Source organism: Fusicatenibacter saccharivorans, from assembly GCF_027667425.1.
Classification (GTDB): domain Bacteria; phylum Bacillota; class Clostridia; order Lachnospirales; family Lachnospiraceae; genus Fusicatenibacter; species Fusicatenibacter saccharivorans.
Genome location: NZ_JAQEGR010000008.1, coordinates 1 through 57,671 on the forward strand (window position 1 = coordinate 1; position 57,671 = coordinate 57,671).

General features: G+C 46.0%; 53 protein-coding genes, 7 tRNA genes, 2 pseudogenes and 1 riboswitch (1 of these 63 running past the window's edge). Of the genes and pseudogenes, 58 read left to right on the top strand and 4 right to left on the bottom strand.

Annotated features, from left to right (window positions below; all coding sequences use genetic code 11):
- The 20 genes and pseudogenes from PGS38_RS08675 to PGS38_RS08770 form a co-directional block, all read left to right on the top strand.
- Window positions 1-320 (top strand): hypothetical protein (locus tag PGS38_RS08675; protein WP_330670627.1); only part of this gene is annotated, 320 nt, incomplete at its 5' end.
- Window positions 321-330: 10 nt separating this feature from the next.
- The gene (locus tag PGS38_RS08680; RefSeq protein ID WP_158583753.1) at window positions 331-804 is read left to right on the top strand and encodes a hypothetical protein; all 474 of its coding nucleotides are present in this window, start codon (window positions 331-333) and stop codon (window positions 802-804) included.
- Between the two features lie 54 nt (window positions 805-858).
- On the top strand, window positions 859-1,203 hold the full coding sequence (locus PGS38_RS08685) for a hypothetical protein (RefSeq protein WP_005339644.1): 345 nt from the start codon (window positions 859-861) through the stop codon (window positions 1,201-1,203).
- 76 nt (window positions 1,204-1,279) lie between these two features.
- Window positions 1,280-2,629, top strand: coding sequence for a hypothetical protein (locus PGS38_RS08690; RefSeq protein ID WP_117801916.1), 1,350 nt, complete (start codon window positions 1,280-1,282; stop codon window positions 2,627-2,629).
- Between the two features lie 20 nt (window positions 2,630-2,649).
- Window positions 2,650-3,774 (top strand): Fic family protein, encoded by a 1,125-nt coding sequence (locus tag PGS38_RS08695; RefSeq protein WP_270476154.1) that lies wholly within the window; start codon window positions 2,650-2,652, stop codon window positions 3,772-3,774.
- Window positions 3,775-3,971: 197 nt separating this feature from the next.
- Window positions 3,972-4,382, top strand: a pseudogene (locus PGS38_RS08700) (hypothetical protein); the annotation flags it as partial.
- Between the two features lie 20 nt (window positions 4,383-4,402).
- A complete protein-coding gene (locus PGS38_RS08705) occupies window positions 4,403-5,092 on the top strand; it encodes a response regulator transcription factor (RefSeq protein WP_055181289.1) in 690 nt (229 codons plus the stop codon).
- Window positions 5,068-6,333, top strand: coding sequence for a sensor histidine kinase (locus PGS38_RS08710; protein ID WP_118640289.1), 1,266 nt, complete (start codon window positions 5,068-5,070; stop codon window positions 6,331-6,333). The genes PGS38_RS08705 and PGS38_RS08710 overlap by 25 nt, the downstream gene beginning before the upstream one ends.
- A gap of 177 nt (window positions 6,334-6,510) precedes the next feature.
- The gene (locus tag PGS38_RS08715) at window positions 6,511-7,185 is read left to right on the top strand and encodes an ABC transporter ATP-binding protein (RefSeq protein ID WP_006426335.1); all 675 of its coding nucleotides are present in this window, start codon (window positions 6,511-6,513) and stop codon (window positions 7,183-7,185) included.
- Window positions 7,182-9,626, top strand: coding sequence for an ABC transporter permease (locus PGS38_RS08720; protein WP_119188570.1), 2,445 nt, complete (start codon window positions 7,182-7,184; stop codon window positions 9,624-9,626). The genes PGS38_RS08715 and PGS38_RS08720 overlap by 4 nt, the downstream gene beginning before the upstream one ends.
- A 348-nt stretch (window positions 9,627-9,974) precedes the next feature.
- Window positions 9,975-10,073, top strand: a pseudogene (locus PGS38_RS17510) (TnpV protein); the annotation flags it as partial.
- Window positions 10,074-10,202: 129 nt separating this feature from the next.
- Window positions 10,203-11,324, top strand: a complete 1,122-nt coding sequence (locus PGS38_RS08730; RefSeq protein ID WP_330423520.1) for an ROK family transcriptional regulator — start codon at window positions 10,203-10,205, stop codon at window positions 11,322-11,324.
- A gap of 397 nt (window positions 11,325-11,721) precedes the next feature.
- Window positions 11,722-12,750, top strand: coding sequence for a zinc-dependent alcohol dehydrogenase (locus PGS38_RS08735; RefSeq protein WP_055268459.1), 1,029 nt, complete (start codon window positions 11,722-11,724; stop codon window positions 12,748-12,750).
- A 9-nt stretch (window positions 12,751-12,759) separates the two neighbouring features.
- Entirely contained in the window at window positions 12,760-13,152 is a 393-nt protein-coding gene (locus tag PGS38_RS08740; protein WP_119188569.1) for a VOC family protein, read from the top strand.
- 18 nt (window positions 13,153-13,170) lie between these two features.
- Complete coding sequence (locus PGS38_RS08745; protein WP_118601432.1) at window positions 13,171-14,535, top strand: MFS transporter; 1,365 nt, start codon at window positions 13,171-13,173, stop codon at window positions 14,533-14,535.
- A 568-nt stretch (window positions 14,536-15,103) separates the two neighbouring features.
- Window positions 15,104-15,958, top strand: a complete 855-nt coding sequence (locus PGS38_RS08750) for a YitT family protein (protein ID WP_118601433.1) — start codon at window positions 15,104-15,106, stop codon at window positions 15,956-15,958.
- 256 nt (window positions 15,959-16,214) lie between these two features.
- Window positions 16,215-17,615, top strand: coding sequence for a rhamnulokinase (gene rhaB / locus PGS38_RS08755; protein WP_118601434.1), 1,401 nt, complete (start codon window positions 16,215-16,217; stop codon window positions 17,613-17,615).
- Window positions 17,616-17,649: 34 nt separating this feature from the next.
- Window positions 17,650-19,071: an arabinose isomerase gene (locus PGS38_RS08760; protein WP_118742058.1), complete on the top strand. Its 1,422-nt coding sequence runs from the start codon at window positions 17,650-17,652 to the stop codon at window positions 19,069-19,071.
- 45 nt (window positions 19,072-19,116) lie between these two features.
- Window positions 19,117-19,938 (top strand): rhamnulose-1-phosphate aldolase, encoded by an 822-nt coding sequence (gene rhaD / locus PGS38_RS08765; RefSeq protein WP_055265851.1) that lies wholly within the window; start codon window positions 19,117-19,119, stop codon window positions 19,936-19,938.
- 210 nt (window positions 19,939-20,148) lie between these two features.
- Window positions 20,149-21,831: an AAA family ATPase gene (locus tag PGS38_RS08770; RefSeq protein ID WP_270476158.1), complete on the top strand. Its 1,683-nt coding sequence runs from the start codon at window positions 20,149-20,151 to the stop codon at window positions 21,829-21,831.
- Window positions 21,832-21,895: 64 nt separating this feature from the next.
- On the opposite strand, the gene PGS38_RS08775 is transcribed toward PGS38_RS08770, so the two are convergent.
- The gene (locus tag PGS38_RS08775) at window positions 21,896-22,828 is read right to left on the bottom strand and encodes an AEC family transporter (protein WP_118594592.1); all 933 of its coding nucleotides are present in this window, start codon (window positions 22,826-22,828) and stop codon (window positions 21,896-21,898) included.
- Between the two features lie 586 nt (window positions 22,829-23,414).
- On the opposite strand from PGS38_RS08775, the gene PGS38_RS08780 reads away from it, so the two are divergent.
- Window positions 23,415-24,059, top strand: coding sequence for an L-2-amino-thiazoline-4-carboxylic acid hydrolase (locus PGS38_RS08780; protein WP_118594593.1), 645 nt, complete (start codon window positions 23,415-23,417; stop codon window positions 24,057-24,059).
- A gap of 68 nt (window positions 24,060-24,127) precedes the next feature.
- Window positions 24,128-24,934 carry a class I SAM-dependent methyltransferase gene (locus tag PGS38_RS08785; RefSeq protein WP_055227053.1) on the top strand — a complete coding sequence of 269 codons (807 nt, stop codon included), beginning with the start codon at window positions 24,128-24,130 and terminating at the stop codon, window positions 24,932-24,934.
- A 118-nt stretch (window positions 24,935-25,052) separates the two neighbouring features.
- On the opposite strand, the gene PGS38_RS08790 is transcribed toward PGS38_RS08785, so the two are convergent.
- Window positions 25,053-25,709, bottom strand: coding sequence for an SDR family NAD(P)-dependent oxidoreductase (locus PGS38_RS08790; protein ID WP_270476161.1), 657 nt, complete (start codon window positions 25,707-25,709; stop codon window positions 25,053-25,055).
- A 230-nt stretch (window positions 25,710-25,939) separates the two neighbouring features.
- Between PGS38_RS08790 and PGS38_RS08795 the strand changes: the two genes are divergently transcribed.
- The 8 genes from PGS38_RS08795 to PGS38_RS08825 all read left to right on the top strand — a co-directional run bounded on the left by PGS38_RS08795 (window position 25,940) and on the right by PGS38_RS08825 (window position 31,454).
- The gene (locus tag PGS38_RS08795; protein WP_055227049.1) at window positions 25,940-26,671 is read left to right on the top strand and encodes an ABC transporter ATP-binding protein; all 732 of its coding nucleotides are present in this window, start codon (window positions 25,940-25,942) and stop codon (window positions 26,669-26,671) included.
- Complete coding sequence (locus PGS38_RS08800) at window positions 26,671-27,594, top strand: SufB/SufD family protein (protein WP_055219683.1); 924 nt, start codon at window positions 26,671-26,673, stop codon at window positions 27,592-27,594. The genes PGS38_RS08795 and PGS38_RS08800 overlap by 1 nt, the downstream gene beginning before the upstream one ends.
- A 186-nt stretch (window positions 27,595-27,780) precedes the next feature.
- On the top strand, window positions 27,781-27,912 hold the full coding sequence (locus PGS38_RS08805; protein ID WP_256372457.1) for a hypothetical protein: 132 nt from the start codon (window positions 27,781-27,783) through the stop codon (window positions 27,910-27,912).
- A gap of 25 nt (window positions 27,913-27,937) precedes the next feature.
- Window positions 27,938-28,150 carry a beta-galactosidase trimerization domain-containing protein gene (locus tag PGS38_RS17805; RefSeq protein WP_416388408.1) on the top strand — a complete coding sequence of 71 codons (213 nt, stop codon included), beginning with the start codon at window positions 27,938-27,940 and terminating at the stop codon, window positions 28,148-28,150.
- Window positions 28,099-28,308 (top strand): hypothetical protein, encoded by a 210-nt coding sequence (locus tag PGS38_RS08810; protein ID WP_118594596.1) that lies wholly within the window; start codon window positions 28,099-28,101, stop codon window positions 28,306-28,308. Before PGS38_RS17805 ends, PGS38_RS08810 begins: the two co-directional genes overlap by 52 nt.
- Before the next feature lie 187 nt (window positions 28,309-28,495).
- On the top strand, window positions 28,496-29,332 hold the full coding sequence (locus PGS38_RS08815; RefSeq protein WP_118594597.1) for a pyridoxamine kinase: 837 nt from the start codon (window positions 28,496-28,498) through the stop codon (window positions 29,330-29,332).
- A complete protein-coding gene (locus tag PGS38_RS08820) occupies window positions 29,332-29,991 on the top strand; it encodes a TatD family nuclease-associated radical SAM protein (protein ID WP_022462642.1) in 660 nt (219 codons plus the stop codon). The genes PGS38_RS08815 and PGS38_RS08820 overlap by 1 nt, the downstream gene beginning before the upstream one ends.
- 80 nt (window positions 29,992-30,071) lie before the next feature.
- Complete coding sequence (locus PGS38_RS08825; RefSeq protein ID WP_117804221.1) at window positions 30,072-31,454, top strand: uracil-xanthine permease family protein; 1,383 nt, start codon at window positions 30,072-30,074, stop codon at window positions 31,452-31,454.
- Between the two features lie 282 nt (window positions 31,455-31,736).
- Here PGS38_RS08825 and PGS38_RS08830 read toward each other — a convergent pair whose 3' ends face one another.
- Window positions 31,737-32,219 (bottom strand): N-acetyltransferase, encoded by a 483-nt coding sequence (locus PGS38_RS08830; RefSeq protein WP_022462640.1) that lies wholly within the window; start codon window positions 32,217-32,219, stop codon window positions 31,737-31,739.
- 216 nt (window positions 32,220-32,435) lie between these two features.
- Between PGS38_RS08830 and PGS38_RS08835 the strand changes: the two genes are divergently transcribed.
- Window positions 32,436-33,677 carry an Nramp family divalent metal transporter gene (locus PGS38_RS08835; RefSeq protein WP_118594598.1) on the top strand — a complete coding sequence of 414 codons (1,242 nt, stop codon included), beginning with the start codon at window positions 32,436-32,438 and terminating at the stop codon, window positions 33,675-33,677.
- Window positions 33,678-33,753: 76 nt separating this feature from the next.
- Here the strand turns inward: PGS38_RS08835 and PGS38_RS08840 are convergent, their stop codons facing one another.
- Entirely contained in the window at window positions 33,754-34,611 is an 858-nt protein-coding gene (locus PGS38_RS08840) for a LysR family transcriptional regulator (protein ID WP_118594599.1), read from the bottom strand.
- Between the two features lie 137 nt (window positions 34,612-34,748).
- On the opposite strand from PGS38_RS08840, the gene PGS38_RS08845 reads away from it, so the two are divergent.
- The 27 genes from PGS38_RS08845 to hflX form a co-directional block, all read left to right on the top strand.
- Window positions 34,749-36,509, top strand: a complete 1,761-nt coding sequence (locus tag PGS38_RS08845) for an ABC transporter ATP-binding protein (RefSeq protein WP_055219704.1) — start codon at window positions 34,749-34,751, stop codon at window positions 36,507-36,509.
- 41 nt (window positions 36,510-36,550) lie between these two features.
- Window positions 36,551-38,260, top strand: a complete 1,710-nt coding sequence (locus tag PGS38_RS08850) for an ABC transporter ATP-binding protein (protein ID WP_118594701.1) — start codon at window positions 36,551-36,553, stop codon at window positions 38,258-38,260.
- Between the two features lie 311 nt (window positions 38,261-38,571).
- A riboswitch (glycine riboswitch) is annotated at window positions 38,572-38,662 on the top strand.
- 209 nt (window positions 38,663-38,871) lie between these two features.
- Window positions 38,872-40,236: an alanine/glycine:cation symporter family protein gene (locus tag PGS38_RS08855; RefSeq protein WP_022462635.1), complete on the top strand. Its 1,365-nt coding sequence runs from the start codon at window positions 38,872-38,874 to the stop codon at window positions 40,234-40,236.
- A 553-nt stretch (window positions 40,237-40,789) separates the two neighbouring features.
- Complete coding sequence (locus PGS38_RS08860) at window positions 40,790-40,990, top strand: hypothetical protein (protein WP_118594600.1); 201 nt, start codon at window positions 40,790-40,792, stop codon at window positions 40,988-40,990.
- Between the two features lie 119 nt (window positions 40,991-41,109).
- A complete protein-coding gene (locus tag PGS38_RS08865; RefSeq protein WP_022462633.1) occupies window positions 41,110-41,427 on the top strand; it encodes a rhodanese-like domain-containing protein in 318 nt (105 codons plus the stop codon).
- Between the two features lie 106 nt (window positions 41,428-41,533).
- Window positions 41,534-42,076, top strand: coding sequence for a phosphodiesterase (gene yfcE / locus PGS38_RS08870; RefSeq protein ID WP_022462632.1), 543 nt, complete (start codon window positions 41,534-41,536; stop codon window positions 42,074-42,076).
- A gap of 16 nt (window positions 42,077-42,092) precedes the next feature.
- On the top strand, window positions 42,093-43,250 hold the full coding sequence (locus tag PGS38_RS08875) for a THUMP domain-containing class I SAM-dependent RNA methyltransferase (RefSeq protein ID WP_118594601.1): 1,158 nt from the start codon (window positions 42,093-42,095) through the stop codon (window positions 43,248-43,250).
- A 161-nt stretch (window positions 43,251-43,411) separates the two neighbouring features.
- Entirely contained in the window at window positions 43,412-43,936 is a 525-nt protein-coding gene (locus tag PGS38_RS08880) for a DUF8052 family protein (RefSeq protein WP_055219714.1), read from the top strand.
- Window positions 43,937-43,980: 44 nt separating this feature from the next.
- Entirely contained in the window at window positions 43,981-45,711 is a 1,731-nt protein-coding gene (locus PGS38_RS08885) for a carbon starvation CstA family protein (RefSeq protein ID WP_118594602.1), read from the top strand.
- A gap of 128 nt (window positions 45,712-45,839) precedes the next feature.
- Complete coding sequence (locus PGS38_RS08890; protein WP_022462628.1) at window positions 45,840-46,442, top strand: XTP/dITP diphosphatase; 603 nt, start codon at window positions 45,840-45,842, stop codon at window positions 46,440-46,442.
- Between the two features lie 20 nt (window positions 46,443-46,462).
- Window positions 46,463-46,942, top strand: a complete 480-nt coding sequence (locus tag PGS38_RS08895) for a metallophosphoesterase family protein (RefSeq protein ID WP_055265863.1) — start codon at window positions 46,463-46,465, stop codon at window positions 46,940-46,942.
- A 320-nt stretch (window positions 46,943-47,262) separates the two neighbouring features.
- A tRNA-Pro gene (locus PGS38_RS08900) sits at window positions 47,263-47,337 on the top strand.
- A 6-nt stretch (window positions 47,338-47,343) separates the two neighbouring features.
- Window positions 47,344-47,414: transfer RNA gene (locus tag PGS38_RS08905), tRNA-Gly, on the top strand.
- Window positions 47,415-47,440: 26 nt separating this feature from the next.
- A tRNA-Arg gene (locus PGS38_RS08910) sits at window positions 47,441-47,514 on the top strand.
- A gap of 46 nt (window positions 47,515-47,560) precedes the next feature.
- Window positions 47,561-47,634 (top strand) — tRNA-His (locus PGS38_RS08915).
- 20 nt (window positions 47,635-47,654) lie between these two features.
- Window positions 47,655-47,726: transfer RNA gene (locus PGS38_RS08920), tRNA-Gln, on the top strand.
- A gap of 18 nt (window positions 47,727-47,744) precedes the next feature.
- Window positions 47,745-47,817 (top strand) — tRNA-Lys (locus PGS38_RS08925).
- A gap of 69 nt (window positions 47,818-47,886) precedes the next feature.
- Window positions 47,887-47,968, top strand: a tRNA-Leu gene (locus PGS38_RS08930).
- Between the two features lie 133 nt (window positions 47,969-48,101).
- Entirely contained in the window at window positions 48,102-49,766 is a 1,665-nt protein-coding gene (rho, locus tag PGS38_RS08935) for a transcription termination factor Rho (protein ID WP_055227023.1), read from the top strand.
- A 131-nt stretch (window positions 49,767-49,897) separates the two neighbouring features.
- Window positions 49,898-50,098, top strand: a complete 201-nt coding sequence (gene rpmE / locus PGS38_RS08940; RefSeq protein ID WP_022462139.1) for a 50S ribosomal protein L31 — start codon at window positions 49,898-49,900, stop codon at window positions 50,096-50,098.
- Between the two features lie 104 nt (window positions 50,099-50,202).
- Window positions 50,203-51,186 (top strand): DUF1385 domain-containing protein, encoded by a 984-nt coding sequence (locus PGS38_RS08945; RefSeq protein WP_238061340.1) that lies wholly within the window; start codon window positions 50,203-50,205, stop codon window positions 51,184-51,186.
- Window positions 51,187-51,189: 3 nt separating this feature from the next.
- A complete protein-coding gene (prmC, locus tag PGS38_RS08950; RefSeq protein ID WP_022462137.1) occupies window positions 51,190-52,047 on the top strand; it encodes a peptide chain release factor N(5)-glutamine methyltransferase in 858 nt (285 codons plus the stop codon).
- 75 nt (window positions 52,048-52,122) lie between these two features.
- Complete coding sequence (prfA, locus tag PGS38_RS08955; protein ID WP_022462136.1) at window positions 52,123-53,199, top strand: peptide chain release factor 1; 1,077 nt, start codon at window positions 52,123-52,125, stop codon at window positions 53,197-53,199.
- Window positions 53,200-53,291: 92 nt separating this feature from the next.
- The gene (locus PGS38_RS08960) at window positions 53,292-54,212 is read left to right on the top strand and encodes a nucleotidyltransferase family protein (protein WP_055219722.1); all 921 of its coding nucleotides are present in this window, start codon (window positions 53,292-53,294) and stop codon (window positions 54,210-54,212) included.
- 104 nt (window positions 54,213-54,316) lie between these two features.
- Entirely contained in the window at window positions 54,317-55,663 is a 1,347-nt protein-coding gene (gene glmM / locus PGS38_RS08965; RefSeq protein WP_270476166.1) for a phosphoglucosamine mutase, read from the top strand.
- The gene (locus PGS38_RS08970) at window positions 55,660-56,694 is read left to right on the top strand and encodes a tetratricopeptide repeat protein (protein WP_055219726.1); all 1,035 of its coding nucleotides are present in this window, start codon (window positions 55,660-55,662) and stop codon (window positions 56,692-56,694) included. Before glmM ends, PGS38_RS08970 begins: the two co-directional genes overlap by 4 nt.
- A gap of 18 nt (window positions 56,695-56,712) precedes the next feature.
- A protein-coding gene (hflX, locus tag PGS38_RS08975; protein ID WP_118749904.1) for a GTPase HflX crosses the window boundary here: on the top strand, window positions 56,713-57,671 show its 5' portion. It continues 277 nt past the right edge of the window; 959 of the gene's 1,236 nt are visible here — the first part of the coding sequence; its start codon is at window positions 56,713-56,715; its stop codon lies off the right edge, out of view.

The window sequence follows — 57,671 nt, forward strand, 5'->3', positions numbered from 1 at the left end:
GGCATATCTTTTTCGGGAGGACGAGTTATTTACCATATACAGCAGAGCCACTTGTTGAAATCGTAAAAAAGCATACTAATTTTTATGCTTCATTAACACCAGGGGCTCGTGGGACATCTCTTAAAAACTGTTTGGATGCATTGATTACGAAATATGGTGTAGATATTTTCGAAAGGGAATTGTCAAATGACTATGAAAAGTTTTTATCAGCGTTAGTCAATAGTAGAGTTCGAATAATGCATATTAAGCGTGAACAGAATCGTAGGTGTAGGAGGTCAGAAAATAGAATGGTGTTATACAGATGTCCTATACTCGTTTAAAAGTATGTATTTGTTAGGAATTAAAGCAAAGCATCAGGAGTTGGTTGAGGTATGTGGACATACCATTAGGCCACAAAATAGAAATTCCCCAAGAGAATTGGCATATAGCGAAGATTTTATTTTGAGTTGTGTTGATAAGTGTAGAGAACTCAATAATTATCAGGGCTTGCAACAATTTATCGATGTTTATGAAACTGTTGGAAATGTAATACCAGTTTGGCCGGGGGCAAATGTTCACAGAGGACAATTTTGTTGCTACGATTGTCCGGATATTTATTTTAATAATGAGAAAATCAGGGATCACGCATTGGCATTTTATAACAAATACTCAAATTCATATATGTGTGGAGATGATGCAATAATTGCTGGAATATACAATAACATGTCTGTAAAAAGTTTGATTAATATGGACAAAGACGAATATGAAAACTATATTGAGCATGCAATTAATGTCATTAAATGGAGAACTAAAAAAATAGAATGATACCGGAAGATGTTCTGGAGTCGTGTAAATATATTTTGGAAATGGAGATAAATTATGCCTAAATACACAGATGAAGATATTAGAAATATGAGTAAAATAACATGTAAGATAGCGGCAGATTACCTAGGCATATCCCCTATGGCGGTTAGTATCGGCATGAGAAATGATCTTTTACCGATCGGTTTTGCAATTCACAATGAAGAAAGAGATAGAACATATTCTGAGAGTTGGTCCTATCACATAATTGGTGAGAGATTGATTGCATATAAGTACGGGAAAACATCAGAAGTACAAGTTCAAAATATAGAAAAGAGTCTAAATACTATAATAGAACAGTTTGAAGAAATGAAAAAAGATTTGGTTTTTCTATTAAGCGAAAACGAGGATCAGCAGAATTAGAGCTTTATGAATATGCGTTTTCGCTGGGAAAATACAAAGATGTTGACAAAAAATATGCAGGAAAGGAGCTGCCAGGATGGAGAATGAAAAAGGAATAGTTAAATTGACTCGTAAGCAGCTCTATGATGAAATATGGGCTCTTTCAGTTGCAGGGGTAGCCAGAAAATATAATTTGAATTATGGTAAACTGATAGCAACTTGTAAAGTAGAAAATATATCTTTTCCTTCTTCTGGTTATTGGACTAAGAAGAATATGGGAAAAGATGTATCGAATGAGATTGTAGAATTTTCTGGATTGGAAGATACAGAAATTTCATTGATAACGAAAGACGCGGTTGTTAAGCGTATTCGGAAAGCTAAGGCAGAAGTAGTAGAGAAAGTGCATACTGACGTAACAGAAGAATTGGACGTAGTAACGGAGGAGGATTTACCGCAGAAAAAAACGGACAACATACCTGAGTGGCCGGATGGAATTCTTGATTATTTGGATGAGACGGAAAGAAATAAAGTATTAGAATATGCATGCAATCTGCAGATAAGTCAAAGTACACGATTGCATAAAATGTTGGTCCAATACAAGAAGGATATTGCAGATTATAAGTCAAAGCTGAAAGAAGTACAGAGTAGACCATACTATAATTCAAGACATAACAAACCAGAAAACGAGCCTGAATTCTTTAAGGAAATGTCTGATGAGTGTATGTCACGTGCAATTGCAATATTAGATACCGTATTCAAAACAATTGAATCTTTAGGTGGAAGTATTAATAGTGATTTGTCTGTGAAAATTAGAGATGATATTGTTAGATTTCGTATGGTTGAGAGTCAAGACCAAGTGAAGCATGAAATGACTAAGCAAGAGGCACAGGCGCTCGTAAAATATAATGATGATATCAAAAATCACAGATGGGTTTCAAAACCGCAAATTAGAAAGTATGACAAGGTATATAATGGTAAACTTCGTATTGTGTTTGGGGCGCGAAGCTACATAAGAGATAACGATTCTGAAAAATTAGAAGATAGACTGGGTGATATTTTGGTTACCCTGTATGAGAAGGCAGAAGAGAATAGAATTGTACGAGAAGCACGTGAAGAGGCAGAACGTAAGAGAGTTGAAGAAGAGAGACGCAGAGAAGAAAATAGACAAAGAAAAGAACAAGAAATTCGTCTTGTAAAAGAACTTGTAAACAAAGCTGAAGACTATAGAATTGCAAAGGAAATAAGAGAATATATTCAGGCTATGATAGATAGTGGAAATGAAGATATTACTCCAGAATGGATTGAATGGGCTCTGAAGAAAGCTGACTGGTATGATCCGTCTATAGCGACTGAGGATGAATATCTGGGAAAACGTCAGCATGAAAAAAGTGCTGAAGAAAAGGAAAAATCTTTGCAAGACAGTATCAGAAAGAGCTGGTATTGGTAAAAATGAATGGAGGCAATTTGATGGATAAAGATCCTTTTAAAGAGTATATAAGGCAATCAGAACCAAGTAAAAGAGACAAAGGTTACGCCTGGCATACAGCTATCGGACTTCAAGCAGTGGATGGATTAAAGCCTTCGAAGTATTTGATTGATACTGCAATAAAGAATATTGAAGGTGATATTTCGATTGATGAAGCGCAGAAACTTCTAAATACGTATTATGAAGAAAATCCAAAAGCAGATACAAACGACCGTACGGAAGAGGCCGACAAAGTTGCTGTTAGAATTGCAAAAATTTTATCGGAGAAAGCATTTAGTTTTACTCCGAATGAGTATATCTCTATTCATAAAAAGTTGTTTGCTGGGACTTATGGACATGCAGGAAAACTGAGAGATTATAATATTACAAAAAAGGAATGGGTGCTGAATGGAGCAACGGTTCTTTATGGAAGTGCATCAGAACTTCGCGCAACCTTGGACTATGATTTTGCAGAGGAAAAGAAGTTTAGCTATAAAAACCTGAGTATGGAAGATATTATTCATCACTTGGCACTCTTTGTATCAAGATTATGGCAGATACATGTATTCGGAGAGGGAAACACACGAACTACAGCAGTATTTTTTATTAAGTATCTTAGAACGCTGGGATTTGACGTAACCAATGATATTTTTGCGGAAAATGCGTGGTATTTTAGAAATGCACTTGTTAGGGCCAATTATAACGATTTGAAAAATGGTGTTCATGAGACAACTGAGTATTTGGAATTGTTTTTAAGAAATTTATTGTTGGATGAGAAGAATGAACTTCATAATCGTACGATGCACATTAGTGGAAGGTTTTCAGAAGTGGACATTGAAAGAGTAAAAGTGGACATTGAGAGTGGAAAAGTGGACATTGAAAGCACAAAAGTGGACATTCGAAATAAATTACTTTCTTTCTCAGATACGATTTCAGAAAAAACAATAAATCATACAATAGAAATATTTTCAAAATGTGGAAAAGAAAATTGTTTCGGAAGAACGATAGTTGAAGAAATTACTGGATTAAAGCCATCAGGAGCTTCCAAGTTAATAAAACTGTTGGTTGATAGTGAGGTAATCGTACCTGTAACAGGACATGGAAAAGGAAAATATCGGTTTCAATAAAAGTGAACATTGAAAGGGTGTTAATGCCATTCGCAAAAATGCTCAAAACAAATCGGCGTACCCGCCACACGTTTACAAAGTCAAACGGTCTGTACGCCATGTCTTAACCTTATGATTGCAGATATTAGCAACCTGTCAAAGAGTGTAAAAACTCAGTAACTATGCGGGTTCGCGTACTGTTAAAGCAGTGAAAAACGACACCGCATGTTGAGACGGTTGTTCTTTTGTCCCAACTGAAACAAAAGCCGGATGATTACATTAATGTCACGATTGAACTTGATGATATGGATATAACATCTGCAGAGACTAAGGCTACATATGATGAGATAAAGAAGTATGTGGCTGAACATAATGCCGGCATGAAGGTTTCCAATCTGTATATCTCACAGGTAAAGAGAAAATGCGGAATTGAGGTTGGAAAGAATTTGCGCGTTGCAACGAGGAGAATGGACTGCTTGCAGGGCAATTCGACGACTGCCGCGACAGACTTGGAACTTGTTCCAAGTCCTAATTTACCTAAAAATGAAGATAGCAGGCAACCGCAGTGTCCAGAAGATAAAGAGAGTGCAATTGTGGAGGCATTGAAGCATTTTAAGATGAATAGTTAATAAAGAGAGGTGCAGATGCTATGCCAGGTATACTCGTGGTTGAAGATGATGAAAATTTAAATCGTGGAATTACATTTTCACTGAAAAAATCCGGATATGAGGTTTTTTCAGCAGAATCAGTGAAAAAAGCGAAAAGAATTGCAAGTGATCATAATGTGGATGTTACCATTTGTGATGTGAATCTTCCGGATGGGAATGGACTGGAATTTGTAAGGTGGATGAGATGCAATTATAATACATACATTATTTGTCTTACAGCACTAGATCAGGAGATGGATCAGGTCATGGGATATGAAGCAGGGGCAGATGATTATATTACAAAGCCGTTTAGTCTTTCGGTACTTCTTTTGAAAATAGAAGCACATTTCCGCCGCAGACAGGAGAAAACGGAAGCCGGAAAGATGATTTCGGGAGATATCGTATTTATCGCAGGAGAAATGAAAGTCCTGATAAAGAGTCGTGAAATCAGTCTGACAAAAACGGAGTTGAAAATGCTGACTTTTTTTCTTCAGAATCCGAAACAGATTCTTTCAAAAACACAAATATTGGAAAATGTGTTTGATCTGGAAGGGGATTTTGTGGATGAAAATACAATCGCTGTCAATATCAGAAGACTCCGTGAGAAAATCGAAGACAATCCGGCTGCACCGGTCTATATCAAGAATATCAGAGGTCTTGGGTATATATGGAATCAGGAGGTAAGGCAGTGACAAAGAGATATCGCAAGAAGATTACAGTAGTGTTCTCCTTGATATTACCTGTCATATTATTGTTTGCAATATTAAATTGCTTTACCACGTATGTGTTTTATGAAGATTACAAATATAAAATGAATCTTATGACAGAGATTGCTGCAAAGGAAGAATTTTCCGGGCTGGATGCTGTTTCGGAATTGCTTAAGGATAAGGATATTGAAACCAACGAACAGGGAAAGCAATTATTGGAGCAATATGGATACTGGGGAAATAAAGGGAATGCATTTTATTCGCAATTCCAGCATCAGGTTATGGTGATCGGTGCTGTAAGCACTGTGATATGCGTGTTTTTTTTGACTTTTTTACTTTATTGGAAGAAAAAAGAAGATGCGTGTCATCAGAAAATATTAGACCAGTTGGAAGAAATTCTGATCAGATTCCGTGAAAATAAATTTGATGATTTACTGAAAACGGAAAATTACGCAGAACTGGAAAAATTGAATGACCAGCTTGAAGCAATCGGACATCATATTCAGTTGCTAAAGGAAGAAGCACGGACAGAAAAAGAGAGCACGAAAGAAATGGTTTCTGACATCTCACACCAGTTAAAGACACCGGTTGCAGCTTTGGATATATGTTTTAGTGTGCTGATGCAGAATGACTTAAGTGCCACAGAACAGGAGGAGTTTCGTATCCGTTGTCGGAGTGCTCTGGATGGACTGGAGACATTATTGCAGTCGCTTCTTGAAATATCCAAGATGGAAACTGGACTGATTCAGATGAATAAGAAAAAACTTCCACTTATAGATACTGTCATATCTGCTGTGAATCGTACATATCCAAAAGCGGATGAGAAAGAAATTGAATTCGTTTTTGACTATGAAAAAGAGCTGGAAACATGCACGATTATGCAGGATAAAAGGTGGCTTGGCGAAGCTGTGATCAACGTTCTGGATAATGCGGTCAAGTACAGTCCGGGTGGTTCAAAAATATTTATCCGGTTACAAAAAAGAAACGATCTTGTAAGAATGGAAATTGAGGATCAGGGAATTGGTATTCCGCAGAATGAGTATCACAAAATTTTTCAACGATTTTACAGAGGAAGTTCCAGGGAGGTCATGGAAAAGAGTGGTACAGGAATCGGACTTTTTCTATCGAGAGAAATTATCGAAAAGCACGCAGGTATGATTACGGTAACCTCCGGCAAAAAGAAAAAAGGAAGCACGTTTGTGATTCAATTACCATATGTTAGTTAAATTTTAAATGAGCAGAAATCTTACAATTCTGTAAGACTTCTGCTCGTTTTTGAAAGTGAAATGAAAGATTATCCTGATACAATTTGGATGTAGGTTGAAAAATGACCAAATACATAAACAGGCAAAGAAAGCGTGTTGAAAAGGTACGTTTTACAGAATTGAAAAGGAGGTAGCACATTGAGTGTGATATTAGAAACCAAGCAGCTTTGTAAGTTTTATGGCGCAGGTGAGAATCAGGTCAAAGCGGTCAATCAGGTGGACATTCAGATTGAGCAGGGAGAATTTGTCGCAATTGTTGGAAAGTCAGGTTCCGGTAAAAGTACATTACTTCATATGCTTGGAGGGCTAGACACCCCGACAAAAGGCAGTGTTACTTTAGCAGGGAAAGATTTATACAGGATGAAGGAAGATGCCCTTGCTGTTTTCCGCAGAAGAAAAATCGGATTTGTTTTTCAGGCATTTAATCTGGTTTCATCTGTTAATGTCTGGGAAAATATTGTACTGCCACTGGGGCTGGATGGAAGAAAAGTGGATGAAGCGTATGTAAATGATATTATTGCAACTCTGGGGATTGAAAACAGGATTTACAATCTGCCAAATCAGTTATCCGGAGGACAGCAGCAGAGAGTAGCAATTGCAAGAGCACTGGTGAATCGTCCGGAAATTATATTTGCAGATGAGCCGACAGGAAATCTTGATTCTAAGACCAGTGATGAGGTGATCGCCCTGCTTAAGATGACAGCAAAAAAATATGGACAGACAATTGTAATGATTACCCATGATGACGAAATTGCACAGGTCGCTGACCGTATTCTGGTGATTGAGGACGGACAGGTGGTGGATTTTAGATGAAGACAATAAGCAGGATTGCATATAGCAATGACAAAAAGAACAGGACAAGAAGTATACTGATCATGATGGCAATCTGTCTGACCACGATGCTGCTTGTTATCATCAGTACTGTGGGAAATGGGGTAATTCGTTTACAGAAAAGTCAGGCGGCAGGATCATATGGAAGCAATTATGGTCTGTTTGTTTCCGCAGACGGATCGCAGTTAAAAGAAGTAAACCGCCGTGCGGAAATAGATGCTACAGGCACTATGTGCACCGAAGGTATCATAAAAGGCAATGAAAAAGGCGGGTTTGTCTGCATGGATGAGACTGCAAGAAAAATGCTTCCTTATAATAAAGAATATGAGTTGAAGGAAGGAAAGTATCCGGAAAAAATGCAGGAAATTGCCGCAGGAAGAGCATTTTTTCGTGCAATGGGGTATGGTGATGTAAAGATCGGAGATACGGTTACACTGGATTACCGCGCAGGGATGCAGTCAGAATATAAGCCGGAAGAATTTGTTGTCAGCGGAATCCTATATGATCGGGATGAGTATACCATCGAGGCATCTTATGTTGCTTTCGGGTCACAGGAGTTTTATGATGAGCACGTCGCAGAGAATGACAGACAGTATAATATTTATTTTACTTTAAATGATTCTGCAAATGTATCTATGAATAATATTGATTCGGTTATAAAGCAGATTGCAGCAGCTTGTGGGATCGAAGAAAAAAACGTTATAGTCAATGATCTCTATTTGCAATGGGTCTTGCAGCCGAGTTATGAAACGATTGCGGTATGCGGGGTTTTGATTCTTGCAATTGTACTTTTCTCTGTTGTGGTCATTTATAATATTTTTCAAGTTGGTATTGCCAACAAGATACAGGAGTATGGAAAAATCAAGGCTCTGGGAGCGACAAAAAAGCAGATGAAACAACTGATCTTCAGAGAGGGCATTTTTTTGACATTTTTTTCAATACCGGTTGGATTGCTTTTTGGCTTTCTGATTGCAAAATGCGGTTTTAACTGGCTGGTAGAACAGGGGAACCTTGTATCAACTGGAACTGGCTCTATGGGAGTTCAAAATCAGCAGGTGCCTCTGTTTTCCCTGCCTGTTATGCTTCTCTGTATTTTCGTATCATTTCTTACCGTTGCTTTGGCACTGCGTAAACCAATGAAAATTGTTTCACGGATTTCACCTATCGAAGCAACACGGTATTTAGAAAATGCAGAAACACAAAAAAAAGGAAAACGAAATGGCAGAAAAAATGTCACCGTGTTTTCTATGGCAATGGCAAATGTAACGGGTAATCCCAAAAGAACTATTGGTACTATCCTCACAATGGGTTTTTCTTGCGTATTGTTTGTGATTATCTCTAATTATGTGGGAAATATTGACACGGAGCATGAAGCACGTCTTTCCGTTAATCATGGACAATTTGAACTGCAGCTTGACTATTCTGCTGAGTATGATGAAAGATATCCGGAGAATAACCTGGATACGATTCTGACGGATGATCCATTGAATGATTCGATGATTGAAGAAATCAAAAGCATTCCGGGAGTAACAGATGTCATGACGAGAGAGATTGTCTCTGTAAATCTGAACGGAACAAGATTTCCGGCTGATATTGTGAGTAAAAAGGATTTTGATTTTATGCGCCAAGAAGGGGATATTGGCTCTATGGACTATGATCAGGCGGTAAAGAATGGTGATATTTTCTTTGGCTGGTCAACGTGGATGGAACAAGATGGATATGCTCCGGGTGAATCCATTGCATTTGACTTTGAGAATGGAAGTGGAACCTATACCTATCAGGGAAAGATTGCAGGCTCTTTTGTAAGTGCGGACACTTATCTTGTCATTCCGGAAGGTGTATACCGTTCCATGAATCCGAGGGGAACAGCCTATGGCTATCTGTGGGTGGACTGTGATAAAAAAGATGTGGCATCTGTAGAACAAAGTCTGAATACTTTGATTTCTAATACTTCGCATATAAAAATGGATACTTATCATGCGCAGTTACAATCTGCCGAATTTGCAAGCAGCATGATGAAGCTTGGCTGTTATCTGTTTATGGCTATTGTAGGACTCATCGGGTTTATGAATATGGCGAATACCATGATCATGAATATTACGACAAAAAAGCAGGAATATGGTATATTACAGGCTGTGGGTATGACAAATAAACAATTAAATTTATGCCTGCAGTTACAGGGACTGATGTTTACGGTTGGGACCATATGCGTAGCTTTGATCATTGGTCTGCCGCTCGGCTATGCACTTTTTTCCTATGCAAAACATAATGGAATATTTGGAATGAATATCTATCATGTTCCAATCGTACCAATTTTTATTATGATTTTTTTGGTCGGTCTGTTGCAGATTGTACTTTCCTGCGTTTTAAGCAGTAATCTGAAAAAGGAAACGCTGGTAGAAAGAATAAGGTATCAGGGATAGCAAGTAATATGTAATGAACTAGGTCTTAACGAAGAGGAGAAATAGATAACTTCCATTTTGTATGTATGATAAATCTAAACAGTATTTTAGCAACATTTCCTGAGTGGGGGCAGAAAGTGCCCCCACTTTCACTATTTGGGGGCGAAAAGCGCCACCATATATCATAAATGATGGGTTCAAGGGGAAAATCCCTTATAAGTTTTTTTGAAAACTGTCGTTTGGTAAAATCTATTCCATTTTTAAAAGCCTTGCGATAAAATATGTTCTGTGAGACGGTAGTTCTTTTGTCCCAACAAAAGCCAGATGACACGATAGAGATCGACTTAGATTTAGAAGTTGGATGCAACCAGTGCTGAGTTGAAAGCTCGTGATCAGATGGAATGGGTCAGATTGGTAAATGGTATTCGTAATATGGCAGAAGAACTTGTGCTAAAAGAATTGGTGTAGATCTAAAGCGTGGAAAACTCCTTCGGGAGCTTTTGGCTGTTTATAAGATAAATTCTGTCGGAGATTTATTATAAAACATTACTTTACAAGAAGAATAAAAAAGCATATAATTCTTTTATAATATATTTAATAAAAGAGGGTAAGAAAACGGAAAATAAAGATAAAAAAAATACAACAAGAAAAAAAATAATTAATTATGTGCTAAACAAGCATGTTACATCCAAGGCGGAAATCGCAAAAGAGTTAAACTTGAGTATGCCGACTGTGTTAGCAAATGTGAATGACTTATTAGAAAAAATGGTGTTGGAAGAAACTGGGGAATATGCTTCGACCGGTGGACGAAAGGCAAAAAGTATAGGGATTAATAAGTCATACTGTCATGCAATGGGAATTTTGATTACAGCGAATCATATAGAAATGGTATTAGTAAATCTTGGAGATGAGATTATAAAAAAAGATCGCATCCGTTTAAAATTTACGGCAGAATTATTCTATTGTACAGAGGTGGCACAAAAGGTCAAAAATTTTCTTGAAGGCGAATTAGCGAAGGACACGCTACTTGGGATTGGAGTGGCGATTCCAGGAATTATTGATCAGAAAGAACGGATCGTTTTAAAATCCCATGCTTTAGGTATAGAGAATTATAGTCTGCGCTTTTTAGAGCAGGCGTTGGAAATTCCAGTATATTTTGAAAACGATGCTAATGCTGCAATGCTTGCAGAAAAAAAGCAAAAGTATCCAAATGCGATATATCTGTCTTTGAACCACACCTTAGGAGGTGCATTCTGCATAGATGGAAAGCTGTTTCGAGGGCAGAACCAGAAAGCAGGGGAGTTTGGTCACATGATACTCGTTCCCGGTGGAAGAAAGTGTTATTGTGGTAAATCAGGATGTGCAGATGCATATTGTGCAGCAAGTGTACTGACACAAGATAACAGGCAGTCACTGGATGCATTTATGGAAAAAATTGAAAGTGGTGATGAAAAAAATTTGCAGACATGGAATGAGTATTTGGATCATCTTGCTGTTTTGATATCAAATCTGCGGATGGCATATGATATGGACATCATACTAGGAGGTGATGTGGGAGGCGTATTGTCAGATTATATGATACCACTGGGAGAAAAAGTGATGGCATATAATGGCTTTGAGCATGATGTTTCATACTTGAAAAATTGTTCGTATAAGAAAGAAGCGTCGGCTGTTGGAGCCGCGAAATACTTTTTTACAAAACATATGGTAGAATTGTAATTTTTTTGAACGCAGATAAGCAGTCCACCGCATCTGGTGCGTAGGGAATTAAGCGTTGGGTAAGGGGATGTTTAGTCTGTTGGAGTTAAAAACTCCCACTGACAAGTTGCAAAGCGAATGCGATGTCCGATTTATATGTGTGAAAAACGAGAAGTTGTGTAAAATTAGAAAAAGATATTATAGTAAAAAAACGGAAAGAAAACAGTAACTACGGTTTCCTTTCCGTTTTTTTGCATATTAATTGTGGAAAATATACAAAAAATATATTTTGAAATTATGAAATATATAAAAATATGAAAAAACATATTGACAAATTGTGTTTATAGGACAATAATATAATTACTTTAATAAAACGTTTTATAAAACGCATAACAATATAAAAAAGGAGGAAACAACTATGTTACAGCAGGTAATGACAAATCCAGGAGAAATTATTTTCAGAGAGATTCCGGTTCCGGAGGTAAAGGAAAATCAGGTGTTGGTAAAGATTATGAATATTGGTGTTTGTGGATCAGATATTCATGTTTATCATGGAAAACATCCGTTTACAAAATATCCGGTAACACAGGGACATGAGGTTTCTGGTGAGATTACAGAACTTGGAAAAAATATCACCGAGTTTCATGTGGGACAGAAGGTGACGATAGAGCCGCAGGTATATTGTGGACATTGCTATCCATGTCGTCATGGAAAGTATAATCTCTGTGAGGAATTAAAAGTAATGGGATTTCAGACGACAGGAACAGCATCTGAGTATTTTGCAGTGGATGCATCTAAAGTAACACCTATTCCGGAAGATATGTCCTATGAAGAAGGAGCTATGATCGAACCTCTTGCTGTGGCAGTTCATGGTGTAAAACAGATGGGCGATGTGGCTGGCATGAATATTGCAGTCCTTGGAGCAGGACCGATCGGAAATCTCGTGGCACAGACAGCAAAAGGAATGGGAGCAGCGAAAGTGATGATCACAGATATCAGTGATCTTAGATTGGCGAAGGCAAAAGAATGTGGAATTGATGTGTGTGTGAATACCAAAAATAAAGACTTCGGTGAGGCGATGATCGAAGCATTTGGACCGGATAAGGCAGATGTGATCTACGACTGTGCCGGAAACAATATCACAATGGGACAGGCAATTAAATATGCAAGAAAAGGAAGCACGATCGTACTGGTGGCTGTTTTTGCAGGAATGGCAGAAGTAGATCTTGCAGTGGCAAATGACCACGAACTTGACATTAAGAGCACGATGATGTACCGCCATGATGATTACATAGATGGAATCAGACTGGTAAATGAGGGCAAAGTTCATTTGAAACCGCTCATCTCAAAGACATTTGCTTTTAAAGATTATCTGAAGGCATACCAGTATATTGATGATAACCGCGAGACAACGATGAAAGTAATTATCAACGTCAGTGAAAAGTAAGGAGTTCGTATGGAAAATAAATATGGAATTGTCGGAATTGCCCATGTCGGGCTTCCGACAAACGATTTACAGAAAACAGTTGAGTTTTATAAGAGTCTTGGATTTGAAGTAATTATGCAGTCTTATAATGAAAAAGCAGGGGAAAAAGTGGCATTTTTACAGATAAAAAATTACTGCATAGAGGCTTTTGAAAATGGGAAGGCGGAAATGTCAGACGGTGCATACCAACATGTTGCACTTGATGTGGAAGACATTGAAAGTATGTATCAGAAAATCTGCAATGAAAAATACATAGTTATTACAGACGGAATCGAAGAACTGCCATTTTGGGAAAATGGTGTGAAGTTTTTTATGATTAAGGGACCAAATGAGGAAAAAATAGAGTTCTGTCAGAAACTCTGATAAAAATAGGAGGGACATATGGGAGGCGAAAGCAAAAATGGAAAAGTACCGCTGATCAGTAAGATTGCATATGGGTTTGGTGATGTTGGATGTAATTTCAGCTGGATGTTCGTCAGTAATTTTCTGATGATATTTTATACAGACGTGTTCGGAATCAGTATGGCGGCTGTGTCAGCACTTATGCTTTTTTCAAGATTCTGGGATGCAATCAATGATCCAATCGTCGGGGGATTTACAGATAAAACAAAATCGAGATGGGGACGGTACCGTCCATGGCTGTTAGTAGCGGCACCAATCACAGCGATTCTTCTTGTTATGACATTCTGGGCAAGACCCGACTGGCCGCAGAATGGAAAGATCATTTATATGGTAATTACATATTGTCTGCTGGTTTTGGGGTATACCTGTGTGAATATTCCATATGGAACCTTGTGTGGTGCTATGACACAGGATATTGATGAACGTGCAAAAATAAATACATCCCGTTCGGTTGCAGCGATGATTGCAATTGGTGTGTTAAATATTATCACAGTTCCACTGCTCGGCAAATTCGGCAGTCATAGTGCAAAGACAGGATATCTGACGGTTGCGGTCATATATGGATGTATTTTTACAGCCTGTCATTTCTTCTGCTTTGCGAAGACGAAAGAGGCAGTGATTACTCCGGAAAAAGAAAAAATTTCTGTAAAGATACAGTTGAAAGCAGTCATGCAGAACAGACCATATCTTCTTGCATTGGCAGGGCAGATATTATTTGGATTTACATTATATGGTAGAAACGCAGATATTCTGTATTATTTTACATATGTGGAAGGAAATGCCTCTTACTACACAACTTATTCGATGTGCATCATTATTCCTTCTATCATCGGGGCAGCCTGTTTTCAACCATTATTCCGCAAGCTGAATAATAAAGGAAGAACAGCATCTCTCTTTGCTTTGTTTACAGGAATTTCCATGTTGTCTATGTTTTTCTTCAATGCCAAAGAATCATCAGCTATTTTTTATGCATTATCTGGTCTCACACAGTTTTTTTTCTCTGGATTTAATACCGCAATCTATGCAATTATTCCAGACTGTGTGGAATATGGTGAGTGGAAAACCGGACTTAGAAATGATGGTTTTCAGTATGCATTTATTTCACTTGGAAATAAAATCGGAATGGCAGTTGGAACAGCACTTTTAGCAGGATTACTTGGAAAATATGGTTATATTGCAAATCAGACACAAAATGCAATTGTACTTTCAATTATGAAACATGCATTTACGACGATTCCAGGTGTACTGTGGATTGTGACTGCGGTTGTATTATTTTTCTACCGGTTAAATAAAAAACGTTATAACGAGATTGTGGAAGAACTGAAAAATGGAAGAAAAAGTTGACATCGTGGCATTGGAAGAATTGCTGATTGATTTTACGGAAGCAGGACACAGCCAGGATGGGAGGAAATTAAAATACCGATACCAATAGAAATTTTAAAATCGGATACAATCTGAATGGCGTTTGCTTTTCTTCCGCCGGTGGATGCAAAAAGCCGTTTTTTTTTCTATCAGACCTTCCTGCTCCAGAAGGTTGAGGTTCTGGCTGACTGTGGATAAACCCATCTGCAGTTCCTGAACGATCTGCTGCTTGGAGGTCTTTTTCTTTCTGTAAATATATTGGTAAACCTTTGAGTTATTTATTTTTTGAGACTAATGTTGGTCAGTCCCTTTTCATTCATGATGTTCTCCTGATTGTGTTACAAGATAATATTAAGTATCAAAATTATTGTAGCATAGAACGAAAAAAAGCAATAAAAAGGATATGCATTACAGAAAGCTGACGGAAAAGCAACAACGATACACAAATATGTTGGAATGATTTCTGGAAAGGGTTTACATATCTTCAAAATGCCATTAATATAAAGAAGGGATCTTCCCATCCATAAAAAATAAGATACGGAGAATTAACATGAAAAAACAATTGAAGGATACTCAGATTCTGTTGGAAATCCTGATCCTGACAGCAGCTGTTGCTATTATTGCAGCGGCAGTCTATTTTTTTCTGGTACCAAGCCATACTTCTGTCAGCAGTATTTCGGGTCTTGGTATCGTACTTTCCAACTTTGTACCGTTGCCCCTTTCCGCCATCACCATGATTCTGAACGTAGTACTTCTGATCATCGGCTTTTTTACCTGCGGAAGAGAATTTGGTGTAAAAACCGTCTACACCAGTATCATGCTTCCTGTTTTTCTTGGAGTTTTTGAAAAAATCTTCCCGGATTTTGGTTCGATGACAAACAGTCAGGAGCTGGATGTTCTGTGCTATACACTTGTAGTCAGTGTGGGACTCAGTATTCTTTTTAACAGAAATGCTTCTTCCGGCGGACTTGATATTGTAGCAAAGATCATGAATAAATATCTTCATATGGAGCTTGGAAAAGCCATGTCTCTGTCTGGTATGTGTGTTGCTCTGTCTGCAGCACTCGTTTACGACAAGAAAACGGTAGTTTTGAGTATTCTTGGAACGTATTTTAACGGAATTGTTCTGGATCATTTTATTTTTGACCATAATATCAAACGCCGGGTATGTATCATCACTCCAAAGGAAGAAGAACTTCGGGAATTTATTCTTCATGAGCTGCACAGCGGTGCTACGATCTACGAAGCCTATGGTGCCTACAACATGCAGAAGCGCAAAGAAATCATCACGATCGTAGACAAGACAGAATACCAGAAATTGATGAATTTTATCAACAAACTTGATCCGAAAGCGTTTATCACAGTTTATAATGTATCCAACATGAGATATCAGCCTAAAATGTAAAAAAGTTCCGCAGCACCTCAATCACAGAAGTGCTGCGGAATTTTTTTACCGTAATTTCCTGTGAAAACGTTTCTTGAATTACCCCATGGAGCAAAAACTCCGGCGCGGCTGAAGGAGAAGAAGAGCGAACGGATGCAGATGGATACGATCAATGACATCGTTATAGTGCAAATAAGGACACTTTTTTAGACAAAGCGTGTTCTTTTTTTACCACATAAAGTTATCTATAATTAGAGACAGAAAATGGAGGAAGGGTATGAAAAGATATTATTTAGCAATTGATATAGGAGCATCCAGCGGAAGGCATATTCTCGGGCATATGGAAGATGGGAAAATGGTTCTCGAGGAAATTTACCGTTTCCCGAATGGAATGCAGAAACGGGACGGTGAGAAGGTGTGGGATATCGAGGCACTCTTTGAAGCCGTGTTGGCCGGAATGAAAAAATGCAGAGAACTTGGAAAGATCCCGGTGAGTGTCGGAATTGATACATGGGCAGTTGATTTTGTCCTTCTGGACAAGGATGATCAGCGGATCGGAAATGCCGTTGCTTATCGCGATGACCGCACGAAAGGAATGGATGAGGAGGTTTATCGCACGGTGCCGGAGGAAGAACTCTATGCATCGACCGGCATTCAGAAACAGATTTTTAACAGTATTTATCAGCTTATGGCGTGGAAGAAGAAAAAACCGGAACAGCTGGAAAAAGCAGAGACGTTGCTGATGATTCCGGATTACCTGAATTTCCTGCTTTCCGGCGTGAAAGCGCAGGAATACACAAATGCAACAACGACCCAGCTCGTCAATCCGGAAACCGGGGACTGGAACAGGGAGATGATTCAAAAACTGGGATACCCGGAGAAAATCTTCCTGCCGATCCGTGAACCGGGGACTGTGATCGGTCGTCTGAAAAAAGAAATTCAGGAGCAGGTCGGCTTCGACTGTGAGATTGTTCTTCCCGCAACACACGACACAGGCTCCGCAGTAGTCGCTGTGCCAAGCAATGAGGAACATGTACTCTACATCAGCTCTGGAACCTGGTCTCTGATGGGAACAGAATTAAAAGAGGCCGATTGCGGAACAGAAGCTATGCAGCACAATTTTACCAATGAGGGCGGCTACAACAGAAAATACCGTTTCCTGAAAAATATCATGGGTCTGTGGATGGTCCAGTCTGTGAAAAAAGAAATCGCAGAAGATTTAAGCTTTGGAACGATCTGCGAAATGGCATCGAAATGCACCATCCCATCTATCGTGGATGCAAACGACGATCGTTTCCTTGCACCGGAACATATGACAGCCGAGGTACAGAAGGCATGTGAAGAAAGTGGCCAGCAGATACCGCAGGGAATTGCAGAGGTTGCAGCAGTGATCTATAACAGCCTGGCAGTATGCTATGCAAAGACATTAAAAGAACTGGAAGAAAAAACAGGCTGCCGGTACCGAACTATTCATGTCGTAGGCGGCGGCGCCAATGCCGGTTATCTGAACTGGCTGACAGCAGAAAAGACCGGAAGAACCGTGCTGGCGGGACCGACCGAGGCAACTGCCATCGGCAATCTGGCGGTGCAGATGATCACCGGAAAGGAATGCAGCAATTTGAAGGATGCGAGAAACTGTATTTTCCATTCCTTCGAAATCAAACAATATGAGCCATAAAAAATGAGACGAAAGGTTAAAAGGGGCAAAGAACATGTTAGTTGAAACAAAAGCAAAAGTAGGTGTATTTGCAATCGCACTGGGTGCATATCTGCCGCAGTTCCCGACGCTGGTTCCGGAATTTGAGGCACAGTATGATGCGTTCAAAAAGACGATTCCGGATACCGTTGAAATGATCGATGGTGGAATCGTTACAACGAAAGAATTATCGATGGAAGCAGGAGATAAGTTTCGTGCAGCGGATGTAGATCTTGTTATTTTACAGCTTCTGACCTACGCGACCAGCTACAATATGCTCCCGGCAGTCCGTGACCTGAATGTGCCGGTTGTACTTGTGAATGTGCAGAAACGGAAAGCACCGGATTATGCGAATACCGATACGCCAAAATGGCTCGGTGAGCTGTATGCCTGTGGAGCAGTCGGTGAGATGGTAGCCGATCTGGAGCGTGCAGGAAAACGTCATGCCGTTATCACCGGTGTTGTAGAAGGCGGAGATGCTTACGTGGCAAAGGAAATCGACGAGTGGTGCCGGGCAGCCCAGGTACGCAGAAGATTCCGCTACACCAATATTGCCCAGATCGGAAGACCATATCCGGGAATGATGGATCTGTATATCGATGAAACCAATCTTTACAACCGGATGGGACTTTACACGAAACAGTTCGACTGGGAGAAAATGTGGGCAATCGCGGATCCTGTCACAGATGAGGACGCAATCCGCGCCAAGGCAGAGGAGATTCTGGATACTTTTGATATCGAGGGCGGTGCAACGGTAGAGACCGTATGGGATATGGCAAAATATGTCGTTGCATTTGAAGAGTGGGTGAAAAAAGAAGATCTTGGTATGGTGGCATCCCATTATGACGGCTTTGCCAAGGGGGTTGCCGGAAAACTGGACAGCATGCTGATCCCGGCATTTTCCATGCTGATTAAACAGGGCACAGCCTGCGCCGTAGAGGGTGATATGAAAGTTGCAATGGCAATGAGCATTCTGAAAACAATCGCCGGAACCGGTCAGCTTTCTGAGATGTATTCGATCGATTTCAATGAGGATATCTGTATTATCGGCCACTCCGGATCGGGAGATGCTGATATTTCGCAGGCGAAAAAACCGTCCATGAAAATCGTTGATGTTTTTCATGGCAAGACGGGCGGCGGATATCTGACGCAGTTTTATCCGCCGGTCGGAGATGTTACATATCTTGGAATTACGCAGGATAAAGACGGTCATTTTAAATTTGTTGCTGCAGAGGGTGTCAATGAGGATGGTCCGATCTTTACCTTTGGCGATACAAACATGAGAACACGTTTCTCCATTGGGGCAAGAGAGTTCTGCAACAGATGGAGTGAGGCGGGACCAACACATCATATGGCAGCAGCTGTCGGACATCATATTGATACGATTCTGAAAGTGGCAAAAATCCTGGATGTGCCGGTAGAGGTTGTGTGCCGGTAAATATCGATAAAAGAAGAGAAAAGAGAGAAAGAAGAGGGAAATAACATGAAATTCTTAGATGCAGAATTTGTAAAGGGCTTTATCCGCATGGCAAATGATGGCTGGGAGCAGGGATGGCATGAGAGAAACGGCGGAAACCTTTCTTACCGTGTGAAACCAGAAGAGGTTGAAGAGGTAAAAGAAAACTTTGAGGCCAGAGAGTGGAATCCGATCGGAACCGCCGTTCCAAATCTTGCGGGAGAGTATTTCCTGGTAACCGGAAGCGGAAAATATTTCCGAAATGTCACAATCAAACCGGAAGACAGCATCTGTATGATTGAGCTGGATGAAAAAGGTGAAAATTACCGCATCGTCTGGGGTCTCGTCAACGGAGGACGTCCGACCTCAGAGCTTCCGAGCCATCTGATGAACCTGGAGGTAAAAAAACTTCAGGACGAAAGATACCGCGTTGTGTACCATGCACATACCACCAACGTGATCGCGCTTACCTTTGTTCTGCCGCTGGAAGATAAAGTATTTACCCGCGAACTCTGGGAGATGGCAACCGAGTGTCCTGTTGTATTCCCGTCCGGAATAGGTGTCGTTCCGTGGATGGTTCCGGGAGGCAGAGAGATCGCCGTTGCCACGAGCGAGCTGATGAAGAAATATGATCTTGCTATCTGGGCACACCACGGCATGTTCGCCGCCGGCTTTGATTTTGACCTGACCTTCGGTCTGATGCATACCGCAGAAAAATCTGCAGAAATCCTGGTAAAAACACTTTCTATGCAGCCAACGAAACGCCAGACGATCACACCGGATGAATTCCGCCATCTGGCAAAAGACTTCGGCGTAACACTTCCGGAAGAGTTTTTGTATGAGAAATAAAACTGGAAACTGATAGTGAAAAATGGCCGTCTGATCCTTGCACTGAGGAATGGGACGGCCATTTTTTTGCTGTGCAGAAGAAAAAGTCTATTAATTTCTTTCGGAATTTGATAAACTATAAGATAAGATTATCGATTAGAAAACAGTGGAACATTTCATTATCAGACAGAAAATGCTGGTGTGTCTGCGCTCAGAAAGGAAAGATGAAATATGACTTCAGCGATTAGTATAGGAAAGCAGGATTTTGCTTCCCTTCGAGAAAATCATTATTTTTATGTTGATAAAACCGATTTTATCAGACAATGGTGGGAAAGTGGAGATGACATTACGCTGATCACACGTCCGAGAAGATTTGGCAAAACATTGAATATGAGCATGCTGAATTGTTTCTTTTCCAGACAGTATGCAGAAAAAGGTACCATCTTTGAAGGGCTTTCCATCTGGAAACAGGAAAAATACCGCAGACTGCAGGGAACTTATCCGGTGATTTTTCTGAGCTTTGCGGACGTAAAACAGAATAACTATCAAGATGCAGTGCAGAAGATAAAAAATATTATTGTAGATGCTTATCGCCAACATCGGTATTTGGAGCAGGAAGAATGCTTTACGCAAAATGAGAAACAGCAGATGCTGGAAATTACAGAAAAAATGAGTGATGTGACAGCACAGGATGCATTAAAAAATCTTTCCAGTTATTTGAATCTTTTATATGGAAAAAAAGTTTTGATCTTTCTGGATGAATATGACACGCCCATGCAGGAAGCCTATATTCATGGATACTGGGGTGAATTTGCCGGATTTATGAGAAGCCTTTTCAATGCGACGTTCAAAACAAATCCATATCTGGACCGCGCTGTGATGACTGGAATTACCCGTATTTCCAAAGAATCTGTTTTTTCGGACCTCAATAATCTGACGGTTATTACAACAACATCGGATGCCTATGCAGACTGTTTTGGTTTTACAGAAAAAGAGGTATTTCAATCATTAGATCAATTTGGAATGCCGGAAAAGAAAGATCTGGTAAAGCAATGGTATGACGGATTTTGCTTTGGCACGCATCGTGATATTTACAATCCGTGGTCTATTACAAATTATCTGAAAGAGAAAAAACTGCGGCCCTACTGGGCAGCTACAAGTTCCAATGGATTGATCAGCAAACTCCTGCAGTCGGCATCGGTAAATATGAAGGAAGAACTGGAAAAACTGATCAACAGACAACAAATTGTAGTTAATTTTGATGAGCAGATTATATTTGGACAATTAGAACAGGATGAAAGTGCGGTATGGAGTCTGTTGGTGGCAAGCGGTTATCTGAAAGTGGAGGAGATTGAATACAGAGGACTGACGCTGGAGCCGTGGTATTCTCTTTCCATCACAAATCTGGAGACTGTGAGCATGTTTTCGAATATGTTCAAAAGCTGGTTTGCAGCGGCATCTGCCAATTATAATGAATTTATCAAAGCATTGCTGAATGGGGATGTAAAAGCGATGAACCTCTATATGAATGATATTGCACTTGCTACATTTAGTAATTTTGATGCTGGAAAACATGCGTCCGAGCGGAGCCAGCCAGAGCGGTTTTATCATGGATTTGTACTTGGGCTGCTGGTGGAAGTGCGAGATCTTTATGAGGTGCGTTCCAATCGGGAAAGTGGGTATGGAAGATACGATGTGATTCTAATTCCCAGAAATTTGGATCGAGATGCTATGATTCTGGAATTTAAAGTAAAAGAAACGGAAGAAAAAACGCTGCAGGAAACGGTACAAAAAGCACTGGCGCAGATTGAAATAAAGAAATACGACGCGGAACTGAAAGAACGGGGAATCCCAAAAGAAAGAATCCGGCATTATGGATTTGCGTTTGAAGGGAAAAAGGTATTAATTGGGTAATAGAAAACGCTGTCAATGCTTCTCTGGAAGGGGAAGCGGGACAGCGTTTTTTTGTTAATTGTGATTAGATTACCATCTGAAGCAGCATTACCATAAGCGGCATCGTCACAATAGAAGCCAGCGTAGTAACAACATTGATGGCACTGGCATAGCGCGAATCGTTGCCGTATACCTGGCACATCTGGGTAACCGTGGAAGCAGATGGCGTGATGATGGCGAGAAAAACGATCAGAATCAGTGTCGGTCCGTCAGCGGAAAGGTCGGCGAGATGGCTGAGTTTTAAGAGAACAAGCGCCATCAGCGGAACGGCGATCAGGCGGAGAAAGGTCACGAAGTAAATCCGTTTATTCGCAAAAATCTGACGGAAGTCCATGCCGGCAAAAAGCATACCCGTAACAATCATACTGGCAGGGCCAACCATGCTTCCGACAGAATGAAACGTATTGTTGACCAGCGCAGGAAGCCGGATGCCCGTGAAAAAAAGAAGAATTCCGACGAAAATAGAAATAATATTGAGGTTCAGAACAATCTTCTTCCAGTCATAGGAAGCCTCACGGCTGATCACCTTTTTGCAGTGCGTCCAGAAAAAGACAAGCTGTACGCTCATATAAACACAGCTGTAAAGCACCCATTCCGCTCCTAAAACAGCCGTCACAAGCGGCACAATCAGATTGCCGGAATTGGAGTAGTAAACAGAAGTTATCTCAACCGCATCCAAATGAAACACCCGTCCAAGAGCTGAAACCGCAAAAAGAAGCACAACCTGCATCAGAAGCGAAGCCGCAAACGCAACCAGCAGCCCCCGCACTGTTTCCGGCGTGTAATCGACCTGAAACGCATTCAGAATCACGCAGGGAATGATCAGGTACAGCACAATTTTCGACAGAACTTTGCTGTCCTCATCCTTTAAAAGTCCGGCTTTTACGATTAAAAAGCCCATAAAAATCATAAGAAAAAGCTGCGCGATCTGCTGCGCAAGAAGAATACTGATCGTCATAAAAATCTCCCCATATGTGTGCCTTATAGAAAATATTATAAGGTGGAGAAGAGGGGATTTCAATTTCTTTTTGAGAGATTTGGGTCGAAATAATGGTGAAAATATAAGAAAAATGGCTGTTGACCAAAAGAAAATGCTGTCATATAATATATTCGACAAGAGAGCCGTTGGTCAGTGTACACCTGACCGCCGGATAAAGCTTCTAACTAAAAATAGCGCCTAACTTTACCAGAGCAGGGGCGCTATTTTGATTTGACAAAATTACACGATTGCAATATAATATACTTAACAAGACAGCCGGAAGGTGAGCGCAATCACCCGATCTGGCGAAAATATTAAATAGCTATAAGAAGTGGCCATCCATGCTTACCAGAGAGCAGGATGGCCATTTCTTAATTTCTATAATAAAGGAAGGCTGAATTATAGTCAAGAAATTTTTGCGATTTTAAAACAAAGTAATAAAAAGTGTGATATAATAACCTCATAATGAAAAGTAAAATTCCGCCTATTTTTCTACATTGTAGGCGGCAATTTTACACCTGCCAGTTAGTGAATCCTAATAAAAGTAAGATGGAGGTACCCGCCCATGATGGAATACACCAGCAAATATTGGAACATGCTGACTCCTTTAATAAAGAAAAGTCTGCTAAAACGCTACGGAAAAGAGGAGACCGCAGAGCTTCTCCGCAAGACCAACCAGATCTACCGCGACATGCTTCGCCGCGCCGATGATATCGGAAAGGACAACCCGATGGCGTCGAATCTCTATGAAGGCCTCATTTTTCTTGCGCTCTGGGATGCGTCGGACAAACAGATTTATGTGGATGAACTGCGTACAATCTCAGAGGAGATGATGTCCTTCCCGCTTCTGAAAGCCATGGGCCTGATGATTAATGCGAATAAGAAGAGCGGCATGGCGCGGATTGCGAAGATGATGCATAAGGATGCCGCCTGGCTGGAAGCACATCCGCAGTATAAGGCGTATTCGTGGGATTTTCATTTTGATGAGACGAAGCATCAGGACGGTTTTTATTACCACTTCACCCAATGTCCCCTGAACACATTCGCCCGAAAAGAGGGCTATCTGGAAGTGCTGCCGATTATGTGCGACATTGATTACAAGACAGCAGCCCTGATGCACGCGAAGCTCTACCGTGACCATACACTGGCAGGCAGCGGTGAGGTCTGTGATTACTGGTTCGTGGGGGACAAGGTGGAAAATCCGAAATAAAATAAGACCGGGACGGAACCGGTGAAATGGATCGAAGAATATAAAACACAGAAGGGAGATCACCCAGAATGAGCAATGAAAAAATAAAACCAAAACTGAATGGAACTGCCGAGACGATGCTGCAGTGCTTCTACGCCCGTGCCATGCACAGCAGAAATCCGAAAAACAAGTTCCGCGACACCAAAGCAGAAGAGCTGATTGACCGCATCGACTATGATTTCAGCAATGCGAAAAAGGACACAGCAATGAGCGGCGGAATCGTAGCGCGGAGTGTTGTGTTTGATGAGCTGGTCAGCGACTTTATCCGAAAGAACCCGGATTGTACCGTCGTCAACATCGCCTGTGGTCTGGACACACGGTTTTACCGCATGGATAATGGAAAAATTACCTGGTACAATCTCGATCTGCCGGAGACGATTGAGGTGCGCGATTCCATCTATCAGGAATCCGGCCGTGTTTCCACGATTGCGTGTTCCGTGCTCGACCCGGCATGGGCCGATCAGGTAAAAGTGCGGGGCAAAATGCTTTTCATTATCGAAGGTCTGACCATGTACATGAAAGCGGATGAGGTCAGAATGATGCTCGCCATCATCCGCGATCATTTCGACAATGCCTACGTCTGCATGGAAACGCTGTGCCCGTACTTTGTAAAGAAAGAAAACATCGAAAAATCTATTCAGGCGACGGGCGCGACGTTTACCTGGGGTGCGAACAGCTTTGCAGACCTGGGCGACATTGCCGCCGGTTTCCGAAAAGTAAAAGACGACAACATCGCCCGCGGTATGGAAACGCTGAATCCCATTTACAAGCTGGTGATGTGGATGCCGATCATCCACAAATTCGCAGAGAAAATTCTGGTGTTTGAAAAAGCGTAAGAAAAGAAATGAAAAGAAATGAAAAGAAATGAAAAGAAACAGGCAGCCCGGCAGCGGAAAAGCTCAAAAAGCTTCCGTGCAGGGAACCTGTTTTTTGTTTGTGCAGGAAATTAACAAATCATTCATCCGGCCACACAAAATGTGCATTCCCCGCCTCAAGGCCGTCAATCAGAATATTCTGTCCCGTGCAGAACCGGTTCGTCACGGTCATAAAATACGCCCAGTCCGCTGCTTCCTCGACGGTCATCCACCGTTTCAGCGGCGTCAGCTCCATGATATGATCCCAGAGCTTTTGGTCTTCTGTGACAGGCAGATTCAACTCGGTCAGTACGCCGCCGAAATCAAGGCTGTTGCACGTTCCGCCATACGGTGCAATGCGGAGTGCCACGTTTTTCGTGTAGGCGAGCACACCGCCCTTGCTTGCGGTGTATTCCGGAAATTCAGCTCCGGTATGGCCGCTGGCCGAGCCGATCATGAGGATGGCGCGGATGGTGTCATGAATTCCGTACGCCTCCGTGATTGCGATGGTTCCCTTTAAATTGATATCAATATCATCCTCGTTCTGCACACCGGCGTTGTTGATGACAATATCAAAAGGCGCAAGTGCCGGATACTGTTCTTTGGCGCGGATATCAAGGCAGAAATGAGTATACGAATCCTGGCTGATCGAAGCCTCCTTCCGGTCAAATCCGGTAACATCAAAGCCTTCTTTTAAAAATTTCTCCGAAATCGCCTTTCCGATTCCGGAGCTGGTTCCTGTAATAAGTACACGCATACGATAACCTCCCGATGAAATATTACCCTCATTATACCGCAAACACAGCATGCGATCCAGAAGAAACGAAAAAGAATGCAGGAAAAGAAAATGTTACGGGAAAAATCACTGCATAAAACAAAAGAGTCTCTCAAAACCACAACAAATAATTGACAGATTTTAGGAGAAGGAGTAGAGTTTTTGAAAGGGGGATTATCCCTGCAAAGAGTGAAAACAAAAGAGGTGCAAATATGCTGAAAGTAGACAATCTTACCTTTGAAGTAAACGAAGAGGGAAGAAAACGCTGCCTCGTCAACCACATCAGTTTTGAGGTAAAGGACGGGGAAATGCTGGTGATTACCGGACCGAACGGTGGCGGAAAATCAACGCTGGCCAAAGTGCTTGCAGGAATTGAGGACGCCAATGGCGGAGAAATCTTCCTGGATGAGGAAAATATTACCGGTTATGATATTGACCACCGTGCAAACGCCGGCATCGGCTATGCATTCCAGCAGCCGCCGCGTTTTAAAGGAATGACGGTGAAAAAAATGCTGTCGCTGGCAGCCGGAAAAGAACTGACGGAAGCCGAGAGCTGTAAACTCCTCTCCGCTGTCGGACTCTGCTCTGCCGATTACCTGAACCGCCAGATGGACGGTACGCTCTCGGGAGGAGAGATGAAGCGTCTGGAGATCGCAACGGTTCTTGCAAAACCGCATAAGGTCAGCATTTTCGATGAGCCGGAGGCCGGCATTGACCTGTGGAGCTTTTCCATGCTGATCAAACGGTTTGAAGAAATCCACAAAGAGAAGAAAGAATGTCTGATCCTCATTTCCCATCAGGAACGCATTATCCAGATGGCAGACAAGATCATGGTGATCGAGGACGGCCAGGTGAAAGAATACGGTACAAAGGAAGACGTACTGCCGACCCTGTTCCAGCAGAAAACAGGCCGGATGTGCGGCCAGGAAGGAGGCACATGCTGATGGTACAGGTAGATGAGACAACCCAGGGCGTATTAAATCAGATCAGCGAGGGATTTGAGCAGAAAGGGGCATACAATCTCCGCCAGAACGGCATTCCGCTCTGCCACGGTGACAGTGAACATATCAAAATCCGCAAAAAAGAGGATAAGCCGGGCATTGATATTTTGATTGACGGCGAGACAAAAGGCGAAAAAGTATTTATCCCGGTTGTCGTCAGCGTTTCCGGTATGACGGATCTTGTTTACAATGATTTCTACGTTGCGGACGGCGCCGATGTTACGATTGTAGCGGGCTGCGGTATCCACAACGGCGGCTGCAACGACAGCCGGCACGACGGTATCCATACGTTCCATGTAGGAAAAAATGCCAACGTGCGCTACGAGGAAAAGCATTACGGAGAGGGAAACGGAACGGGACAGCGGATTCTGAACCCGGTGACAAATATTGAAATCGGAGAAAATTCCGTTTTTACGCTGGATACCGTACAGATTAAGGGCGTTGACTCAACAATTCGTACGACGAATGTTGTGATGGATGCAAACTCCAAACTGTTCGTGCTCGAACGTCTGATGACAGACGGTGACCAGAAGGCAGAGTCGGATATTGAAGTATGTATGAACGGAAGCGGTTCTTCCGCACAGATTATTTCACGTTCTGTCGGAAAGGGCAATTCCTCCCAGGTCTTCCATCCGAAGGCAGTCGGCAAAAACAAATGCCACGCCCATATCCAGTGCGATTCTATCATCATGGATCACGCCCAGGTCGGATCTATTCCGGAGATCCAGGCAAAGCATGTGGATGCGGCAATCATCCACGAGGCGGCGATCGGACGGATCAATGACGAGCAGCTGTTGAAACTCAGAACGCTCGGCATGACGGAAGCGGAGGCGGAAAACGTCATTATTGAAAACTTCCTGAGCTGAAGAAAAAAAGGAAACAAGAGAACAAAAAAGAGGCATTTCCAGTCTGCATAGATGGAGATACCTCTTTTTGTGCATTTTTCACAAAAGCAGGTAGTAAATTTTACTAAAATAAAAAGTAAAATATTTTGACTTTTAACATATGATAAATTTGTACTGTTGAAAAAAGGAAAGATACAAGATAGAGAAATGGGGAAAGCGAAAATGGGTATTGTGATCAATCATTCCGAAAATATTTTCCTGCTGCAGACCAGATCCAACAGCTATGCGTTCGGCATTAACGATCAGGGACTGGTAAGACATACAGAGTTTCTTCCGTGATATCATTCAGGTGCAGGATGCGGAAGTGCTGTTCCATTACGCGGATGCGTTCTATTTGGAATTCGCAGCTGTGACGAGAAAACAGACCAGCAGGGGAACTTTGTATTACGTGGGCTGCGGCCTGGAAGAGAAGATCACGAAGCTTCTGATGGAGCAGGTGATGCGGGACTGGCACAGAAAGGCCTTGTGGAGCTCGAGCTCATCCCGGGAACGCGGAACAAAAAGAGGATTCTGCTGACGGATGCCGGACGGGAACTGGAGAAAAATACGACGGACCGGCTGCGCGGGGCAGAGATCCGTGCATATGGAAAACTTTCGGTAGAAGAGCTGAACAGCTATCTTGAGATGACAAGAAAGCTGACGGCAGCGCTGCGCGAGGAGACGGAAAAACTTTAAAGAGAGAGCAGAAATGAATCAGAAAAAAGACAAAATTCAGTTATCCGATCATTTTACATACGTGGCTGTCTATTTCCCGACAGCCCCTTTTCTTTTTGTGCGGAAAAAACTTGTAAATAAGACGCGAGTGTGCAAAAATAGACATGAAACAGATGCGGAGGCATCCTGAAAAAAAGAGGAGAACAACATGGAAAAACAGAAAAAAATAGCGCTGATTAACGATCTGACAGGCTTTGGACGGTGCTCGACGGCTGTGATGGCGCCGATCGTGTCGGCGCTGAGGATTCAGGCGGTGGCAGTTCCGACCGCAATTCTCTCAGCACACACGCAGTTTCCGACGTATTACTTTGATGATTATACTGACCGGATGAAGGATTACATTCAGACCTATAAGGATCTGAAGCTCGATTTCGATGCGATCTCGACCGGCTTCTTAGGATCGGAACAGCAGGTGGATATCGTGCTTGATTTTATCCGCCATTTTAAGACGGACCGCAACTTTGTCATCGTCGATCCGGTCATGGGAGACTATGGGAAGCTGTATCGGACGTACACGAAAGAGATGTGCGAAAAGATGAAAGAACTGGTTCACTACGCGGATATCATCACGCCGAACTTGACAGAGCTCTGCACACTGATCGATGCGCCGTATCCGGAGAACGGGGCTTCGATTGAGGAGCTGAAAGAGATGTGCGGAAAACTGGCAAAGCGGGGACCGAAACACATCGTGGTGACGGGCATCCACTTTAACCAGACGCAGATTGCCAACTTTATCTATAACAAAGGCGAAGACTTCCAGATTGTCATGGTAGACCGCATCGGCGGCGACCGGAGCGGTACGGGAGATGTCATTGCGGCAATTATCGCAGGCATGTATCTGAACGGCCACAGCCTGTACGAGTCGGTGAAAAAGGCGGCGGATTACGTATCGAAATGCATCCGCTACTGCGAAGAAAACGAAGTGCCGAGCTACTGGGGACTCTGCTTTGAAATGTTTATGAAGGACTTAACGGAGGAAGCGTAATGTATTTATATACTGTAACCGGAGCCGTCGGCGAGGAAGGGTATCTCGACCTTGCAAAGAGCGGCGATCTTACCGGAAAAAATGTCTATGTCAACATGACAAACAAATGCCCGTGCAGCTGTGTGTTCTGTCTGCGCCAGACGAAACAGCAGCAGGAGGGAAATACACTGTGGTTAAAAGAGGGCGAGCCATCCGTTGAGACGATGCTGGAGCTGTTCGCACAGTACGATCTGAACGTGATCAATGAACTGGTCTTCTGCGGCTTCGGAGAACCGCTTGAGCGGCTTGAGGATGTCTGTCGGGTGATCGATTCCTTAAAAGAAACGTATCCGAACCTGAAAGTGCGTCTGAATACGATCGGTCTTGCCAACCTGATCTATGGAAGAGATGTCACCCCGGAATTAAAGGGAAGATTCGATACCGTCTCGATTTCCTTAAACGCGCCGGATGAAAAGGAATTTCTGGAGCTCACGCGGTCGAAATTCGGCATCCAGTCGTACGAGGCGATCAAGGAGTTTGCGGTTCTTTCCAAACAGTATGTGCCGAATGTTGTGATGACGGTTGTCGAGAAAGTCATGCCAGAGGAGAAAATTCAGAAGTGCCAGGAGATCTGCGATACCTTAGGAGTTACTTTACGTGTCCGCCCGTTTGAAAATTGAGAGGCCCGCAATCTTTCGCTTGTATTTGAACGACATAACGCCTATAATGGGAAAGAAAAACAAAAGAGAGGGAGAGACGTATGAACGAGTCTAATGGAGTCATCCGCGATGCGAGAAAGCTCGGTATTCCTAAAATGCTGATTCTCGGATTGCAGCACATGTTTGCCATGTTCGGTGCAACCATTCTGGTGCCGATTCTGGTAAACAGCTACTTTGTAGACGCATGCGGCGAGGGGCCGTCCCGCGGTCTTACCGTATCCGTCACACTGTTCTGCGCCGGCTTTGGAACCCTGCTGTTTCATCTGTGCGCGAAATTTAAAGTACCGGCATTTCTTGGTTCTTCGTTTGCATTCTTAAGCGGTTTCGCCGCTGTTGCAAACCTGAATACCGGAAAATATGCCAGCATGAGTGTCAACGACAAGGCAGCCTATGCCTGCGGAGGTATTGTGGTAGCAGGTCTTCTGTACCTGATTTTTGCCTTGATCATCCGCATGGTCGGCGTCAAACGCGTGATGCGCTACCTGCCGCCGGTTGTCACAGGTCCGGTTATCATCTGCATTGGCCTCAGCCTTGCTGGTTCCGCCATTAATAATGCTTCGACGAACTGGTTCCTGGCACTGGTTGCGCTGGCAGTCATCATCATTTTCAACATCTGGGGAAAAGGAATGCTCAAAATCATTCCGATTCTGATGGGCGTTGTGATTGCCTACGCTGTGGCAGTTGTCCTGAATGCACTCGGCATCAAAAATCCGGACGGATCCGTGATCATCAACTTTGCGCCGGTTGCACAGGCAGGCATCGTCGGACTTCCGCCGCTGCAGCTCTGCAAATTCGATCTGACCAGCATTATGATCATGGCACCGATCGCGATCGCGACTATGATGGAGCATGTCGGCGATATGTCGGCGATCTCTGCAACCGTAGGAGAGAACTTCCTTTCTGATCCGGGCCTGCATAGAACCCTGCTCGGTGATGGTCTTGCAACCGCAATGGCAGGTTTCATCGGCGGACCGGCCAACACGACGTACGGCGAGAACACCGGCGTTCTGGAATTGAGCCGCGTACATGACCCGAGAGTCATCCGTATTGCCGCAGTCTTTGCGATTATCGTCAGCTTCATTCCGAAGGTATCGGCACTCATCAGCACCATGCCGTCCTCCATCATCGGAGGCGTCAGCTTCATGCTGTACGGTATGATTTCTGCCATCGGTGTGCGCAACGTGGTTGAGAACAAGGTAGACCTGACGAAATCAAGAAACCTGATTATTGCGGGCGTCATCTTTGTCTGCGGACTGGGCTTCAGCAACGGTCTCTCCTTTACGATCGGCGGAACGACCGTCACCCTGACTGCACTTGCCATTGCAGCCATCGCAGGAATCCTGCTGAACATGATTCTGCCGGGCAACGATTACGAATTCGGCGTAAACGAGACCGGAGACGAGAACAGAGGAATCCACGCATAAAGAAAAATGCAAAAGAAAATCCGTTTTTTCTGCATCTGTATTCTGCACAAAGGAATGTGCAGAAACAGAGGGGAAAAAGCGGATTTTCTTTGCATTTCGGTACGGGCAAGTGTATATTGGAGGGTAAGAAGATATAAGGTTGGTAAAAAAATGACACACGAAAGATCGAAAAAGGGGATGATGGGACAGGTCGTCGGATCCTTATATTACCTGGATCCAACGGTGATTCCGCGGCTGAAAAGTCTGCGAAGCGGTGACGATCCGGTGTTTTCGTTTGGTGTTTTATTTTACGCGCTCAAATGCAATCCGCGGAGAGTGGTTCAGTACGTAGATGATGCCGCGCCGTTCAAATCCGTTTTTCTGGATCAGATGCTGCATGATTTGATTGTCCGTATGCGTATCGACGCGCAGGTGCGGGATCTGTGTCCAGCAGTAATCGACGATCTGGGAGAAAAATCCGTGGATTGTTCCGTCTGAGGCAACCTGGTGGATCGTGCCATACGGCGCATCGGAGAGCCAGGAGCCGTCGTCGATCTGCAGATACGTCGGATCCTCACCGATGATGAAGGCAAACGCGCCGTGCAGCGTGCCGTTTTCTTCCAGGACAAAAAGCTGTTTGTCACGGATTCTGTTGTGAATCAGCTCCTCCGGCGGAAAATGGTTTCCCCACTGATTCGGATTTCCGGTTTCCTGCATAAAAGAGCGGGCGTACGCATAGATTGACATGAGCGAAGTAAAATCCTCCGGGACGGCAAGTCGTATCATGATAAAAATTCTCCTTTTAGTTCAAAATAAGCAGTTTTATTGTAGCACAGCGGACGGTGAAGCACAAGAAAGAGAAAACAGGATTTGACTTTTTGAAAAATCCCATGTACAATGCGGTTAGTTGTAACTAACTAAAGCAGCCAAAACCACAACAAAACGATTTCTGCCGGTCCTGGATGGGCCGGTTCCGCATCAAATTGTCAGAAAGGAAAGAATATGAAACAAAATCGAAAACGAAAAGAGACGGCGGGCATGAATTTTCTCCGCTATCTCGGCCCGGGACTTCTTGTCACGGTCGGTTTTATCGACCCGGGAAACTGGGCATCCAACATTGCCGCCGGATCGGGTTACGGCTACGAGCTTCTGTGGATGGTCACCCTGTCCACGATCATGCTGATTTTTCTGCAGCACAATGCGGCGCATCTCGGCATTGTCACGGGAAAGTGCCTCTCGGAGGCGGCGAGCCTCTATCTGCCTGCGTGGCTGAAAAACACGATTCTTGCGACGGCGATGATGGCAGCGGTGGCGACCGCAATGGCGGAGATCCTCGGCGGTGCGATTGCGCTCCAGATGCTGTTCGGCATTCCGATCAAGCTCGGCAGCATGATGATTCTCGTGCTGGTTCTGATCTGTGAGTTTACAAGTGCTTACAAACGGATTGAAAAACTGATCATTGTGTTTGTCTCGCTGATCGGCTTTTCGTTCCTCTTCGAGGTCTGGATCGCCGATATCGACTGGGCGCAGGCGGCTGTCGGCTGGGTAAAACCGTCGTTTCCAGAGCACTCAATGCCGGTCATCTTAAGCGTCCTCGGTGCGGTCGTCATGCCGCACAACCTGTTTCTCCACTCGGAAATTATTCAGAGCCGCCAGTGGAATCTTGAGGATGATGAGGTGATTGCGCGCCAGTTAAAGTATGAGTTCAAAGACACCCTGTTTTCCATGATCATCGGATGGGCCATCAACAGTGCAATGATCCTGATGGCGGCCGCAACGTTTTTCCAGCCGCAGAATGCAAAGCAGGTGGATGATCTCGCAACGGCGGGAAAGATGCTGACACCTCTCCTTGGAAATGCCGCATCGGTGATTTTTGCAGCAGCGCTTCTGCTCGCCGGAATTTCATCGAGCATCACCGCGGGAATGGCGGGCGGAACGATTTTTTCGGGGATTTTTAACAAGCCGTATGAGATCAAGAGTAAGGAGACACGCTGGGGAATCCTTCTTACCATGATCCCGGCCGCAGCGGTCATTCTTCTGATTGATTCCCCGTTCCAGGGCCTTCTCTATTCACAGATGTTCCTTGGAATGCAGCTCCCGATTACGGTATTTACACAGATTTATCTGACGTCCTCGAAAAAAGTCATGGGAAAATACGCGAACAGTCTGCAGCTGAAAATTGCCCTGTTTGCGATTGCGGTGATTGTGACACTGCTGAATATCGCGCTGCTGTTTGTGCAGTAAAAAGAATGAGAAATAAAAAAAAGAAGTCCGCTGCGCTGCTCCCTGAAAAAGAGACCGGCGCAGCGGACTTCTTCTATTATAATATGCTCTCCATGCAGGCATCGACAAAGTCCTGCAGAAGCGGAGAGAGTTTCCGCCCCTTTTTCCAGATCACGGCGATCTGCGTTTCCAGGTCGCTTTCTGCGAGCGGCTGGATGCGGAGTCCCTGGCAGAGAGAGCTCATGGACTGCGGGAAAATGGCAGTAGCAAGGCCTTCCTTTGCCCAGAGCATCGCGCCGCGGGGATCGTCGCAGACACAGAAGAGATCCGGTTCCATGCCGCGCGAGTGGAATGCATCCATGATAAGTGCCTCGTACCGGCGGTAGATGATAAGTGGAATATTTAAAAGGTCCGAAAGTTTTAGCGCTCCGTTCTTCTCGGGAAGCATATCTTTGGAAGAAACGGCAATCATAGGTTCAGAGCTTAAAATTTTATAGTCGACATCATCGAGCCGCAGCGGCGTGCGGGCAATGGAAATATCAATGATGCCGTCCATCAGATAGCGGTACAGGGTGTAGGTGATGCCGTCATGTACTTCGAAGTTGACGTCGGGATTGCGGCGGGAAAAAAGCGAGACACACGGCATGATTGTCGCAACTGTGGTCGGTGTGATGCCAAGTCGGAGAACCCGCTTTTTGCCGACCTTTGCGACCTCAAGCTCCGTCGATTTCACGTACTCGAGCAGGCTGGCGGAGCGGTCGTACAGCAGTTTTCCGGCCTCCGTCAGACGGACACCCTGGCGGGTGCGTTCAAACAGGATGACGTTCAGTTCCGTTTCGAGCTGTTTTAACTGGTAGCTGAGCGGCGGCTGGGACATGTTGAGGCGGCGGGCGGCCTCGTGAATACTTTCGGTTTCGGCGATGACGCGGAAATATTCAAGCTGGCGCAGTTCCATAAGAGACTTCCTTTCGTGAAATTATCTATGATATTAAAATTATATCACTAAGCTATAAAAACAATACTATTCGTATTAATCATATGAGATTATACTGTCAATGTCAAGAAACAAAGAAATGGAGAGTGAAAAAGAAGATGAAAAGTCTTGGAGTCTACTTGAAGCACTACAAAAAAGAGAGCATCATCGCTCCTTTGTTCAAGCTTCTGGAAGTCGTATTCGACCTTCTGGTGCCGATGGTTGTTGCCCAGATCATCGATGTGGGTATCGCAGGCAATAACCGTCCGTACATCGTCAGCCGTTTTGGAATCCTCGTTCTGATGGCGGCAGTCGGACTTTGCTGCAGCTTCACCGCGCAGTATTTCGCGGCAAAAGCGAGCGTCGGCTGTGCAACCGAGCTTCGCCAGGCGGTCTTTGATCACATCCAGGCTCTGTCCTTTACGGAGCTGGATACCATTGGAACCGATACGCTGATCACCCGTCTGATCAACGATATCAACCAGGTGCAGAACGGAATCAACATGGGTCTGCGTCTGCTGCTGCGGAGTCCGTTTATCGTATTCGGTTCCGTTGTGATGGCATTTACCGTCAACGTAAAATGTGCCATCGTATTCCTGGTTACTATTCCGATCCTGTTCGTTGCTGTATTCGGCATTATGCTGGTCAGCATCCCGCTGTTCAAAAAGGTACAGGCGGCACTCGACCGCGTCACCGGAATGACAAGAGAAAATCTGAACGGTGTCCGTGTCATCCGTGCGTTCTGCCGTGAGGAGCAGTCTGTTGCCGATTTCGAAAAGAGCAACGATGAGCTGACTTGTCTGAACGAGTTTGTCGGAAAAATTTCCGCACTGTTAAATCCGCTGACCTATGTCCTCATCAACATCGCAGCCGTTGTCCTGATCTGGCAGGCAGGCCTTCAGGTTAACATCGGCAGTATGCAGCAGGGACAGGTTGTCGCACTTTACAACTACATGCTGCAGATCATCGTGGAACTGATCAAACTGGCATCGCTCATCATCACCTTAAACAAATCCGTTGCCTGTGCAGAGCGTGTCTCCGGCGTACTGGCGGTTCCGACAACCATGAACTACCCGGCAAAAGGCGGCGCTGCAAAGAAAGTAACTGGCGATGCAGCTGTTACATTTAAAAATGTCAGCTTCACCTATGCAGGAGCCGGCGCAGAGAGCTTATCGGATATCAGCTTTACCGCAAAACGCGGACAGACCATCGGAATCATCGGCGGTACCGGAAGCGGAAAATCGACGCTGGTCAGCCTGATTTCCCGTTTCTACGATGCGACCAGCGGTGACGTCATGGTAGACGGCGAGAATGTAAAGAATTACACGAAAGAAGAGCTCTGCAATAAAGTCGGTGTTGTTCAGCAGAGAGCAGTGCTCTTTAAAGGCAGCATCCGCGACAATATGAAGTGGGGCAAAGAGGACGCCACCGATGCAGAAATCTGGGAGGCGCTCACCACAGCCCAGGCGAAAGAAGTCGTAGAAGGCAAACAGGATCAGCTCGATTTTATGCTGGAGCAGAATGGAAAGAACCTCTCCGGCGGACAGAAACAGCGTCTTTCTATTGCGCGTGCGCTGGTAAAAAAACCGGAAATCCTGATTCTGGACGACAGCTCGAGTGCGCTTGACTTTGCAACGGATGCAAAACTCCGCAAAGCCGTCCACAATCTCGAAGGAAACACGACAACCTTCCTCGTATCCCAGCGAATCGCCGGCATCCGTCAGGCAGACCAGATCCTCGTCCTTGGAAATGGTACGCTCGAAGGAAACGGCACACACGACGAGCTGATGAAAACCTGCGAGGTTTACCGCGAGATTTACTTCTCCCAGTTCCCGGAAGAGCGTGCAGCTTATAACAACGAAAGCGGGGTGATCGCATGAAAAAGACAGAAAACAAGTCCGGAAAAAGCGGCATGCAGGTCATGAAAAAGCTGATGGCGTTTATCGGAAATTATAAAATTTTCTTAGGCCTTAGTATTGTCCTGGCTGCGGTTACCGTTATTTTACAGCTTTATATTCCGATCCTGTTCGGCGATGCGATCGATGAGGTCGTTGCAGCCCACCAGGTCAATTTCCCGGAGATGTGGTTCTATCTGAAACGAATCGTATTCTTTACCCTCGTTTCCGCACTTTCCGCATGGATCATGAACCTGATCAACAACCGTATGACGTACCGCATCGTGCGCGACCTTCGTTCCCAGGCGATCCGTCATATCCAGGTGCTGCCGCTGTCCTATCTGGATCAGCACAGCTCCGGAGACATCGTAAGCCGTGTTATCGCAGATACCGATATCTTATCGGACGGTCTTCTGCTTGGCTTTACGCAGCTGTTCTCCGGCATCGTAACCATTATTGTGACACTGTTTTTCATGTTCTCGAAGAACGTATGGATCACCCTTCTTGTGATCTGCCTGACACCTCTGAGCTTCTTCGTGGCAAAATTTATTTCCGGCCGCTCGTTCAAAATGTTCCAGAAACAGAGTGAGACGAGAGGAAAACAGACCGCACTCATCGATGAGATGATCGGAAACCAGAAAGTAGTCAAAGCGTTCGGCTATGAGGAAAAAGCTTCCGAGCGTTTTGCAGAGATCAACAAAGATCTGCAGAAATACAGCCAGCAGGCCGTGTTCTACAGTTCCTTAACGAACCCGTCTACCCGTTTTGTCAACAACGTGATCTATGCCGGTGTTGCCCTTGTGGGAGCTTTCATGATCCCGGGCGGTGCGCTGACTGTCGGCGGACTTTCCGTTCTGCTGTCGTACGCAAACCAGTATATGAAACCGTTCAATGATATCAGTTCCGTTATCACCGAGATGCAGAACGCGCTTGCCTGCGCAGGCCGTATCTTTGCTCTTCTGGAAGAGAAAGAGGAGAGTGCAGACCCGGCCGGAATGATCGGTACCGTGACGGGAAATGTGACGATCGATGATGTAGCATTTAGTTATGACAAAGAGAAAAAACTGATCGAGAACTTTAATCTTGACGTACAGCCGGGCATGCGTGTTGCCATTGTCGGCCCGACCGGATGCGGAAAGACGACGTTTATCAACCTGCTGATGCGCTTCTATGATGTCGATGCCGGAAAGGTCTGCATCGACGGAAAGCCGATCGACGAACTGTCCCGCCATGCGCTCCGCAGCTGCTTTGGTATGGTGCTGCAGGATACCTGGATCAAACAGGGAACCGTGCGCGACAACATCAGCTTCGGAAAGCCGGATGCGACGGAAGAGGAGATCATCAATGCGGCCAAAGAGGCACACAGCTGGGAGTTTATCAAGCGTCTGCCGAAGGGACTTGACACGGTTCTCAGCGAAGACAGCATCAGCCAGGGGCAGAAACAGCTTCTTTGTATCACCCGTGTCATGCTCTGCCTGCCGCCGATGCTGATCCTCGACGAGGCGACCTCCAGCATCGATACCCGTACCGAACTGCAGGTTCAGGAGGCGTTTGACAAGCTGATGCAGGGCAGAACGAGTTTCGTCGTTGCCCACCGTCTGTCCACGATCCGCAATGCTTCGCTGATCCTCGTCATGAAAGACGGAAAGATTATCGAGCAGGGACGCCATGAGGAGCTTCTTGAGAAGAAAGGCTTCTACTACAATCTGTACAACAGCCAGTTCCAGGCGTCATAAAAGATATTTGGAAAAGAGAACAGCAGATCTGTGCCGCGCATGCGATTTTGAGGCGTGCGCGCGCAGATCTGCTGATTTTTTATATGTTTTTGCAATATTCTGAAAAAAATACGGCATGGGGTATTGACGAATCCTATCACAGGTGCTATAGTTTTACAAAAATAAAAAAAGACGTAGAAGTTTTTAGAAAATGTGCGGAGAGCCTTTGGAAATTTAATTTTTGAAAGGTGCACGACCGAAGAAGTAAAACTTTCAGGTGCTGGTTCTCTTCTTAAAACAAGAACGGACGGGAGACGGCGAGGACTAAAAACGGAGTGGTCTCTGGAGAAGCTCTTGAAAAGAGTGCCGAAGGTGCAATGCAGCGATGCAGAATCTCTCAGGCAAAAGGACAGAGTCAAAAAAGATACAGAAGAAGAACAGCCGCGGAACAAAAAAAGCGGTGCGCAGAAACGAAAAAATTCCGGAAGCGCGGTTTTTTGCTGTATTTTTCAATCAGAGCCATGTTCTGCAGGAAAAGTCCCGCAGGAGATGGTATTTTTTTTCTCAAAACGGTGCGGATGTGTGATCCACATCGTTCAGACCATACGTCGAATGGAAAGGGAGAAAAGAAAATGGATGCATTGAATCAGGCAATTGCGCAGATTAGTGATGTGCTCTGGAACAGCGTACTGCTGTTTCTGCTGGTAGGTACGGGAGTTTATTTCTCTGTTCGGACCCGCTTTGTACAGGTAAGAAAGTTTAAGACCGCGTGGAACCGCGTCTTCGGCGGTTTCTCGTTAAAGGGTAAGAAGGCCGGAAAAGACGGCATGACTTCCTTCCAGGCGCTTGCAACAGCGATCGCCGCACAGGTCGGAACCGGAAACATCGCAGGATGTGCGACCGCACTCGTATCCGGCGGCCCGGGAGCCATCTTCTGGATGTGGCTTGCTGCGTTCTTCGGCATGGCAACGATCTACGGCGAGGCGTATCTCGCGCAGATCTCCAAACGCCGCGATGAGAACGGAGAAGTCATCGGAGGACCGGTTTACTACATTACCCACGCATTCAAGGGAACGTTTGGAAAAGCACTGGCAGGCTTCTTTGCCGTAGCCGTTATTCTGGCGCTTGGCTTTATGGGAAATATGGTACAGTCGAACTCCATCAGTGATGCGTTCTACACCGCATTTTCCGTACCGAAATGGGTGATGGGTGTGATTGTAGCCGTTCTCGCCGCATTCATTTTCATCGGAGGTATCTCCCGTATCGCATCCTTCACCGAAAAAGTTGTTCCGGTGATGGCAGCACTGTATCTCGTCGGAGCCCTTGTTGTTATTCTGATCAACATCCAGCATGTGCCGTCAGCGATTGCTTCGATCTTTATCTGTGCATTCCGTCCGGACGCCGTATTTGGTGCAGCAGCCGGTATTACCGTGCGGAAAGCCATGCGTTACGGTGTTGCCCGAGGCCTCTTCTCTAATGAAGCCGGTATGGGTTCCACCCCGCATGCCCATGCGATTGCCGATGTCGAGAACCCGGAGGATCAGGGTGAAGTAGCGATGATCGGTGTCTTTATTGATACCTTCGTTGTCCTGACCATGACCGCTCTCGTTATTCTTTCTTCCGGCGTTCTGGAAGAGATGATGAGTACCGGTGTTAAAGGAACCCCGGTCGCACAGGCGGCATTCCGAACCGGCCTCAAAGGCTTCGGACCGGCGTTCGTAGCGATCTGTCTTCTGTTCTTTGCATTCTCGACCATCGTCGGATGGTACTTTTTCGCAAGACAGAACGTACAGTATCTGTTCGGAAAGAAAGCAGTCGTTCCGTTCTCGCTGATCGTCGTTGTGTTCGTTTTCCTCGGCTCTCTGCTGAAAGTGGATCTCGTATGGAACCTGTCAGACCTCTTTAACGGCCTGATGGTAATTCCAAACCTCATGGCGTTGATCGTCCTCGCAGGAACCGTAGCAAAAGCGGCAAAAGGTGAAAAAGTAGAATTCTAATCATATATACAGAACGGGAAAAAGGAGGAAAGTCTGCTGATGCAGACTTTCCTCCTTTTTGCAATTATTCAGAGCCACATCTCGATTCCGCTGCGCTGCATCTCGATGTGGCTTCTCGCCATATAAAATTTCAAGAAGAACTGTTCGTTCATGCGAGCATGACTCACAGTTCTTCTTGAAATTTTGCATGGCTCTGAATAATTGCAAAAAGAAAGACCGGCAGGGGAGCTACCGATCTTTCAAGGGGAGTATAAATAATTAATAAGGGGTTATTAATTGTAAAAAAATTTATGAAGGGTAAATTCTTTTACAAAATTGATTATAATACAGATAACGGGAAAAAGCAACATCGAAATTCAAAAGTTGGAAAAAATTACCACAATTTGGAAAGCAGTGGTCCGAAAGCAGGAAAAACACTGTATTTTTGGGCTTGCATTCCCCACTTTGGAACAGATACCGTGGAAAAACAGGGTTCTGGATGCATAATCTGCGCGGAAAAAGCGATACTAAAGGATGTCGCAGGACAAAAAAACATTCAGGAGGAAACAAGATTATGACCAGAAACAGCAAAAATGAATACAGCAAAAATGAATACAGCAAAAACGAGTACAGCAAAAACGGATACGAGAAAAGCGAATACAGCAAAAACAAGAAGAACAGCAGAGACTGCAATCATGTGAAAGACCGTGAGATGTCATCCTACGGTCAGCAGAACCGGGAGCAGGACGAGAAGGATGAGTATGAAAAATACTAAGTAAACCTTGGGATTCCAGCAGAAAAAGCCGGCGGAGGGTCCCATACGGACTCTGCCGCCGGTTTCTGCATACATATAAAACAGGAGAGAAAGTCAGATCCGGAGAGGGGGACCAGGATATGGCAGGCATGACACTGCTGGCGGCAGACCAGCTGGACTGGTACGTGGGAAAACCGTGGGCGATGATCATCGATGTGCGGAACCGGCGGGAATACGAAAAAGGGCATGTGAAAGGAGCGGTGAATCTTCCCTATGACCATCTGCTCGAACGGGTCTGTCTGCCGCGGGACAAAATTCTTGTGATCTGCTGTGAGCGGGGTGCCGCGAGCATGGCGGAGGGAAAGCGGCTGGCGGAGAACGGATACGAGGTCAAAACGGTCATCGGCGGAATGCATGCATACCGCGGACGATATCTGGTGGCGGGAGAAGAACTGTAAGGGGGCGGCAATCCAACATTTCTTCTTGTCAAGCGGGAAAAGATACGGTAAGATGAAACAGAAAACAATACAAAACCAAACCACAAAACGAAAGAGAGATCACGATATGAAATACATGTTTGCATCTGATATTCACGGTTCTGCCTATTACTGCAGAAAAATGCTGGAAGCCTTCGAGGCAGAGGGCGCAAGCCGCCTGTTTCTGTTAGGCGACCTTCTCTATCACGGCCCGAGAAACGATCTTCCAAAAGAATACGCACCGAAACAGGTCATCGCCATGCTGAATGAGAAAAAACAGTACCTCACCAACGTGCGCGGAAACTGCGACGCAGAAGTAGATCAGATGGTACTGGAGTTCCCGGTGCTGGCAGATTACGGCATCCTGATCGAGGGAGGCCATACCTTCTATATGAGCCATGGCCACATCTACAATGAGCAGAATCTGCCGCCGCTGATGGATGGAGATATCTTCCTGTACGGCCATACCCACGTCCTGCGTGCCGAGAAAAAAGGCGCACACACCTTTCTGAACCCGGGTTCTGTATCTCTGCCGAAAGAGGGCAATATCCCGACCTATGCAATCCTCGAGGACGGCGTATTTACGATCAAAGGCTTTGACGGCACCGTCGTAAAACAGCTCACATTATAAGAGGGGACGGGAGAGTATGGAATTATATGAATTGATCGCCCCGTGCCACTTCGGCCTGGAGGCGGTGATGAAACGTGAAATTCTCGACCTCGGCTACGAAATCGAGCGCGTGGAGGATGGAAAAGTAACGTTTCTTGCAGATGCAGAGGGAATCGCCTACGCCAACCTGTTCCTTCGCACGACAGAGCGTATCCTGCTCAAAGTAGGACAGGTCCACGCCGAGACGTACGATGAACTCTTTGAAGCGACAAAAGCGCTCCAGTGGGAGAAATTTATCCCGAAAAACGGAAAGTTCTGGGTAACGAAGGCAAACTCCATCAAGAGTAAGCTCTTCAGCCCGTCCGATATCCAGTCGATCATGAAAAAAGCGATTGTCGAGCGATTGAAACAGGTCTACCACATGGAGTGGTTCCCGGAGGACGGTGCACAGTACCCGATCCGTGTTTCGATTTTAAAAGACGAGGTTACGATCGGACTCGATACCTCCGGCGTTTCCCTTCATAAGAGAGGCTACCGCAAGCTGACCGCGAAAGCGCCGATCACCGAGACCCTTGCCGCAGCACTTATCATGCTGACTCCGTGGAAGGGTGACCGGATTCTTGTCGATCCGTTCTGCGGAAGCGGTACGTTCCCGATCGAGGCGGCCATGATGGCGGCCGATATTGCACCGGGTCTCAACCGTTCTTTCCTTGCGGAGCAGTGGACGCACCTCGTGCCGAAAAAATGCTGGATGGATGCGGCGGAGGATGCACGCTACCGGATCCGGAACGATATTGAGACAGATATTCAGGGCTTTGATATCGACGGAGATGTCATCAAGAGTGCCAGAGAGAACGCAAAGCTGGCCGGTGTGGATCACCTGATCCATTTCCAGCAGCGTCCGGTTGCCGAGCTGTCGCACCCGAAAAAATACGGTTTTCTGATTACCAACCCGCCGTACGGTGAGCGCCTGGAGGACAAAAAAGATCTTCCGGCCCTGTATCAGACATTAGGAGAGCGGTACCGCGCTCTCGATTCCTGGTCGATGTATCTGATCACGAGCTACGAGGATGCCGAGCGGTATCTCGGCAAAAAGGCGGATAAAAACCGTAAAATTTACAATGGAATGCTGAAAACCTACTTTTACCAGTACGCGGGACCGAAGCCGCCGCGCCGGGAAAAAGAACAGAAATAATACAAATGGAGGAGCAATGCCGAATGATTTTTGGCGTTGCTCCTTTTTGATAACAAAAATTAAAAGAAGAATTTTAGAAAAGTTTAATATTTTCTTGAAATCACTGCACTACTGTGCTAAACTGTCCTCATGCGAAATTTTTTCATCAAGCGGAGGAAACCATGAACGGACAGGAGATCAGAGACAGGCTGCTGCATTCCTACGAGAGGAGCTACGATATCGTAAAGCCGTCCGAAGTAAACGGCCATACATACGATGCCTGTGCAAGCTACCACGAGAGCGGCGCAAAATACGTGCTCTCAAAGAAAGCAGAGCTGTGGAGGATCAGCTGTCATGAGCATGCGTATTTTAAAGCGGTGGAAGAACTGAACGACCAGGACGTCGAAACATTTCTGACGGACCTGACAGAATGGATAGAGCCAAAGGTGGTTCGCGAGGGGAAGGAAGTACCGGATACCGACCACATGTACACGCTGGTCACCGGTATTTTTTTTGCGGACAAACCGGTTGCGGACAGCGTAAAGAAGAAAATCCGAAAATATAAGTATTATAAAAATTACCGGTTTTCTTTGAGAGGCTACTGTCAGGTGCGGCTGCTCGTCTTTGATACGGCAGAACAGAAAGTGTTTGGAAACCGGGCGGCTTGGGAATTGGTAAAGGGGTATGCTAAGATGTTCCGATCTTAGTTATCTATAAATTTATTCTACCAAAAAGAGGGAGGAAAAAACAAATGAATAGTATTCTTGTACTGGTTGTCGGAATCGGCATTCTGATCGCCGGATACGTATTCTACGGAAAATGGCTTGCCGGGCAGTGGGGCGTTGATCCGAAACGGAAAACCCCTGCATTCACCGAGGAGGACGGTGTGGACTACGTTCCTGCCAAAGCTCCTGTCTTAATGGGACATCACTTCTCATCCATCGCAGGCGCAGGCCCGATCAACGGACCGATTCAGGCCGCTGTCTTTGGATGGGTTCCGGTTCTTTTATGGGTACTCATCGGCGGTATCTTTTTTGGAGGCGTTCATGATTACGGCGCACTGTTTGCATCCCTGCGCCACAAAGGACAGTCCATCGGCGAGGTTATCGCAGACACCATGGGAAGTAAAGCGAAAAAACTCTTTATCGTCTTCGCTTACCTGACCCTGATTCTTGTTGTTGCAGCCTTCGGTTCCATCGTTGCCAATACCTTCAAGGCAGCCTATACCGAGAGCGGCGCTGTCGATGTGGCAGCAAGTTCTGCAAATGCAACAACCGCTATGATTTCCATTCTGTTCATCGTACTCGCCGTTGTGTTCGGTTTCATGGTATACAGAAGAAATGTATCTCTTGGCGTTTCCACCATCGCAGGCGTTGCAGCTATTGTTGTCTGCGTTGTTGTTGGATTAAACTTCCATCCGATCTATCTCTCCGAGACAGCATGGATGGTAATCGTTGGTATCTATATCACCGTAGCTTCTGTTGCACCGGTCTGGATTCTGCTTCAGCCGCGTGACTACTTAAGCTCCTTCCTTCTGTACTTCATGATGATCGTAGCCGCTGCCGGTGTCATCGGAAGTGCTCTGATGGGCCATGCATCCCTGGATATCCCGGCATTCACCGGATTCAAAGATACGCTGGCTCCGACCGGAAGTTCTCTTGGATTTATGTTCCCGGCCCTGTTCGTAACCATCGCCTGCGGAGCAATTTCCGGATTCCATTCACTCGTTGGTTCAGGAACTACATCGAAACAGCTTGACAATGAGAAAAATGCCCGCCCGATCGCATACGGCGGTATGCTGATTGAGTGTGCACTTGCAATCGTATCTCTGTGTGCAGTCGGCTACATCTGGTCCAGATACGCAGACGGAACCACCGTTGTTCCGACCGCTGTATTTGCAACCGGTATCTCCGAGATGGTAGCAACCATTCCGGGACTTGGCGGATCGACCCATGTACTGTACTCTCTGCTGGTTCTGACTGTATCGGTATTCTGCCTGACTTCTCTGGATACCGCAACCCGTCTGGCAAGATACATGTTCCAGGAGTTCTGGCTTGAGCCGGGACAGACTTACAAAGAGGCAACCGGCTACAAAGCCGTTCTGACCAATCCGGTTGTATCAACCGTTATCACCGTAGTACTCGGCATCGGCCTTGGCCTGACCGGTTATTCCAAAATCTGGCCGCTGTTCGGTGCATCCAACCAGCTGCTGGCAGCCATCGGACTTCTTGCTGTTGCCACCTGGCTCGGAAAAGTCGGCAAAAACAACAAAATGTTCCTGTTCCCGATGGTATTCATGCTGATCGTAACCATCACATCCCTTGTACAGACCCTGATCGCAAACTTCAAGGGCCTTGGCGCAGGCGTTGGCATCGGCTGGTGCGTAGCACGTATCGTGCTGGCAGGCCTGCTTGTCATCCTGGCGCTGATCCTGGCTTTCGATGGATTCAAGACTCTGGCAAATCAGAAAAAAGCAAAATAATGTGTGATTACAAAAAAAGGCTCCCGGATAAAACGGGGGTCTTTTTTTGTGACAGGGTTCTTGTGTTTGCGTCACACATACGGTATAATGATCGCAAGTTATTTCAGCGTGAAAGAAGGAAAACGGTTATGAAAAAAATTGTATTTGCAACAGGAAATGCCGGCAAAATGAAAGAAATCCGTGAAATCCTTGCGGATCTGCCGGTGGAAATTTATTCGATGAAAGAAGCCGGCATTTCGGTCGAGATCGATGAGAACGGCAAAACCTTTGAGGAGAATGCAAAAATCAAAGCACAGACCGTTGCCGGATGCACAGACGGCGACACGATCGTGCTGGCGGATGACTCCGGTCTGGAAGTGGATGCCTTAAACGGCGAGCCTGGTGTCTATTCGGCAAGATATATGGGAGAGGATACGTCCTACCGCATCAAAAATCAGAGCCTCGTTGACCGCCTGGAGGGCGTGCCGGTGGAAAAAAGAACGGCACGATTCGTCTGTGTGATTGCAGCCGCCTTCCCGGATGGAACAGTCTGTACCACCAAAGGAACGATCGAGGGAAAAATCGGTTACGAGGAACGCGGGGAGAACGGTTTTGGCTATGACCCGATTTTCTATCTGCCGGATATGAGCCGCACGACCGCAGAACTTTCTCCGGAAGAGAAAAACGCAGTCAGCCACAGAGGAAAAGCACTGGCGGCGATGAAAGAACAGATTGCATCATATTTGAAATAAGAAGAGGGAAGAGAATGAGTATGAAATTTCTGATAGTGAGCGATACCCATGGACGGATGTATAACCTTGAGGAGGCCATGGAACGTGAGGAGTTCGACGGCATGATCCACTGCGGTGACGTGGAAGGGATGGATGACCTGATCAAATCCAAGGTAAACGGCCCGTGCTATATGGTCATGGGAAATAATGACTGGTTTTCAAACCTCCCGGCGGAGATTCAGGTGAACATTGATGATTACCGTGCCTTTATCACACACGGTCATAACTACGGCGTATCGCTCGGCCTGGAGGGAATCTATGCGGAGGCGCTTTCCAGGGGTGTGGATATCGTACTGTTCGGCCATACGCACCGGCCGGTCGCAGAAAAGCGTGGAAATCTCTGGATTGTCAATCCGGGCAGCCTCACGTATCCGCGTCAGATGGGAAGAAAACCAAGCTATGCCATGCTGACGATCAATGAAGAGCATGAGCTTTCGGTGGAAATCAAGTATCTGGATTAAAAAACGGGTCGAAAAAGGGCGGAAAACAGCCCGAAATCGAATGAATTATCGCAACTAACATGACTATTCCAAAGAAAACAGGGTAGTACCGGAGCAGGTTCTGACTAATTCTTAAAAAGTTTGTCAAAAAAATACAATTTAGGTGTTGACAGATGAGAAAAGATATGATAAGATCTCTTTGTTGTCCGGTGAGAACAAAACAACACAAAAAACATTTTGAAAAAAATGAAAAAAAGTGTTGACAAACCGAAAACAATGTAATATAATAAATCTTGCGTCGAGCGCGAAAGGGTTAAACGCAAATCGGGAAACCTTGTTTACGGGGTGTGGCTCAGCTTGGCTAGAGCGCCTGGTTTGGGACCAGGAGGTCGCAGGTTCGAATCCTGTCACCCCGATGTCGTGCGGGTGTAGTTCAATGGTAGAACACCAGCCTTCCAAGCTGGATACGTGGGTTCGATTCCCATCACCCGCTTGCTGCTACAATTTTGTAGAAGCTGTGTGCTTGTAGCTCAGTTGGATAGAGCAACGGCCTTCTAAGCCGTGGGTCGGGGGTTCGAATCCCTCCAAGCACGCTTCACTAAAATTAAATAGTGAAAAAGACTGTAAGTCGTAATTATGGTGGGTATAGCGCAGTTGGTTAGCGCGCCAGATTGTGGCTCTGGAGGCCAAGGGTTCGAATCCCTTTATCCACCCTGCCAGCAAGGCGAAACATTGGGCTATCGCCAAGCGGTAAGGCACAGCACTTTGACTGCTGCATTCGCTGGTTCGAATCCAGCTAGCCCAGTTGGATGCAAAAGTATACGGAGCATTAGCTCAGTCGGTAGAGCACTTGACTTTTAATCAAGTTGTCCGGGGTTCGAATCCCCGATGCTTCACTAAATAACCCATAGAAAACGCCCATGGAGGTTTTCTATGGGGTTTTTCTTTTCTTGAAAAAATAATATGCGGTTATGACGGAATTGGCAGACGTGCAGGATTTAGGTTCCTGTGCCTTTCGGCGTGTGGGTTCGAGTCCCACTAACCGCAGAAAAATCCACAGCAGTAAAATGACAAAAATCAGATTCTAAATAATTGCAGCAAAAATATTCGCGCATCAAATATCTTAAAAACTCCAAACAGAACCGAAAATCAAATAGAGAATAGATAGAGGAAAAATGGTATGACAAGAGAAAAGTATGAGTCATTGCCTTTGAGCATGCTGAAAGCGCTGGCAAAATCCAGAAACATGAAGGGGATTTCCACCCTGCGGAAAGAAGCGCTGATTGAGCGGATGCTGGAAGAAGATCAGAAAGAAAACCAGAAAAACATGGAAGAGCCGGCGGTTCTAAAAGAGGAAAAAAAGACGGAAACTGTACAGGATCAGAATCAGGAACCGCAGGAAAAGCGGGAGGACGGTATGGAGCGCCAGAATCGGGAAACCTCGGAAAACGGCACCGCGCGCCCGTACCAGAGACCGCGGTATGTCCGCCGGGAAGAGCGCAGTGAAAACGGAGAGCGCCAGGAGTACCGTCCAAGAGCGCCGCGTTTCAATGAGCGTAGATTTCAGGAACCACGGAATTATAATCAGAATAACCGTGAGGAAGAGCAAAGACAGGAGCCGCGTCAGGAAGCAGGGCAGGAAATGAGACAGGAGCCGCTGCGTCAGGAAGCAAGACCAGAGACGAGACAGGAACCGCGTCAGGAAACCAGCACGCTCGACAGCGGCCAGGAGGCCTGCGGCATCCTCGAGGTCATGCCGGACGGATTTGGATTTATCCGCTCCGACAACTATATGCCGGGCGACAGCGATGTCTACGTTTCTCCGTCCCAAATCCGCCGTTTCGGACTGAAAACGGGAGATATCATCCGCGGAAACACGAGAGTAAAGTCCGCAACCGAAAAATTCAGCGCCCTTTTATACTTAAAGAGCGTCAACAATCTGCCGCTCGACCAGATCATGCGCCGCGGCAATTTCGAAGATATGACACCGGTCTTCCCGGATGAGCGGCTGCGCCTTGAGCGCCCGGGCGGAAGCATGGCGATGCGGATCGTGGATCTTGTAAGTCCGATCGGAAAAGGCCAGCGAGGCATGATCGTCTCCCCGCCGAAAGCCGGAAAAACGACGCTTTTGAAGGATGCGGCAAAATCCATCCTGCGGAACAACCCGGAGATGTATCTGATCATCCTTCTGATCGACGAGCGTCCGGAGGAGGTCACCGACATTAAAGAAGCGATTCAGGGATCGAATGTGGAAGTCATCTATTCCACCTTCGATGAGCAGCCGGAGCACCACAAACGCGTGTCCGAGATGGTTATTGAGCGCGCGAAACGTCTTGTGGAGAGTAAAAAAGACGTTACGATCTTCATCGACAGCATCACACGTCTCGCCAGAGCTTACAACCTGACCGTTCCGCCGAGCGGCCGTACCCTTTCCGGCGGTCTCGATCCGGCAGCACTCTACATGCCGAAACGGTTTTTCGGCGCGGCCAGAAACATGCGCGAGGGCGGAAGCCTGACGATTCTTGCAACGGCGCTTGTGGACACCGGAAGCAAGATGGACGATGTCGTTTACGAGGAATTCAAAGGCACCGGAAACATGGAACTCGTGCTCGACCGGAAACTGCAGGAACGCCGCGTCTTCCCGGCCATCGACATAGCCAAATCGGGAACAAGAAGAGAAGATCTGCTTCTGACACCGGATGAGCAGGAGGCCGTTTACAATATGCGGAAGGCATTAAACGGCATGAAATCCGAGGAGGCCGTGGAAAATATTCTGAATATGTTTGCCCGCACCAGAAACAACGGCGAACTGATTCAAATTTTAAAGAAACAAAAAATAGTATAAGGCTTGCAATTTTCAAAATTGTGTGATACAATGAGAAAGCTGTGCAAGGTTGATGAGATTTTGTCAGCCTGAAATACGAAATCATCAGAGTAAATCTGAGAAGATAACAATATTAAGAAGAGGTGAATAAAATGAGAGAAGGAATCCATCCAGAATACCATCAGGCAACTGTTACCTGCAACTGCGGAAATACTTTCGTAACAGGTTCTACCAAGAAAGAGATCCACGTTGAGATCTGTTCTAAATGCCATCCGTTCTACACTGGCCAGCAGAAAGCTGCTGCAGCTCGTGGACGTATCGAGAAGTTCAACAAGAAATACGGCATGAAATAAGAATTGAATCAAGCAAGATGAAAAACGGGCTGAGGTTGGAAGATCTCAGCCCGTTCTTGCGTTACGGATGCAGAAAATCCCCTTTGAGGAGGTAAACGTAAATTATGAAATCATCCAATATTGGCGGCCAGGCCGTGATGGAAGGCATCATGATGATGAACAAGGACCGCTATTCCGTCGCAGTACGCCGGCCGGACGGGGAGATTGAAGTTAAAGTAGAGCAGCACAAGCCGCTGACGAAGCACAAGGAGCTCTTAAAAGTTCCGATTCTGCGCGGCGTCTTCAGCTTTGCCGATTCGATGATCGTCGGCATGAGTTCCCTTATGTACTCCGCTTCGTTCTATGAGGACGAGGAGGAGGAAAAGAAAAAGCCGGCGACGAAAGAGGAAGAGGAGCAGCAGAAAGCGAAAAAAGAAAAGACAGACAGGCTGATGATGTACGGAACCGTCACATTTTCCGTTGTCATCGCCGTCGTTCTCTTTCTGATGGTGCCGTACTTCCTGTCCGAACTGCTGCACAAAGCGGGAGCCGGAACGACACTGACCGCGGTGGCAGAGGCCTTTGTGCGTGTGGCACTGTTCCTCGGCTATCTGGCAGCCATTTCCCGTATGGAAGACATTCAGCGCGTGTTCATGTACCACGGCGCCGAGCATAAATGCATCAACTGCGTTGAGCACGGTCTGGAACTGAACGTGGAAAACGTCTTAAAGAGTTCCCGGGAGCACAAGCGCTGCGGAACGAGCTTTCTGATGTACGTCATCGTCATCAGCATCATCTTTTTCATGTTCATCCGGGTCGATTCCCCGGTGCTGAAAATTGTGATCCGCCTGCTTCTCATTCCGGTGATCGCGGGCGTTTCGTATGAAATTATCCGCCTGGCGGGAAAAAGTGACAATAAACTGGTCAACCTGATCAGTAAACCGGGCCTGATGCTGCAGCGCCTGACGACGCGCGAGCCGGATGCCGAGATGGCAGAGGTTGCGATCGCCGCTGTGGAGGCTGTGTTTGACTGGAGAGCGTACCTGAACGAAAACTTTGGTTATACGTACCCGGCCAAAACCGAAAAGAAAGAACATGAGGAGCCGTGACCGATGAGTGTGCACGATAGAAAAAACTTGAAATCTGCACTGGAATCCGCTATTCTGTACTTACAAAAGCAGGGGGTGGAGGAAGCCCGGCAGGACGCATGGCTTTTACTGGAGCATGTCTGCGGGATCAGCCACAGCACCTACTTTGTACACAGTGAAGATGAAATGCCAAAAGAACAGCAGGAGCAGTACGAAGCGCTGGTCAGAAAGCGCGGCGAACACATTCCGCTGCAGCAGCTGACCGGAGAGGCGTGGTTCTACGGAATCCCTTTTTTTGTGAATGAGCATGTACTGATTCCGCGGCAGGACACCGAGATTCTTGTGGAGGAAGCGCTCCGCGGCCTTCCAAAAGATGCACGGATTCTCGATCTCTGCACCGGTTCGGGATGCATTCTCATATCGCTTCTTGTAACGAGAGAGGACTGCACGGGAATCGGCGCGGATCTCTCCGAGAAAGCCTTACAGGTTGCGGAAAAGAACGGCGCACAGGCGGGCGGACGGGCATCGTTCGTAAAGAGCAACTTATTTGAAAACATCGAGGGAACCTTCGATGTGATCGCAAGCAATCCGCCGTATATCCGCACGGATGTGATTGAAACGCTGATGCCGGAGGTGCGCGACCATGAGCCGCGGATGGCACTCGACGGCAGTGCGGACGGTCTTGTCTTTTACCGGAAGATTACAGAGCAGGCAGGAAGCTATTTAAAAGAGGGCGGAAAGCTCTGTTTTGAAATTGGATATGATCAGGGAGATGAAGTGCGGGAGCTGATGGAAACCCACGGCTTTGCCGATGTACAGGTTCTGAAAGATCTGGCAGGCCTGGACCGCGTGGTGACCGGTATCTGGCACAAAAAACCCTGACAGAAATGAATTTTAATTTTGACACCATAATGACATCATAAACAGACGAAAACAGCAAAAAGGAGCAGTCATTTTATGTTTGATAAACTTGATGATATCCTCATGCGTCTCGAGGAGGTACTGAATCAGTTAAGCGAGCCGGACGTCGCTGCCGATGCGGCGAAGTTCCAGAAGCTGATGAAGGAGCAGGCAGAACTCCAGCCGATCGCAGACGCATATAAGGACTATAAAACACAGAAACAGACCATTGAAGAGAGCCTGATGCTTCTCGAGGAGGAATCCGACGAAGAGATGCGCGAAATGCTGAAAGAAGAGCTCTCCGATGCGAAAAAACGCGTAGAGGAGCTGGAGCAGGAACTCAAAGTCCTGCTTCTGCCGAAAGACCCGAACGATGACAAGAACGTTATCGTAGAGTTCCGCGCAGGTGCCGGCGGAGACGAGGCGGCACTCTTTACCGCAGAAATCTGCCGTATGTACATCAAATACGCAGAGAGCCGCGGCTGGAAAACAGAGCTGACCAGCGCCGATGAAAACGGAATCGGCGGCTTTAAAGACGCAACACTTCTGATCAACGGAGCAGGCGCGTACTCCCGGATGAAGTACGAGAGCGGCACGCACCGCGTACAGCGTGTGCCGGAAACCGAGTCCGGCGGAAGAATCCATACCTCAACCATGACCGTAGCGATCATGCCGGAGGTGGACGACGTCGAAGTACAGATCGACCCGAAAGATTACAAATTCGATGTATTCCGTGCTTCCGGAAACGGCGGCCAGTGTGTCAATACGACCGACTCAGCAGTCCGTCTGACCCACTTCCCGAGCGGCATCGTCATTTCCTGCCAGGATGAGAAATCACAGTTAAAGAATAAGGACAAGGCACTGAAGATTCTGCGTGCCCGTCTGTACGACTTAGAGCAGCAGAAACAGCACGATGAGATGGCCGAGCTTCGAAAGAGCCAGGTCGGAACGGGAGACCGCTCCGAGAAGATCCGTACGTACAACTTCCCGCAGGGACGTGTGACGGATCACAGAATCAAACTGACCTTATACAAACTGGACGCCATCATGAACGGCGATCTGGATGAAATCATCGACAGTCTGATTGCAGCCGATCAGGCCGCAAAGCTGAGCAGCATGCAGGAAGAAGCATAATAATAAACGCTGCGAATCACGATTGGTCTACAGGATCGATTGCTGATAGAATAAACAAGAGAAAAAAGGGGAAAAGAGAAAGGGAAAACGCTATGAAGAAAACAGCACTTGTGATCATGGCAGCCGGAATCGGCAGCAGATTTGGAAAGGGAATCAAACAGCTTGAGCCAGTAGGACCAAACGGGGAGATCATCATGGATTATTCCATCCACGATGCACTGGAAGCCGGCTTCAACAAAGTAGTCTTCATCATCCGCAAGGATCTGGAGAAAGATTTCAAGGAAGTCATCGGCAACCGCATCAGCAAAATCACAGAGGTGGAATATGCATTCCAGGAGCTCGATGATCTGCCGGCAGGCTTTGCAAAACCGGAAGGCCGTACCAAACCGTGGGGAACCGGCCAGGCCGTTCTTGCCTGCAAAGGTCTTGTAAAAGAGCCGTTTGCTGTTATCAATGCTGATGACTATTACGGAAAAGATCCGTTCGTAAAACTGCACGACTACCTCGTACAGGAGCATGATGTGGATGAAGTTATGCCGATCTCCATGGCAGGATTCGTGCTTGGAAACACCTTAAGTGACAACGGCGGTGTTACAAGAGGTGTCTGCGTCGTTGATGAAAACGGAAACCTGACCGGTGTCAACGAGACGAAAAACATCGTAAAGACCGCAGAGGGCGCAGGCGTTGAAAAAGAAGACGGAACGGTTGATCCGATCGACAAAAACTCCCTTGTTTCCATGAACATGTGGGGACTGCAGCCGGAGTTCATTGATCTTCTGGAGAAAGGCTTTGTTGAATTCCTTTCTGCACAGAAAGAGGGAGATGTAAAAGGCGAGTACCTCCTTCCGATCTACATCGACGAGCTGCTGCACGCAGGAAAAGCAGAAGTAAAAGTTCTTCCGACCGACGCAGAGTGGTTCGGCGTAACGTATCAGGAAGACAAAGCTTCCGTAACAGAAGCATTCCGCAAACTGATTGCGGACGGCGTATACAGCGAGAAGCTGTACGACTAATTACGATATTTTGTTATTTGAGTGAATAACCAGAAAAAGCGTGTTTGAATGATTGCAAAAAATTTCAGACACGCTTTCTGCCCGAAAGGGGAAAGGAGCATACCATGGGTAAATATTTTGGAACAGATGGATTTCGCGGAGAAGCAAACATTGATCTGACGGTTGAGCATGCATATAAAGTGGGAAGATTCCTCGGATGGTATTTCGGAAAAGACCGCAAAGCACAGATCGTCATTGGAAAAGACACCAGACGCTCCAGCTACATGTTCGAATATTCGCTGGTAGCAGGACTGACCGCATCGGGAGCAGACGCTTATCTGCTGCACGTAACGACCACCCCGAGCGTTTCCTATGTTGTCCGTACCGAAAACTTTGACTGCGGAATTATGATCTCCGCCAGTCACAACCCGTTCTATGACAACGGAATCAAAGTCATCAACGGCCTGGGACAGAAACTGGAAGCCGACATCGAAGCGCAGATCGAAGCCTACATCGACGACGGAACACCGAAGATCCCGTTCGCAACGAGAGAAGACATCGGACGCACCGTGGATTTTGCAGCCGGAAGGAACCGCTACATTGGACACCTGATCTCGATTCCGACAAAATCCTTTAAAAACATGAGAGTCGGACTCGACTGCTCCAACGGAAGTGCCTCTTCCGTAGCCAAGAGCGTGTTTGATGCCATCGGCGCCAAGACATATGTGATCCACAACGAGCCGGACGGAACAAACATCAACTGCGGCTGTGGTTCCACCCACATCGAAGAGCTTCAGAAATATGTAAGAGAGAAACACCTCGATGTCGGATTTGCCTACGACGGAGACGCAGACCGCTGCATCGCTGTCGATGAGCTGGGAAATGTGGTAGACGGAGACCTGATCATGTATGTCTGCGGTAAATACTTAAAAGAAAAAGGCCAGTTAAACGGAGATACGATCGTGACCACGATCATGTCAAACCTCGGTCTTTACAAAGCGTGTGACCGCGCCGGTATCCGGTATGAGAAGACGGCAGTCGGCGACAAATACGTGTGCGAGAACATGATGGCAAACGGCTATTCTCTCGGCGGAGAGCAGTCCGGCCACATCATTTTCAGCAAGCACGCGACGACCGGTGACGGAATCCTGACCTCCCTGATGGTGATGGAAGTGCTGATAGATAAGAAACTCCCGCTCAGCACCCTGACAGCCGAGGTAGTGATTTACCCGCAGCTCTTAAAGAATGTCCGCGTGGCAAACAAAGCAGCTGCAAAGGCCAACCCGGCAGTACAGAAAGCAGTAGAAGACGTAGCAGAGGCCCTGGGCGATGACGGACGCATCCTCGTAAGAGAGAGCGGCACCGAGCCGGTGATCCGTGTCATGGTGGAAGCACCGGACGACGCAACGTGTGCAAAATACGTAGACCAGGTTGTTTCTGTGATGCATAAAGAAGGACTTGTGACAGAATGAAAAAAAGACTGGTAATCTTTTTTCTGGCGGCGGCAATGGTGCTTGGCGGCTGTGAAAATAAAAATTCAAAGCTTTATAAAAAGGGCATCGAGGCGCTCGAACAGAAGGACTACGTAACGTCGATTGCGATGCTGGAGGGAGCCGTAAAGGCAGGCGACCGACTGGCGGAGAGCTACCGGTCGCTCGGCATCGCTTATCTGAAAAGCCAGGAGTATGACAAGGCAAAAGAGGCTTTCAAGAGCAGTCTTTCGAGCATGAAGCACAAAGACGCGGAGTTTTCGCGCGATGTCATGTATTACGAGGCGGAAACCTGCGTACAGGCCGGAGATCTGGATGGAGCCATTGAGATCTGCACCAATATTCAGGAAGAAAAGGCCGATGCCGATGCGCTGTTCCTTAGGGGACGCGCGTACTTCCTGCAGAAGAATTACGAGCAGGCGAAGGTGGATTTTGATGCGGCAGTGGAGACGAAGGAGAGCTATCAGCTCTGCCTTGACATTTACGAGCTGTATCAGGAGAGCAGCATGAAGGCGGACGGAGACCGTTACCTCGAAGCGGCAGTGAAGATTGAGCCGAAAACGACCGAGGATTATTATAACATCGGCTGCGCATACTACTATCTGGAGGAGCAGGACGAGGCGGTCAAAGCGTTCTCGAAGGCAATGAAGGACGGCAGCAGCGCGGCGATGGAAATGCTCGGCGAGGTTTACCTTTCCAATGGTCAGAACGACGAGGCGAAAGCACTGTTTTCTTCGTATCTTTCGACAGATGGCTTTGCGGCGGCAGCAAACAACGGGCTGGCGCTCTGCGCACTTGCGGAAAACGACACGGACAGTGCACTCTCGTATATCGAGGAAGGACTCAAAACGGCAGAGGATTCCGACCGGGAAAATCTGCTGTTCAACCAGATTGTATCCTATGAAAAACGGGCGGATTTTGATACCGCGAAGTCGCTGATGGCGGATTTTCTGGCAGCATATCCAGAAAACACCGCGGCGCAGCGGGAAAATACGTTTCTCCAGAACCGATAACAGACGGAGGAAGTTGGATTGTTTGATTTAAGAGAAGAACAGGAGCGCGTGATTCTGGTCGGCGTACAGGAAAACGGCGGCGCAAAAGCAGAAGAATCGCTCGACGAGCTGGCGGAACTGGCCAGCACCGCCGGTGCGAAGGTGGAGGGCCGCCTGGTGCAGGTGCGGGAGGCCATTCATCCGGGAACGTACATCGGAAAAGGAAAATTAGAGGAATTGAAAATTCTGGTGCGCGCCTGCGATGCGACGGGCATCATCTGCGACGATGAGCTCTCCTCGATCCAGTTAAAAGGGCTGGAGGAAGCACTGGAATGCAAGATCATGGACCGTACGCTTTTGATCCTGGATATCTTTGCGGCGCGCGCCGTGAGCAGCGAGGGTAAAATCCAGGTTGAGCTGGCCCAGTTAAAGTACCGTGCGTCCCGACTTTCCGGCCTTGGCACATCGCTTTCCCGTCTTGGCGGCGGAATCGGTACGAGAGGACCGGGAGAGAAAAAGCTGGAAACCGACCGGCGCCTGATCCGCACGCGTATTACGCAGTTAAAACGTGAGCTTGAGGAAGTACGCCAGCACAGAGAGCTCCTTCGTGAAGGCAGAAAACGTTCCAAAATCCCGGTAGCGGCGCTCGTAGGCTATACGTCAGCGGGAAAGAGCAGTCTTTTAAATGCACTGACAGGATCGGAAATTCTGGCAGATGCAATGCTGTTTTCCACGCTGGATACGACGACGCGGTCACTGACCCTTCCGGATGGACAGGAAATCCTGCTGACCGATACGGTTGGATTTATCAATAAGCTGCCACATCATCTGATCGATGCATTCCGCAGTACGCTGGAGGAAGCACGGTATGCCGACTATATTCTCCACGTTGTGGATACGTCAAATCCGCAGATGGAGCTGCAGATGCAGGTCGTGTACGATACGCTGCGGGAACTGAAAGTTGAGGACAAAAAGATCGTCACCCTGCTGAACAAGCA

What these genes read in the sequence shown, in the direction of transcription:
- PGS38_RS08685 (WP_005339644.1), top strand. Translation starts at nt 859, where the DNA reads ATGCCTAAATACACAGATGAAGATATTAGAAATATGAGTAAAATAACA.
- PGS38_RS08690 (WP_117801916.1), top strand. Translation starts at nt 1,280, where the DNA reads ATGGAGAATGAAAAAGGAATAGTTAAATTGACTCGTAAGCAGCTCTAT.
- PGS38_RS08695 (WP_270476154.1), top strand. Translation starts at nt 2,650, where the DNA reads ATGGATAAAGATCCTTTTAAAGAGTATATAAGGCAATCAGAACCAAGT.
- PGS38_RS08705 (WP_055181289.1), top strand. Translation starts at nt 4,403, where the DNA reads ATGCCAGGTATACTCGTGGTTGAAGATGATGAAAATTTAAATCGTGGA.
- PGS38_RS08710 (WP_118640289.1), top strand. Translation starts at nt 5,068, where the DNA reads ATGGAATCAGGAGGTAAGGCAGTGACAAAGAGATATCGCAAGAAGATT.
- PGS38_RS08720 (WP_119188570.1), top strand. Translation starts at nt 7,182, where the DNA reads ATGAAGACAATAAGCAGGATTGCATATAGCAATGACAAAAAGAACAGG.
- PGS38_RS08735 (WP_055268459.1), top strand. Translation starts at nt 11,722, where the DNA reads ATGTTACAGCAGGTAATGACAAATCCAGGAGAAATTATTTTCAGAGAG.
- PGS38_RS08740 (WP_119188569.1), top strand. Translation starts at nt 12,760, where the DNA reads ATGGAAAATAAATATGGAATTGTCGGAATTGCCCATGTCGGGCTTCCG.
- PGS38_RS08745 (WP_118601432.1), top strand. Translation starts at nt 13,171, where the DNA reads ATGGGAGGCGAAAGCAAAAATGGAAAAGTACCGCTGATCAGTAAGATT.
- PGS38_RS08750 (WP_118601433.1), top strand. Translation starts at nt 15,104, where the DNA reads ATGAAAAAACAATTGAAGGATACTCAGATTCTGTTGGAAATCCTGATC.
- rhaB (WP_118601434.1), top strand. Translation starts at nt 16,215, where the DNA reads ATGAAAAGATATTATTTAGCAATTGATATAGGAGCATCCAGCGGAAGG.
- PGS38_RS08760 (WP_118742058.1), top strand. Translation starts at nt 17,650, where the DNA reads ATGTTAGTTGAAACAAAAGCAAAAGTAGGTGTATTTGCAATCGCACTG.
- rhaD (WP_055265851.1), top strand. Translation starts at nt 19,117, where the DNA reads ATGAAATTCTTAGATGCAGAATTTGTAAAGGGCTTTATCCGCATGGCA.
- PGS38_RS08770 (WP_270476158.1), top strand. Translation starts at nt 20,149, where the DNA reads ATGACTTCAGCGATTAGTATAGGAAAGCAGGATTTTGCTTCCCTTCGA.
- PGS38_RS08775 (WP_118594592.1), bottom strand. Translation starts at nt 22,828, where the DNA reads ATGACGATCAGTATTCTTCTTGCGCAGCAGATCGCGCAGCTTTTTCTT.
- PGS38_RS08780 (WP_118594593.1), top strand. Translation starts at nt 23,415, where the DNA reads ATGATGGAATACACCAGCAAATATTGGAACATGCTGACTCCTTTAATA.
- PGS38_RS08785 (WP_055227053.1), top strand. Translation starts at nt 24,128, where the DNA reads ATGAGCAATGAAAAAATAAAACCAAAACTGAATGGAACTGCCGAGACG.
- PGS38_RS08790 (WP_270476161.1), bottom strand. Translation starts at nt 25,709, where the DNA reads ATGCGTGTACTTATTACAGGAACCAGCTCCGGAATCGGAAAGGCGATT.
- PGS38_RS08795 (WP_055227049.1), top strand. Translation starts at nt 25,940, where the DNA reads ATGCTGAAAGTAGACAATCTTACCTTTGAAGTAAACGAAGAGGGAAGA.
- PGS38_RS08800 (WP_055219683.1), top strand. Translation starts at nt 26,671, where the DNA reads ATGGTACAGGTAGATGAGACAACCCAGGGCGTATTAAATCAGATCAGC.
- PGS38_RS08805 (WP_256372457.1), top strand. Translation starts at nt 27,781, where the DNA reads ATGGGGAAAGCGAAAATGGGTATTGTGATCAATCATTCCGAAAATATT.
- PGS38_RS08815 (WP_118594597.1), top strand. Translation starts at nt 28,496, where the DNA reads ATGGAAAAACAGAAAAAAATAGCGCTGATTAACGATCTGACAGGCTTT.
- PGS38_RS08820 (WP_022462642.1), top strand. Translation starts at nt 29,332, where the DNA reads ATGTATTTATATACTGTAACCGGAGCCGTCGGCGAGGAAGGGTATCTC.
- PGS38_RS08825 (WP_117804221.1), top strand. Translation starts at nt 30,072, where the DNA reads ATGAACGAGTCTAATGGAGTCATCCGCGATGCGAGAAAGCTCGGTATT.
- PGS38_RS08830 (WP_022462640.1), bottom strand. Translation starts at nt 32,219, where the DNA reads ATGATACGACTTGCCGTCCCGGAGGATTTTACTTCGCTCATGTCAATC.
- PGS38_RS08835 (WP_118594598.1), top strand. Translation starts at nt 32,436, where the DNA reads ATGAAACAAAATCGAAAACGAAAAGAGACGGCGGGCATGAATTTTCTC.
- PGS38_RS08840 (WP_118594599.1), bottom strand. Translation starts at nt 34,611, where the DNA reads ATGGAACTGCGCCAGCTTGAATATTTCCGCGTCATCGCCGAAACCGAA.
- PGS38_RS08845 (WP_055219704.1), top strand. Translation starts at nt 34,749, where the DNA reads ATGAAAAGTCTTGGAGTCTACTTGAAGCACTACAAAAAAGAGAGCATC.
- PGS38_RS08850 (WP_118594701.1), top strand. Translation starts at nt 36,551, where the DNA reads ATGAAAAAGCTGATGGCGTTTATCGGAAATTATAAAATTTTCTTAGGC.
- PGS38_RS08855 (WP_022462635.1), top strand. Translation starts at nt 38,872, where the DNA reads ATGGATGCATTGAATCAGGCAATTGCGCAGATTAGTGATGTGCTCTGG.
- PGS38_RS08860 (WP_118594600.1), top strand. Translation starts at nt 40,790, where the DNA reads ATGACCAGAAACAGCAAAAATGAATACAGCAAAAATGAATACAGCAAA.
- PGS38_RS08865 (WP_022462633.1), top strand. Translation starts at nt 41,110, where the DNA reads ATGGCAGGCATGACACTGCTGGCGGCAGACCAGCTGGACTGGTACGTG.
- yfcE (WP_022462632.1), top strand. Translation starts at nt 41,534, where the DNA reads ATGAAATACATGTTTGCATCTGATATTCACGGTTCTGCCTATTACTGC.
- PGS38_RS08875 (WP_118594601.1), top strand. Translation starts at nt 42,093, where the DNA reads ATGGAATTATATGAATTGATCGCCCCGTGCCACTTCGGCCTGGAGGCG.
- PGS38_RS08880 (WP_055219714.1), top strand. Translation starts at nt 43,412, where the DNA reads ATGAACGGACAGGAGATCAGAGACAGGCTGCTGCATTCCTACGAGAGG.
- PGS38_RS08885 (WP_118594602.1), top strand. Translation starts at nt 43,981, where the DNA reads ATGAATAGTATTCTTGTACTGGTTGTCGGAATCGGCATTCTGATCGCC.
- PGS38_RS08890 (WP_022462628.1), top strand. Translation starts at nt 45,840, where the DNA reads ATGAAAAAAATTGTATTTGCAACAGGAAATGCCGGCAAAATGAAAGAA.
- PGS38_RS08895 (WP_055265863.1), top strand. Translation starts at nt 46,463, where the DNA reads ATGAAATTTCTGATAGTGAGCGATACCCATGGACGGATGTATAACCTT.
- rho (WP_055227023.1), top strand. Translation starts at nt 48,102, where the DNA reads ATGACAAGAGAAAAGTATGAGTCATTGCCTTTGAGCATGCTGAAAGCG.
- rpmE (WP_022462139.1), top strand. Translation starts at nt 49,898, where the DNA reads ATGAGAGAAGGAATCCATCCAGAATACCATCAGGCAACTGTTACCTGC.
- PGS38_RS08945 (WP_238061340.1), top strand. Translation starts at nt 50,203, where the DNA reads ATGAAATCATCCAATATTGGCGGCCAGGCCGTGATGGAAGGCATCATG.
- prmC (WP_022462137.1), top strand. Translation starts at nt 51,190, where the DNA reads ATGAGTGTGCACGATAGAAAAAACTTGAAATCTGCACTGGAATCCGCT.
- prfA (WP_022462136.1), top strand. Translation starts at nt 52,123, where the DNA reads ATGTTTGATAAACTTGATGATATCCTCATGCGTCTCGAGGAGGTACTG.
- PGS38_RS08960 (WP_055219722.1), top strand. Translation starts at nt 53,292, where the DNA reads ATGAAGAAAACAGCACTTGTGATCATGGCAGCCGGAATCGGCAGCAGA.
- glmM (WP_270476166.1), top strand. Translation starts at nt 54,317, where the DNA reads ATGGGTAAATATTTTGGAACAGATGGATTTCGCGGAGAAGCAAACATT.
- PGS38_RS08970 (WP_055219726.1), top strand. Translation starts at nt 55,660, where the DNA reads ATGAAAAAAAGACTGGTAATCTTTTTTCTGGCGGCGGCAATGGTGCTT.